Genomic DNA, 57,671 nt, shown 5'->3' on the forward strand with positions numbered 1-57,671 from the left:
AAGCTGTGCATGCACGAGGAGACGGGCGCCATCGTCGCGGCCCTGACCACCTCGATCCCCGAACACGCCGACAGCGGCCGCAATTGGGACTACCGCTACTGCTGGCTGCGCGACGCCTATTACGTGGTCCAGGCCCTCAACCGGCTGGGCGCGGTCGACATCCTGGAGAACTATCTCGGCTATCTGCGCAACATCGTCGACCGGGCGGCGGGCGGCCATATCCAGCCGCTGTTCGGGGTCGGCTTCGAGGAGATGCTGACCGAGCGCTTCGCCCCCGACCTGCCCGGCTATCGCGGCATGGGGCCGGTGCGGGTGGGCAACCAGGCGTTCGAGCACCTGCAGCACGACGTCTACGGCCAGATCATCCTGTCGACCGTCCAGGCCTTCTTCGACGAGCGCCTGCTGCGCCCGGCCACGGTCGAGGACTTCGAAGCGCTGGAACCGGTCGGTGAGCGGGCCTTCAAGCTGCACGACCAGCCGGACGCCAGCCTGTGGGAGTTTCGCGGCCGGGCCAACGTCCACACCTATTCCTCGGCCATGTGCTGGGCGGCCTGCGACCGTCTGGGCAACGCCGCCGAGAAGCTGGGCCTTACGGACAAGGCCGCCTTCTGGAACGGACGCGCCGCCCAGATGCGCAAGACGATCGAGAGCCGCGCCTGGAACGAGGAGCTGGGCCGCTTCTCGGCGACCTTCGAGGGCGACACCCTGGACGCCAGCCTGCTGCAGCTGGTCGACCTGCGCTTCCATGCCGCCGACGACCCGCGCAACGTCGCGACCCTGCAGGCGATCGAGGACGGTTTGCGGCGCGGCGCCTATCTGCTGCGCTACGCCATTCCCGACGACTTCGGCTCGCCCCAGACGGCGTTCAACATCTGCACCTTCTGGCTGATCGAGGCCCTGCACCTCTCGGGCCGCTCCGACGAGGCCCGCGAGCTGTTCGAGGACATGCTCTCGCGGCGCACCGGCGCTGGCCTGTTGTCCGAGGACATCGGCTTCGCGGACGGCGAGCTTTGGGGCAACTACCCACAGACCTATTCGCTGGTGGGCCTGATCAACTGCGCGGTTCTTCTGAGCCGGCCGTGGACATCGGTACGGTAGACCTGGGATTTATATTACGATTTCGGAAAACTCTGAAATCTGGAGGTCACACACGACGGGCACGTGCAAAACTCTGACATTTGGATTCGACAATCGAAGGAGCGCGCCGTGAGCCGCAAACTGGCCTTGGTGGGTTTTCTCGGATGCGTCGCGTCCGGCGCGGCCCAGGCGCAGGACGCCAAGCCCGCCGCCTCCCCGACCGTTCCGGCCGCCCAGGCTCCGGCGGCGCCCGTGCGCGCGCCGCAACGCGCCAACGCGCCTCAAGCGACACCGAGGCCCGTGACGCCCGAAGACCTCGACACCGAGGTCGAGGCCGTCACCATCACCGCCAGCGGCAAGCCGTTCGGCGCGGTGCTGGGCGACATCCCGCCCGAGGAGACCTTCAGCGCCGCCGACGTCCGCTCGTTCGGCGTCAGCTCGATCACCGACCTGCTGACCGAACTCACGCCCCAGACCACCAGCGGCGGGGGCGGCGATCCGGTGATCCTGCTGAACGGCCGGCGCATCTCCGGCCAGGGCGAGATCCGCGACATCCCGACCGAGGCCATCCAGCGGGTCGAAGTCCTGCCCGAGGAAGTCGCCCTGAAGTACGGCTACTCCGCCGACCAGAAGGTCGTGAACATCGTGCTGCGCCAGCGCTTCCGCGCCGGGACCGCCGAGGGCACGATCGGCGGCTCGATGGCCGGCGGCCAGATGACCGAACAGGCCAACTACAGCCAGCTGCGCCTGAACCGCCAGGGCCGCACCAACACCTCGATCCGGCTGCAGAACACCGACGCCCTGCTGGAGAGCGACCGCGAGGGCCTGATCAGCCGAGGCCAGAGCGGCTTCTACGACCTGGTCGGCAACGTCGCCTCGGCGACCAGCGGCGAGATCGACCCGGCGTTCAGCGCCCTGGCCGGCGCGCCCGTGACGGTGGCCGGCGTCCCCGGCTCGGCGGCGACCACCGCCCCTACCCTCGCGGCCTTCCTGCCGACCGCCAACAAGGCCAACCTCAGCGACCTCTCCGACACCCGGACCCTGCAGCCCAGGAACCGGCAGATCCAGATCAACAGCGTCACCAACCGCTACATCTGGGACAATGTCTCGGCGACGCTGAACCTGAGCGGCCAGGCGTCCGAGAGCAATTCCCTGCAGGGCCCCGCCCGGGCGCGCCTGGTGATCCCGACCGGCGACGCCTTCTCGCCGTTCAGCCGTGACGTGGCGCTGTATCGCTATCTCGGCGAGCTGGCCCCGCTGGGCCAGACCTCGCGCAACCTGTCGGGCCACGCCGGTTTCACCCTGAACCGCGACACCGAAGACCTGCGCCTGTCCCTGACCGGCAACTACGACCACGCCATCAACAAGACCGAGACGGATCGCGGCGTCGACATCACCGGCGTCCAGGCGCGCCTGACCGCGCGCGATCCCAGCCTCAACCCGTTCGCGCCCCTGAGCGGCTCCCTGCCCCTGAACACCGACCGGGCCCGCTCGACCAGCGACACGGCCGACCTGCAGTTCGTCGCCAACGGGGCCCTGGCCAAGTTCAAGGCCGGCGACCTGTCCAGCACCCTGAAGCTGGGCGCCAGCGGCACAAAGCTGGAGGCCAAGTCCCTGCGCGCCGGCGTCCAGAGCAACAGCGACCTGTCGCGCAGCGACGCCAGCGCCCAGGTCAGCTTCGACCTGCCGCTGACCAGCCGGCGCAGGAACGTGCGGGCCGGGGTCGGCGACCTGTCGGCCAATCTGAACCTCGCCGCCCGTCAGGTGTCGGACTTCGGGACCCTGACCACGATCGGCGGCGGCCTGAACTGGTCGCCGGTCAAGCCGGTCAGCTTCATCGTCTCGATGACCCGCCAGGAGAACGCCCCCAGCATCGCGCAGCTGGGCAACCCGCTGGTGACGACCCCGAATGCCCAGGTCTTCGACTATGTGCGCGGTGTCAGCGTCGACGTCACCCGGATCAGCGGCGGCAATCCGAACCTGAAGGCCGAGGAGCGTAACGTCCTGCGGCTGGGCGGAACCTTCAGGCCGGAGAAGATCCAGGGCCTGTCGCTGACCGCCAACTATACGCGCAGCCGCGTCGACAACCCGGTCGCCGGCTTCCCGGCCGCCACGGCGGCGGTCGAGGCCGCCTTCCCCGACCGGTTCACCCGCGACGCCGACGGCAATCTCACCCGCATCGACAGCCGGCCGGTCAATTTCGCCAAGCGCGAAAGCGAACAGGTCCGCTGGGGCCTGAACTTCTCGCGCCAGATCGGCACGCCGCCGCCGCCGCCGGGAGGCTTCCAGCGGCGCGGCCAAGGTGCCGGACCAGGCGGGGGACCAGGCGGCGGCGCTCCGGGCGGCGGCCGGACGGCCCAAGGCGGCGGTCAATCGGCGGCGAGCGGTCAAACCGCTCCCCCCGGCATGGAGCTGCTGCGCCGCGCGCCGGGCGAAGGCGAGACCGAGCGCCCGACGCCACGCAGCGACGGCGACACCGCCACGCCTCAGACCCAGACCGCGCCGACCGGCGAGGATCCGCGTCCCGCGATCGGCGTGGAAGGCGGTAACCGAGGCGATGGCCAACGCTTCGCCGGTGGGGGCGGCGGCGGCAATCGCGGTCCCGGAGGCGGCGGCTTCGGCGGTCGGGGCGGCGGCGGCGGCAATCCGCGCGCCACGCGCCTGCAGCTGTCGCTCTACCACACGATCCACCTGACCGAGCGCGTGACCATCGCCGGCAACATCCCGGCCCTGGACCTGCTGGACGGCGATGTCCTGGGCTCGGGCGGCGGCCAGTCCCGGCACGAGGTCGAGGCCCAGGCGGGCCTCACCCGCTATGGCCTGGGCGCGCGCCTGACGGCCAACTGGAAGAGCGGGACTCACGTCAACGCCGGGATCGGCGGCGCGTCCACGGATCTCGACTTCTCGAGCCTGGCGACCGTCAATCTGCGCCTGTTCGCCGACCTCGGCGTGCGGCGCGAGCTGGTCCAGAAGCACCCGATCCTGCGCGGCACGCGTCTGACCCTGTCGGTCAACAATCTGTTCGACCAGCAGCAGACGATCCGCGACGCGACCGGCGTGACGCCCGTCACCTACCAGCCCGACTACCTGGATCCGCGCGGACGGGTGCTGCAATTCAACGTCCGGAAGCTGCTGTTCTAGCGATTTTCCGGCCTCCCTCATCGGGGCACATTCCCGTGAGCTTCAGTGCTTGACGGGATCGAACACGGCCGCTCGGCGTTCTTGGCGCATGTTGCTTACCGATGAGGGGGTTCTAGCCATGACCGCGGCTCAGCCGGTCTCGCGGGCGGAGTCTGTCGACCTGCCGCCCCCGCCGTTCGATCTGACGCGCGGCTACGCGCTGTTTCTGGATCTCGACGGCACCCTGGCGCCGATCATGCCGCGTCCCGACGACGTGGGGCCGGATCCCCGCCGCGCACACCTGCTCACCCGCCTGCGGACGGCGTTCGAGGACCGCGTCGCCGTGGTCAGCGGTCGCGCCCTGTCCGACCTCGACAACATCCTGGGCGGCGAACAGCCGGCCATCGCCGCCGTCCACGGCCTGGTGCGTCGCGGCGCCGACGGCGTCATGGTCGCGCGCGAACCTCACCCGGGCCTGGATGACGCCCGCCGGATCCTGGGCGAGCTGGCCCATTGCGAACGCGGCCTGCTGTTCGAGGACAAGGGCCTCAGCGTCGCCCTTCACTATCGCGCCGCCCCCGGCTGCGCCGACGCGGTGATCGAGGCCGCCGAGCGCCTCTCCCAGGCCACCGGCCTGGTGCTGCAGCTGGGCGACATGGTGGCCGAACTGCGCACGCCCGGCGCCGACAAGGGCGCGGCGGTGACCGCCTTCCTGCGCGAGGTCCCCTTCGTGGGCGCGACGCCGGTGTTCGTCGGCGACGACCTGACCGACGAGGATGGTTTCGCCGCCGCCGAGCGCCTGGGCGGCTTCGGCGTTCTGGTCGGCGAGGTCCGCCCGACCCAGGCCCGCTACCGCCTGGCCGACACCCGCGCCGTCTATCGCTGGCTGGAGAGCCTCAGCGCGCCCGTTCGGGCCTTTGGAGTGACCGCATGAGCCGGCTGATCGTCGTCTCCAACCGCGTCAATCCGCCGAACCCGGCGGAGGGCGGTGAAGGCAGCGTCGGGGGCCTGGCCATGGCCTTGGCCGCGGCATTGCGCGAATATTCCGGCATCTGGTTCGGCTGGAGCGGCAAGACCATTCCCGAATTCACCGGTCAGCTGAACATGCAGCGGATCGAGGGCGTGACGACCGCCACCGTCGATCTCGAGGAGACCGACTACCAGGAGTACTACAACGGCTACGCCAACAAGACGCTGTGGCCGCTGTTCCACTATCGCGTCGACCTGACCGCCTATGACCGCTCGTTCGGTGAGGGCTACGACCGGGTCAACAAGCGCTTCGCCGAGACCCTGCGCCCGCTGATCGAGCCCGACGACATCATCTGGGTCCACGACTATCACCTGATCCCGCTGGCCCGCGAGCTGCGGCGGATGGGCGTGACCAACCGGATCGGCTTCTTCCTGCACATCCCCTGGCCGGCCCACCAGCTAGTGACCACCCTGCCCCGTCACCGCGAGCTGGTGGAGGCCTTGTTCCACTACGACCTGATCGGCTTCCAGACCGAGGAGTCGCTGCACGCCTTCGAGGGCTATGTGTTCTCCGAGGTGCACGGCTCGAAGAACGCGCGCGGCGAGTTGCAGGCGTTCGGCCGCAAGCTGCACGCCTCGGCCTTCCCGATCGGGGTCGACGCCAAGGACTTCGCCGAGATCCTCAAGGGCGAGACGGCCATGAAGGTCTATGATCGGATGATGGCCCACAGCGTCTTCCGCAAGATGATCGTGGGCGTCGACCGGCTGGACTATTCCAAGGGCCTGGAAGAGCGCCTGATCGGCTTCGAGCGCTTCCTGCACGACCACCCGGACCAGGTTCGCGAGGTGATGCTGTTGCAGATCGCGCCGCTGTCGCGCGACGAGGTCGAGGCCTATCAGGACCTGCGCGCGCGGCTGGACGGACTGATCGGCCGAATCAACGGCGCCTATGCCGAGATGGACTTCACCCCGATCCGCTACGTGAACCGCTCCTATCGGCGCGATGAGCTGGCGGGCGTCTACCGGGCCAGCAAGGCGGCGCTGGTGACGCCGCTGCGCGACGGCATGAACCTGGTGGCCAAGGAATATGTCGCCGCTCAGGATCCCGACGATCCCGGCGTGCTGATCCTGTCCCGCTTCGCCGGCGCGGCCCGCCAGATGAAGGACGCCCTGATCATCAATCCCAACAGCCCCGAGGAAATCTCCGACGCCCTCGAACGCGCCCTGTCGATGGATGTCGACGAGCGCAAGCGGCGCTGGGAGGCCTTGTTCGACAACGTCAATCGCGAGGATGTCACCGCCTGGCGCGACGACTTCGTGGCGGCGCTGCGAGCGCGGCCCAAGGCGGATGAGGACGTGGAGAAGAAGAAGCCGCCCGTGCGGTCGCTGGACGTGACGGCCAAGGCGCTACGGACCCAGGGAGCCGAGGCGAAGGCGATGCGGGCCTAGGGCGCTAGCCCCTCAGCGCTGCTCGCCCATCTCGTCGATCAGCTTCTTCAGCCGCTCCACCTCGTCGGCCTTCAGCGGGCGGTGCTGGGCGAAGTGGCTGATCAGCGGGGCCAGTTGCCCTTCGAACAGGCGGTCGAGAAGACCCTGGCTTTCGGAATGGACATAGACGCTGCGGTCGATCAGCGGCCGATAGCCGTGCTTGCCCTCGGCGCGCTCGGACTTGATCGCCTTCTTCTTCAGCAGGCGATTGATCAGCGTCTTGACGGTGGCCTCGCCCCAGTTCTGCGCGCCGCCGACCTCCGCGACCAGATCATCGGCCGACAGCGGTTGGCGGCGCCAGAGCGCTTCCATGACGTGGGCTTCGGCGGCGGTGATGTGCATGACGCTTACATCCGTAATTCAACGGGGGACGCTATACCCGCTATTACGTGTGTCAAGCGGAAGCAACGAACGGCTTCGCCTTACCGTTCATAGCCTCCGCCATCGCCGCCAACAGCGTCTCCGGCTCGATCGGTTTGGGCGCCGCGCCCCGGAACAGGGTCTCGTCCAGCTCGGTGTGGTGATCGGCCGAGAAGGCCAGGATCGGTGTCAGGCGCTCGCCTGCCGCGGCGTGGATGCGACGGGCGGCGCTGGCGCCGTCCAGCCCCGGCATGCGCAGGTCCATCAGGATCAGGTCGAACTCGCTCCGCCCGGCCAGATCCACCGCCTCGCCACCGTCACGCGCCTCGGCCACCTCGGCGCCCAAGGCCTGAAGAATGGTGCGCAGCAGGAGGCGATTGGCGGCGTTGTCGTCGGCCACCAGCACTCTGCGCCCGCTGATGCTGGGCGGCGGATTGTCGGCCTCGACCGTCTCGGTCGCCTCCACGGGCAGCAGCGGCAGCGAGAACCAGAAGCGCGAGCCCTGGCCCGGCGTACTCTCGACCCCGATCCTGCCGCCCATGGCGTCGACCAGGCCCTTGCAGATCGCCAGACCCAGGCCGGTGCCGCCGCTGCCGTCCTGGCCGCCGCCCTTCACCTGCGAGAAGCGGACGAACAATCGCTCGACGCCCTCGCCCGAGATACCCGACCCAGTGTCGGTCACCGCGCAGATCATGGACGCGCCATCGTCCGACGGTCCGAGATCGACCCGGATCGCGCCGGCCTTGGTGAACTTCACCGCATTGCCGGTCAGGTTCAGGACCAGCTGCCGAACCCGCCCGGGGTCGGCCAGCACCAGGGGCGGCGTCGCGGGATCGACGATCAGCTCAAGCGTCAGGCGCTTGGCCTCGGCTTGGGGCGCCAGAAGCTCCACGGCCTCGCGGACGCAGGTCGTGATCGAGATCGGGCGCGGCCGGATCTCGACGCTGCCGTCCTCCAGCTTGGAGAAGTCCAGCAGGTCATTGATCGTGTGCAGCAGCGCCTCGCCGGCGTTCATGATCCGGCGGACCATCACCCGGCTGTCCTCGGGAAGGTCGGCGCGCCGGTCCATCAGGCGCGAGAAGCCCAGCACGGCGGTCAGGGGCGTGCGCAGCTCGTGGGTCATATTGGCCAGGAAGGCCGACTTCGTGCGCGCCGCCGCCTCGGCCTCGCGGCGGGCCTGGGCCAGTTCCAGCTCGCGCTCGTGGCGGTCGGTGACGTCGCGCACCACGCCCATGATCGCCACCAGCGCCCCGGCCGCGTCCAGTTCAGTGGCGGTCAGGGCCTCCATGTGACGCTCGACGCCATCGGGACGCCTCAGGCGGAAGCTCACGAAGGGCCGCCCGTCCTCGTAGGGCCGCGTCTCGCGCAGCAGCTCGTCGACCCGCGCGCGGTCGTCGGGATGGACCAGGCCCATGACCGTTTCGGCGTCGATCGCCCCACCGCGCGGAATGGCGTGCAGGTCGTACATCTCGTCGGACCAGTCGACGCGGCCCGTCCCGAACTCGTAGCGCCAGTGGCCCAGACCGCCCATGGCTTCGGCCATGCGCGCGCGCCGCGCCTCGGCCTCGGCCTCGTCGCGGGCCATGGCCAGCTCGATCAGCAGCCCCTCGCGCTCGCGGTGCGCCAGCTGTTTGGCCAGGGCCGCGCCGACGGTCTCGGCGACCAGGGCCACCGCCTCGATGTCGTCGCGGTCGAAGGCGTTGGGCGCGGCGTCGAAGGCCTTGAGCACTCCGACCGTCTCGCCATCCTGGAACAGGGGCGCGCAGACCATCGAGCGGATGCCCACCGCCGCGCAGGCCGCGCGGTCGACGCGCGGATCGATCTCGGCGTCGGCGCAGTACAGCAACTGGCCCTCGCGCGCCGTCTGTCCGGACAGCGAGGTGTGCTTGGAAAGCCGAAGGCCGTGATAGCGCGCGTTGTCAGCGTCGACGGCCACGTAGACCATCTCATCGCCGTCCACCAACTCCACGACCACCCCGCCGGCCCCGAAAATCCCGCGCAGCAGGTCGACGGACATCTGCATGAATTCGTCGAGATCGAAATCGGCCGCCACAAGCCTCGATTGCGCACGGCAAATCTCAAGCAGATGGCGATTCCGCCGTTCAAGGTATTCAAGAAGTCGGTCTTTTGGATACACCACTGAGTTGAACCTTGTGGAGCGCGACTTCCGGCATAGCACCGGTCAGTGAAAACGGTTCTGTACTGTTATCCCTAGAGGCAGGCTTGAGTAAGGTCTTGCCCCCGGCAATTGAACAGTAAAGCCAGGCGCAACCCTGGCAAGAACTTTCGTGCTCCCCGAGGGCGTCGCGGGCCTTTACGGATCATTGTCAATGACACCGGTTTCCACTAGAGACGTGGCAACACCCGCCAAGCGGGACCTGTGCCGAATTCGAGGGAGGATCTACGGCGTGACCGTTTCTGAGGCCGACAGCGAGGTTTTCACCCCCGCGGCCATCGCCCCCCAATTCGTCAAGGCTCGTCAAGAAGGCGTTTCCGTCCCCGGCTATCCGGGCGGCGTGATTCCCTCGAGCATGGCCGAGGGCTATTCCGTCCAAGACATCGCCATCGACCTGTGGCCCGACGAGCTGGTCGGCTGGAAGGTCGGCCTGGTGCCGCCGCAACATCGCGAACGCCTGGGCGCCGAGCGCCTGGCCGGCTGCATCTTCAAGTCCAAGGTCCAGGACGCCTCGACCGGCGAGCCGAACACCTTCCGCGCCATCGCGGGCGGCTTCTGCGCCGTCGAGGCCGAGTTCATTGTCCGCCTGGGCAAGGACGCTCCGGCCGACAAGACCGAGTGGACCGCCGAGGAAGCCGCTGAATATGTCGGCGAACTGCTGGTCGGCGTCGAGATCGCCGGCAGCCCGCTGGCCACCATCAACGCCCTGGGCCCCACCGTGGTGTGCTCGGACTTCGGCAACAACGATGGTCAGATCATTGGTCAGGCCATTTCCAACTGGCGCGACATCGCCTGGGAGGATATGCCGGTCGAGACCATCATTAACGGCAAGTCGGTCGGCACGGCCACCGCCGCGACGATCCCGGGCTCTCCGCTGGCCGCCCTGGCCTTCCTGCTCGGAACCGTCGCCGCGCGCGGCCGGCCGCTGAAGAAGGGCATGATCGTCACCACCGGCGCGACCACGGGCATTCACGACGTGGCCGCCGGCGACGTGGCTCACATCGATTTCGGCCTGTACGGAACGGTGGACTGCGTCGCCGTACCGGCGAAATAACGAACCGCGAGCGCGACGCCCGAAATTGCATACCGGCAGCGCCGGGCGTCATGCTCTAAACATTGGTTGATGGTGGCTCGCGGCCTCATTCGGATAGAAATCCGAAGCGGCGCGAGCCCGTGGGGAAGGAAGGCGTGTCCATGGACGTTTCGCAGGCGCCCGCCCCGTCCGAGAAGATCGGGCGGTATCGGTGGGTGATCGTCTCGCTGCTGTTCGCGGCGATGGTCATCAACTACGTCGACCGGCAGACCATTGGTCTGCTGAAGGCCGATCTCTCGCAAGAGTTCGGCTGGAACGAGAAGCACTACGCTGATCTCGTCTTCTATTTCCAACTCGCCTACGCCGTGGCCTACCTCGTCTGGGGCAAGATCATGGACAAGATCGGGGCCCGCTGGGGCTTCGGCATCGCGTTCGCCATCTGGCAAATCGCCCACATCGCCCACGCCGCGGCGCGCGGCTTCACCGGTTTCGCCGTGGCCCGCATGGGCCTTGGCGTCGGCGAGGCCGGCGGTTTCCCCGGCGGCATCAAGGCCGTGGCCGAGTGGTTCCCCAAGAAGGAACGCGCCTTCGCCACCGGCATCTTCAACGCCGGGACCAATATCGGCGCGATCGTGACGCCTCTGGTCGTTCCGGGCATCGTGCTGGCCTGGGGCTGGCAGATGGCCTTCATCGTCACCGGCGTCGCCGGCCTGGTCTGGCTGCCGATCTGGCTGCTGGTCTATCGCCGCCCGCGTGAACAGAAGCGCGTCAGCGCCGCCGAACTGGCCCACATCGAGCAGGATCCCGCCGACCCCGTCGAGAAGATCGGCTGGACCAAGCTGCTGACCAAGAAGGAAACCTGGGCCTTCGCCCTGGGCAAGTTCCTGATCGATCCGATCTGGTGGATGTTCCTGTTCTGGCTGCCCGACTTCCTGGGCAAGCGCTACGGCCTGGACCTGAAGTCCTTCGGCCCGCCGCTGATCGCCATCTACCTGCTGTCGGACGTCGGCAGCGTCGGCGGCGGCTGGCTGTCGTCCAACTTCATGAAGATGGGCTGGACGATCAACAAGGCCCGCAAGGTCACCATGCTGATCTGCGCCCTACTGGCCGTCCCGGTCATGTTCGCGGCCAATGTCGACAGCCTGTGGCTGGCCGTCCTGATCATCGGCATCGCCACCGCCGCTCACCAGGGCTTCTCGGCCAACCTTTACACCCTGCCGTCGGACGTGTTCCCGCGCGGCGCGGTCGGCTCGGTCGTCGGCATCGGCGGCATGCTGGGCGCCTTCGGGGGCATGGTGTTCTCCAAGTACATCGGCAACGTCCTGGAGCAGATCGGCACCTACACGCCGATCTTCATCGTCGCGGGCAGCGCCTATCTGGTCGCTCTGCTGGTCGTCCACCTGCTGACGCCCAAGATGGAGCCGGTGACGATCTAAGCCGATCGACGCAGCTGAAAACGGCAAGGGCCGGGGAGCAATCCCCGGCCCTTTTCGCTAGAACGCGACCATGACCTCCGCCCAAGACCTGAATGTCGCGCCCCTTCAAGTCGCGTTGAGCGGCTACGGCTATGTCGGCAAGACCTTCCACGCCCCGCTGATCGCCGCGACACCCGGCCTGGCCCTGCGCACGGTGGTCTCCAGCGATCCGGCCAAGGTGAAGACCGACTTCCCCGACGTCCAAGTCGTGGCCGACCTCGCCGAGACCCTGGCTGATCCGGCGATCGACCTGGTGGTCATCGCCACGCCCAACGCCCTGCACGCGCCCCAGGCGATCGCCGCCCTGGCGGCCGGCAAGCACGTCGTAGTCGACAAGCCCTTCGCCGTCGACGCCGCCGAGGCCCGCACCATGGCCGACGCCGCCCAGGCCGCCGGCAAGCTGCTGGCCGTCTTCCACAACCGCCGCTGGGACAGCGACTTCCTGACCCTCAAGCGCCTGATCGCCAGCGGATCGCTGGGCGAAGTCGTTCAGTACGAGAGCCACTTCGATCGCTTTCGCCCGGTGGTCCGCGACCGCTGGCGCGAGCGGGCCGGACCCGGCGCCGGCGCCTGGATGGACCTTGGCCCCCATCTGCTGGACCAGGCCCTGGTCCTGTTCGGCGAGCCCCTGGCCATCGCCGCCGATATCGGCGTCCAGCGCCCCGGCCCGGCGGGACAGGCTGGAGCCGACGACTATTTCCACGTCACCCTGCGCTATCCCATCTTGCGGGTCATTCTGCACGGCAGCCTGCTGACCGCCGCTTCCGACCTGCGCCTGGCCGTGCACGGGACCGGCGGCAGCTTCCTCAAGCACGGCCTGGATCCGCAGGAAGCCCAGCTGAAGGCCGGCATGGTCCCCGGCGCGCCCGGCTACGGCCGCGACAGCCGCCATGGCGTGCTGACCACGGTCGTCGACGACGCCCAGGTCCACGCCGACGTCTCGCCCGAACCGGCCGACTATCGCGCCTTCTACGCCGGGGTGCGCGAAGCGATCCGAACCGGCGCCCCCTCGCCCGTGCCGGTCGAACAGGCGCTGCGGGTGATGGAACTTCTAGAGCTGGCGCAAAAAGCTTCTGATGAGCGGCGGGAGGTGCAGGTCTAGCCGCGCCAAGGTTTCCGGCTTGCCCGTTGATCAAGACTCCGCGTCATCCCGGAAGCCTCGCAGAGGCTATCCGGGACCCAGGGGCCAAGCGCGGTTCGGCGGCCCCTGGGTCCCGGCTCTCCGCTTCGCTGCGGCCGGATGACGCGGTAATTTTGGCTGTCCGACTTCGCAAAACATTGAACCGGACCGGTAGCCCTCCCCCCGAAAACCAGCCTAAGGTCGCGCCCATGCGCGCTTCCCTGCTTACCGCCTCCGCCGCCCTCGCCGCCGCCCTCGCCGCCTGTGGTCCCGCTCCCGCCCAGCCTGGCCAGACCGGCGCCCCGGTCGAGAGCCGTGTCGCCAACGCGCCGGACCAGAAGCCGGCCTTCGCGGGCCAGACGCGCGCGCCGGGCCTCAGCTCCAACACCGCCGGTCAGTATACGACCCTGACCAGCGGCCTCGATCACCCGTGGGCCATGGCCTTTCTGCCCTCGGGCGAGATCCTGCTGAGCGAGCGCGCCGGCCGCCTGCGCCTCTTCGGCAGGGACGGCAAGCTGTCGCCCGCCGTCGCCGGCCTGCCCCCCGTCTACGCCGAGGGCCAGGGCGGTCTGCTGGGCGTGGCGCTGGATCCGAACTACGCCACGAACGGCCTGGTCTACTGGGCCTATTCCGAAGCCGATGGCGGCGTGAACGGCACGTCCGTGGCGCGCGGCAAGCTCACCACCGGGGCCGCTCCGAAGCTGGAAAACGTCCAGGTCATCTGGCGCCAGGCGCCCAAGATGGACAGCGCCCTGCACTTCGGCGGCCGCCTGGTCTTCGCCAAGGACGGCAAGCTCTTCATCACCACCGGCGAACGCTCGATCCTGCCGGGCCGCGCCCTGGCCCAGAATCTGGACGCCACCCAGGGCAAGGTGATCCGCATCAACGCCGACGGCTCGATCCCGTCCGACAACCCGTTCGTGAAGACCGCCGGCGCCAAGCCCGAGATCTGGTCGCTGGGCCACCGCAACATCCAGGCCGCCACGCTCGATCCCAGCGGCAAGCTGTGGACCATCGAGCATGGCCCCAAGGGCGGCGACGAGCTGAACCATCCGGAGGCCGGCAAGAACTACGGCTGGGCCACCATCACCTATGGCGAGGAATATTCCGGCAAGCCGGTCGGCGACGGGATCACCCAGAAGGACGGCCTGGAACAGCCGGTCTATTACTGGGACCCCGTCATCGCGCCCTCGGGCATGGCCTTCTATGAGGCCAACCTGTTCCCGTCCCTGAAGGGCAGCCTGCTGATCGGCTCGATGAAGGAACAGCACGTCGACCGCCTGGTCCTGAAAGACGGCAAGGTCACCGGCGAGGAGCGCCTGTTCACCGACATCGGCGGCCGCGTGCGCGACGTCGTCGTGGGCCCAGACGGGGCGATCTACGTCCTGACCGACGAAGACGACGGCAAGCTGATCAAGGTCACGCCGAAGGGGTGAGGCCGACAGGGCTCGTCCCAGGGGTCTCCGGGCGCCAGCTAGGCGTCGGCTTCCTCAATGGCGCTATCGACGCCAACACCCGCTTCGCCGACGGCGACGCCCGCAAGAACGAGACCCGGTTCTCGCCGCCGGCGGAGCTGGACGAGCTGAACACCGCCGCCTCGGCTATCCAGGTCCAGGGTCTCCGCCTGCCGGAGAGCGTCCTGGCCTTTTCGGAGGTTGAGGCGCCGACTAGGCCCTGAAGCCGTCGCCAAACCTCCCTCCCCGCCCGCGAACTCTGCTATCAATTCGCCATGCAACGTAGGCGAAGCATTCTCATCGTGGGCGGCGGCACGGCCGGGTGGCTGACGGCCGCCTATCTGGCCAAGGCCCTGCGCGTGGCCGAGCAGGCGCACCTGGAGATCACCCTCCTGGAATCGCCCGAGATCGGCATCATCGGCGTCGGCGAGGCCACCTTCCCCACCATCCGGAACACCCTGCGCTTCCTGGGCATCGACGAGGCGCGGTTCATTCGCGAGACCTCGGCGACCTTCAAGCAGGGCATCCGCTTCGTGGACTGGGCCCGCGCGCCGGAAGGCGGCAAGCATCACAGCTTCTTCCACCCGTTCGAGGCGCCGTTCTCGACCGACGGGACCAGCCTGGCGCCCTACTGGCTGCTGCAGAGCGAGGCCACGCGCGCGCCGTTCGCCGAGGCCGTGACCATCCAGGCCCGGGTCGCCGACGCCCACCGCGCGCCCAAGCGCCCGCACGAGAGCGACTTCGCCGGCCCGCTGAACTACGCCTATCACTTCGACGCCGCCAAGCTGGCCCAGGTCCTGGCCGAGCGGGCCGTCGAGCTGGGCGTGCGCCACCTGCAGGGCCGCCTAACCGAGGTCGCGCTGGACGAGACCGGCGCCATCGATTACATCGTCTGCCCCGAGCACGGCGACCTGTCGGCCGACCTCTATATCGACTGCACCGGCTTCCGGGCCGAGATGATCGGCAAGGCGCTGGAGTCGCCGTTCAAGTCGGTGCGCGACGTACTGTTCGCCGACCGCGCCATCGCCTGCCACGCGCCCTATGAGCGCCCCGACGCGCCGATCCAGAGCTATACCATCGCCACCGCCCACGAGGCCGGCTGGACCTGGGACATCGGCCTGGCCGGGGCGCGCGGTGTCGGCTGCGTCTATTCCAGCGACCATATGGACGACGACCGCGCCGAGACGATCCTGCGCGACTATCTGGGCGGCTCGGACCTGCCGATGCGGAAGATCAGCTTCGACGCCGGCTATCGCGAGAAGCAGTGGATCAAGAACTGCGTCTCGGTCGGCCTCTCGGCCGGTTTCCTGGAGCCCTTGGAATCGACGAGCGTCGTGCTGATCGAGGCGGCCGTGGCGATGATCGCCGAGCTGTTCCCGCACTCGGGCCCGGTCAGCGCCCCGGCCCGCCGCTTCAACGAGCTGATGACGGCGCGCTACGACAACATCATCGTCTTCCTGAAGCTGCACTACTGCCTCAGCCGCCGGACCGAGCCGTTCTGGCGGGAGAACACGCAACCCGCCTCGATCCCGGAGCGACTGGTCGACCTGCTGGAGCAATGGCGCCATCGCCCGCCCGCGCGGTTCGACTTCATCCTCGACCTCGAGACCTTCGCCTTCTTCAACTACCAGTACATCCTGTACGGCATGGGCTTCAAAACCGACCTGACCGACGGCGCGGGAGAGTTCCCGGACGTGGCGGCGGCCGCCAAGCTATTCGCCAAGATCCGCGGCTTCGCCGATCGCGCCACCCAGGACCTGCCCAGCCACCGCGACCTGATCGCCCAGATCAACCGCTTCGGCTTCGATCGCGCGCTGGAACACGCCTGACATAGAAAAAGGCCCGCCGAAGCGGGCGCCCCCATTTTGAAAAGAAAGGGCCCGCCGAAGCGGGCGCCCCCTTTTTGAAAAGAAAGGGCCCGCCGAAGCGGGCGCCCCCTTTTTGAAAAGAAAGGGCCCGCCGAAGCGGGCCCAGGGGAAGCGGCTTGGGTCCCGGGCCGGAGAACCTCCAGCCCAGGGAATTTCAAACTCTAGGCCCGAGCGGGATCCGGCACGGCGCCCAGCTCGCCGCTTTCGCGGGCCTTCTTGCCGTAGACCACCTCGAACAGCGGGCTGGCCATCACCGTGGTGACGATCGCCATCAGCACCAGCATCGAGAACAGGGTCGGGCCGATGATGCCCTTCTGCAGGCCGATATTGATGATGATCAGCTCCATCAGGCCGCGCGAGTTCATCAGGGCGCCGATACCCATGGCGGTGCTGTGGTTCTCGCCGGTGGCGCGGGCGGCGAGGTAGCAGGCGCCCCACTTGGCCAGGATCGAGGCGACCAGAATGCCCAGGGCGATCAACAGCAGGCTCGGCGAGTTGACCATGTCCATGCGGGTGTTGAGGCCCGAATAGGTGAAGAACATCGGCAGCAGCAGCACGACCGCCAGCGGCTCGACCTTCTTCTTCAGCTCCTCGACCAGCAGGCCGCGCGGCATGACCACGCCCAGGATGAAGCCGCCGAAGATGGCGTGGATGCCGACGGCGTCCATCAGGAAGGCCGAGGTGCAGAAGGCCAGGATGACCAGGGCCAGCACCGAGGTGCTCATCTGCCCCTCGCGCTCCACCATGCGGCCCAGAGGCGCCAGGATCTTCGGGCCGAAGACGGTGACGAACAGGACCCAGGCCAGGCCGCCGCCGATCGCCAGGGCGGCCACGCCCGGACCACCGCCGAAGGTCGCCAGCACCAGGGCCAGAACGCACCAGGAGACGGCGTCGTCAAAGGCGCCGGCCGTCAGGGTCAGGGTGCCCAGCGTGGTCTTGGCCAGGCCGCGCTCGTTGATGATCCGGGCCAGCATCGGGAAGGCGGTCAGGGCGATGCAGGCGCCCATGAACAGGGTCGCGTTGCCCTGGCTGATGGTCGGCGCGAACAGGCCCGGCACCTTCAGCAGGAACGGGGTGATGATGGCCGCGATGATGAACGGCGCGGCGATGCCGGCGAACGACACGCTCATCGCGCTCTTGGCCTTGGCCTTGAAGTGACCGGCCTGGAAGCTGGTGCCGACCATGAACATGTAGAGGCCCACGCCCAGCTGGGCGCCGACATAGAGGATGTTCTTGGTCTCCTTGGGGAAGATCGCCGCCTGGAGGTCGGGGAACAGCAGGCCCAGCAGGGACGGGCCGAGCACCACGCCGGCGATCATCTCGCCCACGACTTGCGGCTGCTTCAGCAGCTTCTGGCCCAGCCAGCCGACGACGCGGCAGGTCAGGACGATGACGGCCAGCTGCAGGAAGAAGTGCACGCTGAAGTCGGTCGGAGAGAAGCTTTGCGCGGCCGCCTTCGTGGCCGGTCCGTGCTTGTTGAGCAGATCCGCCGCCGTGGCGATCGTCTGCGCGAGTAGGTCTGACACTGTCTTAGCCCCCTAATGAATGTCGCTTGGCTTTGCGCCTTGACCCCATGCCGCGCAGAGATCTGACCAATGCGCAATCCGAGCCGACGATTTTTAACAGCCTTGTCAGCAGATTGTTTTCGTTGGCGAATTTTCTGTTGCCGGGGCGCAACATTGTAGTAACGTACCTACAAGACAACCTTGTCATTGTAGGTACCTAGGCACAAAAATGAAGGTCCTCACGAGCCGCGACTTCAACCAGGATGTCAGCCAGGCCAAGCGCGCGGCCAGAATCGAGCCGGTGTTCATCACCGATCGCGGCCGCCCCACCCACGTGCTGATGAGCGTCGAGACCTATCGCCGCCTGACCGGCCAGACCGAGACCATCGTCGACCTGCTGGCCATGCCGGGGCCCGTAGCGATCGAGTCGGCGCGCTCGACCGAGGCCTGGGACCGCCCGGGGCGCCAGAGAGGCGAGCTCTGATGCACCTGCTCGACACCGACATCGTCCTGGAGCTGCGCAACGCCAAGTCCGGCGCCACCGACCCCGGCCTCGCCGCCTGGGCGGCCGGCGCGGCGCGATCCAGCCTGTTCATCTCGGCCCTGACCCTGCTGGAGCTGGAGAACGCGGTCGCCCGCACCGAGCGCAAGGACAAGACCCCCAAGGACAAGACTGAAACCGCCCTGCTCCGCGACTGGCTGGACAACCGCGTCGCGCCGGCGTTCGAGGGCCGCATCCTGGCGATCGACGCCGCCGTGGTCCGCCGCCGGGCGCATGTGCCGCTGGCGGACTCCCGCGACGCCCTGCTGGCCGCCACGGCCCTGGAGCACGGCCTGGCCCTGGCCACCCGCGACACCGCCGCCTTCGCCAAGGTTCCCCGGCTGAAGGTGTTCAACCCCTGGGGCTACAAGCCCGAGGCCGTCGATGACGAGGAAGACTGGGGCGAAGCCGCCAAGGTCGGCGCGCAGTGGCTGCGCAACATCTTCGTGCGGGGTTAGGGCTCTAAGGCACGCCCGTCGGGCCCCGCGCGTCGGCGACGCTGAGCGTCGTGAACGGCGCGAGTGGGGCCTTGATCGGGATGGGCTGAGCCTCGGCCGCCACCAGGACGGGCTGGGCCGGCTCGGCGGCCACGAACACCGGCTGCGGAGCCGGCTTGGCCGCGACGAACACCAGGCGGTCGCCCTTGCAGGTGCCGGCGTTGTAGAGACCCTTCAGATAGCCGCGCCGCACGAAACCGGCCTTGATGGCGTCGCGCACGGCCTGGTCGTGGCGCTCGGCTCCGGACAGCCTGCGGACCCAGCCGCGCATCGGGATCACGTCGGTGACCGCGCTGGCCACGGCGCCCAGCACGGGCTTGGAGACGTTCGCCCCGCCCTTCTTGGCGTCCTTGGGATCGTCGTAGTCGTCGCCCAGCACCGCATCCAGATTGTCGATCTCGGCCTTCAGCGGCTCGCAGCCGGTCGACGGCGGCGCATAGGGGTCGACCACCGCCTTCTTGAGCAGGTCCGGGATCTCCGAACGCACCACATTGATGTCGCGCAACGGCGCGGTCACGGCCGAGCCGAGATTGTCGCTATTGGCCTCCGAGGAGGTCTGAGGGGGCTTCTGGGACGTCTTCTTGTCCTGCGCCCCGGCCAGCGCCGCATCGGCCGCCCCCATCCCGAGGCTGAGCGCCAGCACGGCCGCCACGTATCGGCGCGCCGCGCCGACGGGCTTGCTGTGAGCTGGCGACATCATTGTGCTGAACTCGCGTGGTTGATCCTAGCCAATCAACCCGGGAGCAGCCCGCGCCGTTCCGCCGGGCGCGGGATCGTGATGAGCACGTCCGGCGGGCCAATCGCCGCCCCTTCCGTCGGGGCGGCGTGGAAAGACCCCCCTAGACCGGCAGGCGGGTCTCGTACTCGCCCAGCAGCCGCGTCCAGCCGTCCCAGAACGGCGACGGTGTCGTACCGGCGATCCGGGCGGCCATGACGTCCAGGTGCATGTGCCAGCCGGCGGCGTGCTTGAGCAGCTGGTCGCGGTTGGCGAAGCGGCGGTGAATGATGGTGAGCAGCACCTCGCCGCGCACCTCTTCCAGCTCGAACGAGACGTCGCCGGTGTTCTGCCAGGTGATGACCAGCTTGTGGGGCGGATCCAGCTCGACGATGCGGCTTTCCATGCTGTGCTCGACGCCGAAGCCGTCCGGCTTCCTGCCCGGCGGGTCGGTCAGCTCGTCGTTGCGCCAGGTGAGCGTGAACGCGGAGTCCTGCTTCATCTCCATCGCCCCCGCCGCCAGCCACTGTTTGCGCAGCTCGCTCTGGGCCAGATAGGACCAGACACGGTCGATCGGACCGGGCAGCCGGCGCAGGATCTTCAGGGTGGTGGGCTCGATCAGCGTCCCGTAGGCGTCGGTCGTCCCGCTTTCGAGGACTTGGGCGTCGGTCATTGGTCATCTCCTTCTGAGGTCTTGGATTTTCGGGCATCGTCCGCGCGGAGCAGGCCTTCGAGCACGTCGAGGCGGCCGGTCCAGAAGCGCTCATAGAAGCCGAGCCATTCCTGGGCGCCGGCCAGGGGGCCAGGATCGAGGCGGCACATGTGGGTCCTCCCCTGCACTTCGCGACGGATCAGGCCGGCGTTCTCCAGCGCCTTGATGTGCTTGGAGGCCGCCGCCAGCGAGATCGAGAACGGCTGGGCCAGCTGGCTCACGGTGCGCTCGCCATCGGCCAGCTCGCGCAGCATCCGCCGACGCGTGGCGTCGCCGAGGGCGTGGAAGACGGTGTCGAGCTGGGCGGCGTGAAGTTCAACCATGAGGTTGAATATAGAAGGCCGCGATGGATATTCAACCGTTTTGTTGAATGATGGTGGATATGCAGCGATGGGGGCGGGCGGATCTCCTTCTCCCCTTGCGGGAGAAGGTGGCCGCCGCAGGCGGTCGGATGAGGGGTCGCACAAACCTAACCGCTTGAGCGAGCAAGCTAATTCGACAGGCCGATCAACCCCTCATCCGGCGCTTCGCGCCACCTTCTCCCGCAAGGGGAGAAGGGATCTGGACGAGCGTTCACGCCCTTTCATCCTCCCCTCCAAAACCCGCCGTATGCTCAACCCACCTCGAAGCACTGGGGAGGGCGCGCGGCCAGCGACCTTCGCGGCTTCGGGGGGCGGTCGAGCGGGCGCGCTCGTCGGCGCGGAGGCGACTCCGCAACTTCGTCCATCCTGAGGTAGTCGACCCTGGAACACAGAAACGACGTTGGACGCGGGCTGACGAGAGCGACAGGGGAGCCGAAAGGCTCCTGACCGGGACTGGGTTTCGCGACCTGGCCCGCCCGTCGGAGGCTTCAAGGTCGGCGGGGTGTTAACAGCATCACGACGGCGCGCTTCCGGAAAATGATCGCGCGGGGCGCTGCGCTTCGTCGAAACGGTATTTCTCCATCTACTCCGGGCGAGGTCCCGGCGCCCCGCTCTCTCCCCATCCCCTCCGGCGCGCCGCGTCGGAGCGCCTAGACACGTCTCTGGAGGAGCCATTGTCCCGACGCCCTAAACCAAGATCCAAGACACCCGCCCTCGAATGGCCGCCGGCGCGCATCGCCGCGCTGCGACGGAAGGTGTTCAAGAAGATGAGGAAGTTCCGCGAGTCGAAGGAACTCCAGCATTTGATCCGACGAGACGAGGAACGGGCTCGGAACCCCCCGCCCCAAGCGGCGCTTTCGGCGCAGCCCGGCGGGGTGGAAGGGACAAGCTCAGCAGGACTTCCCCCCGCGGCGGGGAGGCGTTCCCGAAACGAAAAAGCCCCCGGCCTTGCGGCCGAGGGCTTCTGCTCGTTCTTCGTAGAGAAAGAGACGCTTAGCGGATGACCCGCGCGCCCTTGCCCTTCATCACGGCCTCGACTTCCGCCTGGCGCACCATCGAGGTGTCGCCCGGGGTGGTCATGGCCAGGGCGCCATGGGCCGCGCCGTACTCGACGGCGGCCTGGGGACCCTTGCCTTCCATGAAGCCGAAGGCCAGGCCCGAGGCGAAGCCGTCGCCGCCGCCGACGCGGTCATAGATCTCGAGGTTCTCGCGCATCATCGACGAGTAGAACTCGCCGCCGGCGTACAGGATCGCCGACCAGTCGTTGACCGAGGCGGTCTTGGCGTTGCGCAGGGTGGTCGCGGCGACCTTGAAGTTCGGGAACTGCTTTACGGCGGTCTCGATCATCTTCTTGAAGTTGGCCGGATCGATCGCGCTGATGTGCTCGTCCAGGCCTTCGACTTCAAAGCCCAGGCAGGCGGTGAAGTCTTCTTCGTTGCCGATCATCACGTCGACGTACTGGGCGATGTGACGGTTGACCTTCTGAGCGCCTTCCTTGCCGCCCTGCGACTTCCACAGCGAGGCGCGGTAGTTCAGGTCGTAGGAGATGACGGTGCCGTACTTGCGGGCCACTTCGACGGCTTCGATGACCGCTTCAGCGGTGTTCGAAGCCAGGGCCGCGAAGATGCCGCCGGTGTGGAACCAGCGCACGCCTTCTTCGCCGAACAGCTTTTCCCAGTTCACTTCACCGGGGCGGATCTGCGAGGCGGCCGAGTGACCACGGTCCGAGCAGCCCAGGGCCGGACGAACGCCGAAGCCCTTTTCCGTGAAGTTCAGGCCGACGCGGGTGTTGCGGCCCAGGCCGTCGAAGTCGCGCCAGATGATGTGGGAGGTGTCGACCCCGCCCTGCATCATCAGGTCCTCGACCAGCCAGCCCAGGTCGTTCACCGGCAGAGCGGTGACGGCCGTCGAGCGCTTGCCCCAGCACTTCTTGAAGGCGCGGGCCACGTTGTACTCGCCGCCGCCTTCCCAGACGTTGAACTGGCGGGCGTTGCGCACCCGGCCGAAGCCCGGGTCGAAACGCAGCATCACTTCACCGAAGGAAGCGCAGTCCCACTTGGTTTCCGAAGCCGGGCGAATATTGAGGATATTGTCGGTCATTTAGGCCTTCCCACGAACCTTCTTGATCAGGTCAACAGTCTCGCGGACCTTCTTGGAGATGCCCGCGTAGTCCTTGGCGTCCAGCATCTCTTGGGTGATCAGCTTGGAGCCCATGCCGGCGGCGACGATGCCCGCGCCGAACCACTTCTTCACCGAGGCTTCGTCCGGATCGACGCCGCCGGTCGGCATGATGCGGGTCCAGGGCATCGGGCCCAGCACCGCCTTGACGAAATCGGGACCGCCGACCGACGAACCCGGGAACACCTTGACGATCTCGCAGCCCAGCTCTTCGGCGTACGAGATTTCCGAGGCCGAACCGCAACCCGGCGAATACGGGATCTTGCGGCGGTTGCAGACCTTGGCGACGTCGGCGTTCAGGATCGGGCCGACGACGAACTTGGCGCCGTTGGCGATGTAAATGCCGGCGGTCGGGGCGTCGACGATCGAGCCCACGCCCATGATCACGCGCGGATCCGCCTCGGCGAAGTAACGGGTCACTTCGTAGAAGACGTGGCTGGCGAAATCGCCGCGGTTGGTGAACTCGATGCAGGGCGCGCCGCCGTCGGCGCAGGCCTGGATCACGCTCTTACAGACCTCGACATCCGGGTGATAGAAAACCGGGATCACGCCTTGGTCCATCAGGGCGGTCAGCACCGCCATACGGTCTTTCACCATCGTAAACTCCTTCCCGAAGGATCGATCTTGCGCGGATGGCCGCATGGGCCGCCGCACGGGCAATATTTCGCCGGAATTGGCTCAGGGCGATCCCTTAGACCGCGTTGCGCGCCGGCGCCATACCGGGCTTGTCGCGACGTCAAACTAAGGGGAGCTGAAGCGCGGATTCACGACCGCTTGGCGGCGTGTCCGCGGTTTCGGTCTCTGGTCTCGTTTCCTTCCCCGAACCTTTTTTCCTTCAGCCCCCTCGCCGCCCCGGAGCGCAAAAGTGAGGGCGTCGGTATGACCCGACGCCCCAGAAGTTTGCGCAGGAGCGAGCTCAAAGAGCCGCAAAACGAGACGGCCAACCACGACGCTGAACCGAAACGTTATGACACCGGTGTCACCGAAACCGGGAAAGTGGCCAGGCCACTTCGCCACCGGTGTCATGCGCAGATAAACAGAAACCGCCGGGGAGCGCAAGCGCCGTGCAGAGCGGAAATGAGGCGCTCTAAATGTTTGAAAACTAGCGCGTTTGAAGAGCTGGGAGAGCGCGGGTCTCCCAGCTCAACTTCACGATGAGGATCAGCCCGTGTTCCGCAGCCCCGCGGCGATGCCGGCGACGGTCAGCTGGATGGCCAAGCGCAGCGACTCGTCCTGGTCCCCTGCCCGGCGGCGCGACAGCAGTTCGAGCTGCAGGTGGTTCAGAGGATCGACGGATCGGCCCGCCAGGACCACCGACTCCGACAGGTCCGGCTGATTGTCGAGCAGGGCCGAGCCGCCTCGGATCTCGAGCGCCAGGCGGGTGGCCGCCTCGTGCTCGCGCTGGATGGTCGCGAAGATCCGCTCGGCATTGGCCTTGTCGGGCGACAGGGCCACGTAGCGGGCGGCGATGCCCATGTGGCTCTGGGCCAGGGCCAGTTCCATGTTCGACAGGAGGGACGCGAAGAAATCGAAGTTTCCGGCCAGGTCGCGCAGCTGCTCGACCGACAGGTCGGCCCGCTCGACGCCCGAGGCGAAGCCATACCAGCCCGGCAGCATGAAGCGGGCCTGCGACCAGCTGAACACCCACGGGATGGCCCGCAGGTCCTCGATCTTGCGGCTGGCGGTGCGGCTGGCGGGACGGCTGCCGATGTTGAGGCCGACGATCTCGCTGATCGGGGTCGCCGACCAGAAGAAGTCCTCGAAGGCCGGGTCGTCATAGACCAGGGCCCGGAAGCCGTGGAACGAGGCCTCGGCCAGGGCGGTCATGGCGGCCTCGACCTTGGGGTCGGGCTGATGGATCGGCCGGTCGCTGGCGATCAGCACGGCGGCGGCCAGGCCGTCGAGGTTGCGGCGCGCGGTGGGCTGGTCGCCGAAGCGGCGGGCGATCATCTCGCCCTGCTCGGTCATGCGGATGCGACCCTGGACGGTGCCGGCGGGCTGGGCCAGCACGGCCTCGGCGGCCGGTCCCCCGCCCCGCCCGACGCTGCCGCCACGGCCGTGGAACAGCTGCAGGCCCACGCCCATCCGGTCGGCCTCGTAGGCCAGGGCCGAGGCGCCGCGAGCCACGCCGCGACGAGACGCGACATAGCCGCCGTCCTTATTCGAGTCGGAGTAGCCGAGCATGATCTCCTGCACCGGCCGATCGCCCAGGATGGTCCGCGACAGCGGCATCTCCAGCCACTGGCGCAGCACGGCCGGGCCGTTCTCGAGGTCGCCGATGGTCTCGAACAGCGGCGCGACCTTGACCGAGGCGCGCGGCGCGGCGCCGCCCCAGACCAGGCCGACCTGCTTGAGCAGGACCAGCGGCTCGAGGATGTCGGACAGGGTCGCCGCCTTCGAGATGATGTACGCGCCGAGGCAGCCGTGGCCGTAGTCGCGCACCGCCTGAGCGGCGGCCTCCATGGTGGCCAGCTCCTTGCTCGTCTCCTCGCTATAGGCGGTGAAGGGCGAGACCAGGGGCCGCTGGTGCGACAGCTCCTCGCTCAGCAGCTTGCAGCGGGCGTCCTCATCGAGGTCCAGATAGCGGACGCCCGAACCGGCGCGCTGGAACAGCTCGTGGACCGTGCGCTCGTGGACGTCGGCATTCTGGCGCAGGTCCAGGCTCATCAGGTGGAAGCCGCAGGCCTTGGCCACCTCGACCAGGGTGCGCAGGGCCGAGCCGACCAGGCGCTCGCCGCCGTTACGCTCCAGGCTGTCGATGATGACGTTCAGGTCCGAGACGAAGGCGTCGGGCTGCCCATAGGGCTCGACGTCGGTCGCGCCGTTGGCGTAGGCGACCGGCTGGCCGGTCAGCTTCTGCGAGACGGCGGTCAGGCGGTCGAAGATCAGCTCCAGGGCCAGACGATAGGGCTCGTCCAGGCGATGGACCGACGGATCGCGGGACTGGCTGGCCAGGGCCAGCAGCTCCTCGGACACCGGCGTATAGGCCGTCGAGACCGCGAGGTTGGACCACAGCTTGCGAACCTCGCCGGCGTACCAGTCGAGGATGACGCGAGACTGCGAGGCGAAGGCCAGCTTGAGGGTCTCGCCGTTGACGCCGGGGTGACCGTCGCGGTCGCCGCCCAGCCACGAGCCCATCTTCAGCAGCGGCGCCAGGTGACCGTGCTGGCCGATCTTGCTGGTCCAATCGCCATAGAGGTCGATGATCGCCGGCAGGATCGAGGTGCGGACGATCGACAGCGCGTTGCGGATCTCGTCCTTCACCGTGATCCGCTCGGGGCGATACAGACGGGTCCGCCACATCAGGGCGATCTCGCGGAACAGGCCTTCGCGGATCTCGGCGTCCAGGTCCGGCGGCAGGTGGTGGCGGCGCAGGGCCATCAGGCGCGAGATCTCGGTCTCGCGATCGACCATGCTGCGGCGGCGGACTTCGGTCGGGTGGGCGGTCAGCACCGGCACGACGTTCATGGCCGCGAAGATCCTGGCCAGTTCGGCGTCGGTCTTGCCCCGGCTCTTCAGGAGCTCGACGGCGTCGACCAGGGTGCGCGGGCGCTCGTCGCCCGGCTGGGCGTCGACCTCGGCGTGGCGGCGGCGGCCGGCGACGTCCTCGCCGATATTGGCCAGCAGCGAGTGGCTGGCGAAGGCGCGGGCCAGGAACACGGCCTGGTCGGTCGTCAGGTCGGCGAACAGGTGATCGAGCACCTGCGCCTCGCCGGTGGTCTCATCCTCACGGGAAGCGGCCTTGCGCGCCTTGATCACCAAGGCGGCGGCCTCGTCGCCCTCCAGATAGGCGATCGCCTCCGCCAGCAGCTCGCTCAGCAGATTGGCGTTCTGGCGGACGTGACGGCTAGTCGGATGGTCGACATCGATCGACAGGGCCGGGTTGCGCATGCGCGAGCTCCCGAGGCGACAAAACCTGTCACCTCGTACTGGAATGGATCACGAGAAAGCGTCCGCGTCCCAGTATCATTCCGGGCCGCTAACGCTGCGGCGCCCTCTAGCGCGCTTCACCGGGCGGGGAAAGCCGCCCGGCACGATGGTTGCGCTACCATCGTATTTTTGCGCGGATTTGTTTCGTTAGCGGGCCAGCCAACCGCCATCCACGGGCAGAGTAATGCCCTGGACGTAGTCGGCGGCCGACGAGGCCAGGAACACGGCGGCGCCGCCGATGTCCTCGGGACGGCCCCAACGACCGGCCGGAATGCGCGCCAGGATCGCGGCGTTGCGGTCCTGGTCGGCGCGGAGGGCCTCGGTGTTATTGGTGTCGAAATAGCCCGGCGCGATGGCGTTGACGTTGATGCCCTTGGTCGCCCACTCGTTGGCCAGGATCTTGGTCAGGCCGGCCAGGCCCGACTTGGCGGCCGTGTACGACGGTACGCGGATGCCGCCCTGGAAGGACAGCAGGCTGGCGATGTTGACCACCTTGCCGCCGCCCTGCTTCAGGGCCTGCTTGGCGAACGCCTGGGTCAGGAAGAAGACGACCTTCAGGTTGGTGTCCATCACCGCGTCCCAGTCGGCTTCCGAGAACTCGATCGAGTCGGCGCGACGGATGATGCCGGCGTTGTTGACCAGGATATCGACCTGGCCGAAGGCGGCGACGGTCTCGTCGACCACGCGTTGCACGGGCTCGATCGAGCCGAAGTCGGCCTTGATCGACAGGAACTTGCGGCCCAGCGCTTCGACGGCCTTCTGGGTTTCGGTGGGTTCGCTGCGGCCCGCGGCGGCGATGTCGGCGCCGGCTTGGGCGAGCGCGATGGCGATCCCCTGCCCGATGCCGGTGTTGGCGCCGGTGACGAGCGCGACCTTGCCTTCGAGGCTGAACGGATTGGCCATGACGAGTTCCTGTTCAAAAATCGTGTCATCCCGGACGACCTGGAAGGCCGATCCGGGACCCAGGGGCCAGCGACAATGCGGCCGCCCCTGGGTCCCGGCTCTACGCTACGCTCCGGCCGGGATGACACCGGAGCGCGTGGACTTTCGTCCCTACTTCAGCTGGCAGATGTCCAGCACGTTCATGTCGGTATAGTCGAGGTTCTCGCCGCCCATCGCCCAGATGAACGTGTAGTTCGAGGTGCCCGAACCCATGTGGACCGACCACGGCGGGCTCATCACGGCTTCCTCGTTGGCGATCACGATGTGACGCATCTCGTCCGGCTCGCCCATGTAGTGGAAGACCCGGTCGTTATCGCCCAGACCGAAGTAGAAATAGGCTTCCGAACGGCGGTCGTGCAGGTGGGGCGGCATGGTGTTCCAGACGCTGCCAGGCTTCAGCACCGTCATGCCCAGCAGCAGCTGGGCCGACTTGCAGGTGGTCGGCACGATGTACTGGTAGATGGTGCGCTCGTTCGAGGTCTCCAGCGCGCCGCGCTCGAGGGCGACGGCGTCGGCGAAGGCCAGCTTCTTGGTTTCGAACGAAGCGTGGGCCGGCAGGCTGACCAGGTAGAAGCGAGCAGCGCCGCCGCCCATGCCTTCGAAGGTCACGTCCTTGGCGCCCATGGTGACGTACAGGCCGTCGCGCGGAACGATTTCGTAGACGACGCCGTCGACGGTGATCTTGCCGGTCGTGTCGCCGACATTGATCACGCCCAGCTCGCGGCGCTCCAGGAACGGGTGGCCGGCGGCCGAGGCGGGCTCGGTCTGGTCGGGCAGCTTGACGGCCGCGGTGGCGACCACGCCGCCGACGACGAAGCGTTCGGCGTGGTTGTAGTGCAGGACAATTTGGCCGTCCTGGAACAGGCCGTCCATCAGGTAACGCTCGCGCAGGTCGTCATTGCTGACCGCGAACATCATGTCCGGATGGGTGGCGTGGTAGGTCTTGGCGAACATCGAGGTATCTCCGGAAGGGTGTTCTTATTCGGCGGCGGCGGACAGCGAGGTCGGGCGAGCCCAATCGGGACGCTGGTCCAGCTTGTAGGCCTTCTTAGGCAGGTTGTACGTCAGATCGACGATCAGTTCCTCGGCCTCGACCAGGTCCATGCGGTGCTCGGCGACCATGCGGGCCAGGAACGAGGAATCGACGCGACGCGCCACGTCGTGGCGGGCCGGGATCGACAGGAAGGCGCGGGTGTCATCGTTGAAGCCGACGGTGTTGTAGAAGCCGGCGGTCTCGGTGACCTGCTCGCGGAAGCGCATCATGCCTTCGGGGCTGTCGTGGAACCACCAGGACGGACCCAGCTTCAGGACCGGATAATGCCCAGCCAGCGGGGCCAGTTCGCGGCTGTAGACGGTCTCGTCCAGGGTGAACAGGATCACCGACAGGCGCGGATCGTTGCCCAGACGGCCCAGCAGCGGCTTCAGCGCCGAGACATACTCGGTGCGCATCGGGATGTCGGCGCCCTTGTCGCGACCATGCGAGGCCAAGAGGCCAGCGTTGTGGTTGCGGTGCGAGCCCGGGTGGATCTGCATGACCAGCCCGTCGTCCAGGCTCATCTTGGCCATTTCGGTCAGCATCTGGGCGCGGAACAGCTCGGCCTTCTCGGGCGTGACGTCGCCCTTCACCAGGCTGTCGAACAGCGCCTCGGCCTCGACGTCCGAGAGGTCGGCGGTGGCCGCCGTCGGGTGGCCGTGGTCGGACGAGGTGGCGCCGGCGTCGATGAAGGCCGCGCGGCGCTGCCGGTGGGCTTCGAGATAGCCCTGCCAGCTATAGACGTCCTGACCCGAGACGTCGGCGAAGCGTTCGAAGGCGCGCGGCGAGCGCTCGTCCTCGAAGTCGATGACGGCGTCCGGGCGATAGGCGGTGATGACGTGGCCGCCCCACCCGCTCTCGCGGATGGCGTGGTGGTGCTTCAGCGTCTCGTGCGGTCCCTCGGTGGTGGCCAGGGTCTCGATGTTGAAACGGTCGAACAGAGCGCGCGGACGGAAGGCGTCGGTGGCCAGCGCCTCGTTGATCCGGTCGAAATAGTCGTCGGCGTTCGCGGTTTCGAGGAACTCGGTGAAGCCGAACACCTTGGAGAATACGTGGTTCAGCCAGATCCACGACGGCGTGCCGCGGAAGAGGTGGAAGTTCGAGGCGAACAGCTTCCAGGCCGCGCGCGCATCGGTGGCCGGGACGCCGGCCTTGGACCGCACCTTCAGAGCGTCCAGGCTGATGCCCTGACTGTAGAGCATCCGGTACAGGTAGTGGTCCGGCGCCAGCAGCAGGTCGGTGGCGTCCTGGAACGGCTCGTTGGTCGCGAACCAGCTGGGGTCCGTGTGGCCGTGCGGGCTGATGATCGGCAGGTCCTTGACCAGCGCGTACAGGCCGCGCGCGTAGGACCGCGTCGTCGCATCCGCCGGGAACAGGCGATCGTCGTGGAAATTCAGAGGCCTAACCATGGCGCGTCTGCTCCCTGTCTCACTCAGCGTTTCTTGACCGGCGACTTCGCGGGTGGCCGCACGGCCCGCTTGGTAACCGGTGTCATGATCCTATGCAAGCCGCAGGCGGCCGCAACGTGTCAGGCCGGAACCGGGCCCGAGGATTCACGCACCACCAGGCTCGGCTCGGTCTTGGTCGCGTCGCGCGGCTCACGCCGTTCGACGCCGATCAGCTTCTCGGCGGCCATCTTGCCGATCTCGCGGGTCGGCGTGTGGACCGTAGTCAGCGGCGGCCAGACGGCTTGGGCGATCTGGAAATCGTCGAAGCCGACGACGGTCAGATCGCCGGGCACCGACAGGCCGGCCTTGCGCGCCGATTGCAGAACGCCGGCGGCCATTTCGTCGTTGCCGCAGAAAATCGCGGTCGGTCGTGGCGTGCGGGCCAGCAGCTTGTCGCCGCAAGCCACGCCGGACTCGAAGGTATAGGCGCCCTGGACGATGGCGTCGGGCGTCAGCTTCAGCCCGGCCTCGGCCAGACCGTCCTCGAAGCCCCCTCGCCGCTCGTGCGACGAACGGAAGCTGTCGGGACCGGAGATGAAGGCGATGTTCTTGTGGCCCAGCTCGATGATGTGCCGCGCCGCCTGCGAGCCGCCCATGCGGTCGTGGCCGACGATCATGTGCTCGGGCTTGTCCAGCTCGACCGAGGCGATGCGGATGTACGCGCAGCCGATCTCATTCAGCAGCTTGGCGACCCGTTCGTCTTCCGACACCGACGGAGGCAGAACGACGCCATACAGCTTCTGGCGCTCCACGAAGGACCGGACATCCGTGAGGAAGGTCGGGCTGGAGCGATCGCACGGATGGACGACCAGCTCGAAGCCCGAGCCGCGCATGCCGTCCAGCAGACCCAGCTGCATGTTCACGACGTACTGCGGATTGGGGTTGTCGTAGATCATGCCGATCAAGAACGACCGGCGGAACGCCAGGCCCCGAGCCTGAGGGTCGGGGGCGTAGCCCCATTCGGCGATCACCGCCTCGATCCGCTCGCGGGTTTCGTCGCGCACGAAGGGCGATTGGTTGATCACGCGGGAAACGGTCTTCTTCGAGACCCCCGCCAGGCGCGCGATATCGTTGATTGTCGCCCTGCGGCGGCCGCCCTCAATGCCGATCTCCCCCTCTTCCTGACTCGAGGCTTCCGGGGTCGAGGAAGGCGTCTTTGAAGAGTTCACGGCGTTTCCAGCAGCTTTAGGCGTTTTCTTTTGTCATACTCTAGCCGCGTCAGTATCGCCAACCTAGGACGAAACGTCCGCTTGCGAGGACGCTGACACCGGTTACCATGTCATCAAGCCCTCAGATTGGCGACACGAAACACGGCGGCGACGATACTCCATGACTGAAACCACCCAGGCGCCCCGCGAATCGATCCACCCCGTCGACCCTCGCGACCATGTCGCGACGGCCTTGCGCGATCTCGCCGCCGGCGAGGTTCTGGACCTTCACGGGCAAGCGATCACCGCCCTGGCCGACATACCCAAGGGCCACAAGATCGCCATCCAGGCCGCGAAGACCGGCGACGACGTCCTGAAGTACGGCTGGCCGATCGGCCGGGCCACGGCCGACATCGCCGTGGGCGATCACGTCCACGTCCACAACGTCGCCACCCGCTTGGAAGGCGTCGAGGGCTACGCCTTCGCCCCGACCACGCCAGAAGCGCACGCGGAGCCCCCTGCCCGCACCTTCGACGGCTATCGCCGCAAGAACGGCCGAGCCGGCACGCGTAATGAGATCTGGGTGCTGTGCACCGTCGGCTGCGTGGCCAACACCGCCCGCCGCATCGCCGAGAAGGCCAACCAGCGCTTCGCCGGCCGGGTCGACGGCATCTACGCCTTCCCCCATCCGTTCGGCTGCTCGCAGCTCGGCGACGACCTCACCCATACCCGCAAGCTGATCGCTGGCCTGGCGGGTCACCCCAACGCGGGCGGCGTGCTGATCCTGGGCCTGGGCTGCGAGAACAACCAGCTCAAGGCCCTGCTGGAGAGCGCGCCGGACATCGACGCCGAACGCCTGCGCAGCTTCACGACCCAGATGGTCGAGGACGAGTTCGAGGACGGCCTCGCCGCCGTGGAGGCCCTGGTCGAGATCGCCGAGCAGGACCGCCGTGAACCGATCTCCGTCTCCGAACTGGTGGTCGGCCTCAAGTGCGGCGGCTCCGACGGCTTCTCGGGCGTCACGGCCAATCCGCTGGTCGGCCGCATCGCCGACAAGGTCGCCGACGCCGGCGGCACGCCCGTCCTGACCGAGATCCCCGAGGTGTTCGGCGCCGAGAACGTCCTGCTGCAGCGCGCCGTCAGCCGCGAGGTGTTCGACCAGGCCGTCGCGGTGATCGACGACTTCAAGCGCTACTTCATCGACAACAACCAGCCGATCTACGAGAACCCCTCGCCCGGCAACATCGCCGGCGGCATCACGACCCTGGAGGAGAAATCCCTGGGCGCGGTGCAAAAGGGGGGCCGCGCGCAACTGGTCGAGGTGCTGCGCTACGGCGAGCGGGTCGGCCCGCACGGCCTGACCTTCCTGGAAGCGCCGGGCAACGACGCGGTGTCGTCCACCGCTCTGACGGCCGCCGGCGCCACGGTGATCCTGTTCACCACCGGCCGCGGCACGCCGCTGGGCTTCCCCGCCCCGACCCTGAAGATCGCCTCGAACTCGGGCCTGGCCCAGCGCAAGCCTGGCTGGATCGACTTCGACGCCGGCCAGGTGCTGGAGGGCGTCTCGATGGACGACGCCGCCAACCGCCTGATGGACCTCGTCGTCGATACCGCCTCGGGCAAGGCCACCAAGGCCGAGCTGAACGGCGAACGCGAGATCGCCATCTGGAAGTCGGGCGTTACGCTCTAGGCCGCGCTCCGTGACGGGCGCCTGGGGTTCCGCATTGCCACCGGTGTCGGCGCAAGTCATGTAGGGTTCCGCGAGGGGAATCTCCGGCGGAGCCTCCCCTTCGGACCCGACACCGAACCCAGGCGTGCTCCCTTGACGGCTTCCTCCGCGACCTCCCCCGCCCTGCGTCTGAGCGCGACCAGCTATCCCGGCGCCGTCCCAGGCACGGCCCTGCCGGCCTATGACCGCGACAAGGTCCAGGTCGGCGTCGTTCATTTCGGTCCTGGCGCCTTCCACCGCGCCCACCAGGCCTTCTATTTCGACCAACTTCTGGAGAGCGACCCACGCTGGGGCATCTGCGCCGTATCGCTGAAAAGCCCGGGCGTCCGCGACGCCCTGGAGCCGCAGGACGGCCTCTACACCCTGGCCCAGCTGGACGCCGAGACCACGTTCCGCATCGTCGGTTCGATCGTCGAGGTGCTGGTCGCACCCGAGGATCCGCCGTCGGTCTTCGCCCGCCTGGCCGCTCCGACGACCCGCATGGTGACCCTCACCGTGACCGAGAAGGGCTACACCCTCTCGGCCGATGGCGGCCTGGACGAGAGCCACCCCGACATCGTCCACGACCTGGCCCATCCGCGCGAGCCGAAGAGCGCCGTCGGCTATATCGTCGAGGGCCTGCGCCGCCGCTTCATGGCCGGCCACGCGCCCTACGCCGTCGTCGCTTGCGACAACCTCGCCGACAACGGCTGGCGCCTGAAGGCGGCGGTCGTCGCCTTCGCGACCAAGGTCGACGCGGACCTGGCCGCCTGGATCGAGCGCGAGGGCAGCTTCCCGCGCACCATGGTCGACAGCATCACGCCCGCCACCGACGACGCCCTGCGGACCCGTGTCCAGACCGCGACCGGTCTCGAAGACGCCTGGCCGATCCAGCGCGAAGCCTTCACCCAGTGGGTGGTCGAGGACGTGCTGCCGGCGGATGCGCCGGACCTGGCCAGCGTCGGCGTCATCCTGACCGACGACGTGCGCGGCTTCGAGCGGGCCAAGCTGCGCCTACTGAACGGCGTCCACTCCACCCTGGCCTATGCCGGCATCCTGCGCGGCCACGAGACGGTGTTCGAGGCAGTCAGCGATCCGGTGCTGGAAGCGCTGGCCCGCGACCTGATGGCCAAGGACATCATCCCGACGCTCACCGCCCCGCGAGGTCTCGATCTGGCCGAATACGCCGAGGCCATCCTAGCCCGGTTCCGCAACCCCGAGATCCGCCACTTCCTGGCGCAGATCGCCTGGGACGGTTCGCAGAAGCTGCCGTTCCGCATACTGGGAACCCTGACCGAAACGCTGGAAGCCGGCCGTTCGATCGAGCGCCTGGCCATCCCGCTGGCGGCCTGGATGCGTTTCGTGGCCCTGCGCGCCAAGACCGGTGAGGCGATCACCGATCCGCTGCATGACAAGCTCACCGAGATCGGCGTTGGGGTCACGGGCGACGCCAAGACCGACGTCGCGGCCTTCCTGGGCCTGAACAGCATGTTCCCGGCGGCGCTGACCTCGAACCCGACGTTCGTGGGCGCGGTCGAGAAAGCCTACGCCGATTTGGCCTAGAGACGTCGCCGCTCCGCGCGCCGCGCGGTGAGGCTCGGGCCTAGCGGGTGACGCCGCGTGCGCTCAGCACCACCGCGACCGTGCCGACCATGATCCTCAGGTCGAACGGCAGCGACTGACGGCACAGATATTCGGCGTCCAGCGCCACCTTGTCGGCGACGGCCAACTCGTCACGACCGTTGATCTGCGCCCAGCCGGTCAGGCCGGGACGCAAGGCGTCCACGCCCGCCTCCCGGCGCGCCGCGATCAAGTCATCCTGGTTGAACAGCGCCGGGCGCGGGCCGACCAGGCTCATATGGCCGACCAGCACGCTCCACAGCTGCGGCAGCTCATCAAGGCTGAACTTGCGCATCAGCGGCCCCGCCGGCGTCAGCCACTGGTCGGGGTCTTCCAGCAGATGCGTGGCGACCTCGGGGGTATCGATCCGCATGGTGCGGAACTTGGGCATGGGAAAGAGCACGGAGCCCCTCCCCACCCGCTGCGACCAATAGAGGCCGGGCCCGGGAGACGTCAGGCGCACCACCAGCCACAGCACGGCCAGCGGAATGGCCAGCACGATCAGGCCGACCGCCGCCGCCAGGAAGTCGAAGGCGCGTTTCACCTAGGTCCCCGGAACTCTCAGCCCAGATCGCCGCTGGCCGCGTCGAGCAGCAGATAGGCTCGGCCGGCGTCCGACGACAGCAGGGCCGCCAGCAGGAAGCCTTCGCGATCCTGGCCCGCGGCCTCGTCGATCATGCCCGCATAGCGCTTCAGGAAGCGCTCGGTGTTGGCCTTCAGCGTGCCGTCGGAGAACAGGCGGCGCACCAGGCGCCGGATGGCGGCGGGCGCCAGGCGCTTGACCACCTCGCGAGCCCCACCACCGTCGCCAGTCTGCAGGGCGGCGGCGATTTCGTCGATGCGGCCGCGTGGCAGCAGGGCATGCGGATCGATACCCATGGCCGTGATCTCGGCGGCGAGCTTGTCGCCGAGGGCGGCGTCGCCGGGCGAACTGTTCTCGATGCCGGACAGCAGGTTACGCCAGCTCCAACCGCCCTCGCCTTCCGGATCGGCGGCGGGCGGCGGCGTTGGCTTGCGCGAAGAGGCCTGCTCGAACACCGAACGGAACTCCTCGTCGGTCGCGGTCGGCGTCAGGCGCAGACGGCGGCGATCGGCGGGCGGTTCGTCCTCGTCGTCGAACTCGGCCGTCGGCAAGGTCTGAGGCGGCTGAGCGGGCGGCGGCGCGGCGGCGCGCGTGCGCGGCTGGACCGGCGAAGCAGCCCGGGCGGCCATGGTCGAGACGCCGGACGCGGAGACAGCGCCGGCCGCCTCGCTCAGCATCTCGTAGTTGCGACGCACGCGGTCCTGGAAGGCCTGGTCGATCGCGGCCGTTTCCTCGGCCGTGCGGCGCACGGCGTTCATCAGGTGCTCGACGCCCTGCTCGATCGCGATCCGGACCTCGCCGGCCTTCTGCAAGGCCTCGGCCGGCAGGTCGGCCGTCCGCTTGCCGATCTCGGTCAGCATGGTCTCGAGCTCGTCCAGGGTGGCGCGCGCGGCCTGGACCGAGTCCGCCAGCTTCTGCGAGGTGCGGGCGCCGGCCTGTTCGACCATCTGCGCCGAGTGCTCGATGATGTCGCGGGCCTCTTCCATCCGCGACTCGAACACCGCATCGGCCTTCTGGCCGGCCGCGAAGGCGATCTCGTTGAGCTGGTCGACCCGGCTGCGGGCCGCTTCGACGCGGGCCTCGACGCTCTCGCCGGCCTTCAGCGCCGCGGCGGCCATGGCCTCCATGGCGGCCTTCAGCTCTTCTTCCAGGAGGGTGCGCTGGTTCTCGGCCACGTCGCCGATCGTTTCGAGCGTCTTCTTGGCGTCCTCGGCCAGCGCCTCGCGCTGCCCCTTGGCCCCGTCGGCCATCTCGCGGAACTGGTCGGCGGCCGAGCTGATCAGGCCGCGCAGGATCTCAGCCCCCATCGAGGCGGTGTCCGACAGTTCCGTGGCGCCGACGCGGGTATAGGCGACGAATTCGGTGAGCTGGGCCGTGCGGGTTTCGGCCTCGGAGGCGAAGTCCTCTTGCTCAGAGCGCAGGGCCTGGCTGATCTCGACCAGGGCGGCGCGCTGGGCGGCCAGGGTTTTCTCGACGGAGGCGACCTGGTCGCCAACACCGGTGCCGGCGGTCTCCAGGCGGGCGATCTGGCGGGACAGGTCCTCGGCCCCGACGCGGGCGGCGTCCGAGGCCTCGGCGGCGGCGGCGGCCAGGTCGGCGGCGCGGGCCGCGAGCGCGGCTTCGGCTTCGCGCAGCTGGGTTTCGGCCAGGTCGGATGCCTCGGCCACCATGCGGGCCTGGCTGCCGATGGCGTCGACCACCGCCGTGGAGCGGGCGTCCAGCGACTGCGACAGGGTTTCCATCGCCGTGCGTTCGTGGCCCAGGCCCTGGGCGAGCTGGTGGGCCATCTTGGCCGACTCGGCGGCGGCCTCGGCCAAGCGCGCGGTCTCTTCCGCCAGGGCCTGACGCAGCGAGATGATGTGCTCGCGAGCCCGTTCGGCGGCGGCGGCGGCGTCTTCGACGCCCTGGCGCATGGAGTCGACGGCGCTGGAGGCGCCGGCGGCGGCCAGGACGGCCGGGGTGACCAGGCGGTCGGTCAGGGTGCGGTTGCGACGCAACTCGTCGGCGACGCCGGTGGCCTGGCGCAGCAGATAGGCGCCCAGCAGGGTCATCAGCGCCGGGCCCAGGGCCAGGCCCGCGAAGACCATCAGGGCGAAGCCTTCGACCTTGAAGGCCGGCACGCCGCGCGCATAGCCCAGAGCGAAGGCGATCGGGGCCAGGGCCCACAGGGCCGCGATGGCGGTGGCCAGGGTCCAGAACAGCACGCCGGACATGCGGCGCGGGACGTCCTGGGTGGTCAAGGGCGTTGGCGCCTCGGACGCCGGTCCCCGCAGGTCGAGCGCGGACTCGCGCCCGCTGGTCTTGGCCGGCTTGGCGCTCTCGATGATCGGCGCGGGCGGCTGGGCGCCCATGGCCAGCGAAGTCGCCGGCTTCAACTCGGGTTCGGCGAAGCTGGTGACCGGATCGAGCTCGGGCTCGGGCTCGCGACGACGGCGCGACCGCGTCGTCATCGGCGGCGGCACGACAAGGTCCTCGCTCGGCGTCTCGCCGAGGGGCTCATTCAGTGTCAGGGGCTCGGCTGTGGGAATGTCCGCCTCGGGATCGGAAAAAGACCTCGTCTCCGGGAGTTCGGGCGCGGTCTTGGTTTCCTCGGGAGGGGGATCCGTCGGCGTCGCGGAGAAATCGAGCGGTTGGCGCTTCTTAGGCTTCATACACAGCCAGGGTCCCAGGACGTCGGCAAAATAAGCGTCTGAGAGGGGGCGCAGAAACAGCCTTCGCGCGCCGGACCCCTCCTTCGCGTGTCACATGAACCTAACGGCGAAAAGCCTTGGCGCAAAGCAACTTCGGTTGTGTTCGCAGGGGTTGCGGCGTCTGAACGCGGTTCAGGCGTCGCGCGACGCCGGCGCGGAGGCCTGCGGCGGCGCATTGGCGGCGATGGGAGACATCTTGAGCCCGTCACGCGGCGAGCGCGCCACGGTCTTGGCGGCGACCGCTTTCTTGGCGTGAGGGCAGGCGCGGTTTTCCATCGCGACGCCGAATTGGCAGAGCGCGAAGGACGACAGCCAGACGACCGCCACAGCCAGCATTTCGGTCAGGAAGCCCATTGCCCACCTCGGGAACCGATAGCGCCGTTATGCGAGAGTCATCGATCGAGAGCGAGTGAACTTTTGGTCATGAACGCCGAAGCTTCCGGGCCGTGGCGCCACGCCAACTGACAGCGCCCCCAGAATTCCGGCGGTTGTCCCGGACGACGGCCGGGCCTAGGTCCCAGCCTGCGCCGGAGCGACCCGTTTTCGACGGGACGGGCCCGGACATTTTTTCTTTGCGGACCCACGCCTTGGCCCTTACCCAATTCGCACCCGCCGCGTACCAGCCGGACCCGATGACGTCAGATTCCACGAAGACCGCGATCTCGCCGGCTCGCCTGACGCACCTCCAACGGCTGGAGGCCGAGAGCATCCACATCCTGCGTGAGGTGGCGGCCGAGTGCGAGCGGCCGGTCATGCTGTATTCGATCGGCAAGGACAGCGCGGTGATGCTGCACCTCGCAGCCAAGGCCTTCTATCCCAGCAAGCCGCCCTTCCCGCTGCTGCACGTCGATACGACCTGGAAGTTCCGGGACATGTACGCCCTGCGGGACAAGGTGGCCTCGGAGCTGGGCTTCGACCTGATCGTCTACAAGAACCCCGACGCCGAAGCGCGCGGCGTCAATCCGTTCGACCACGGCAGCGCCCTGCACACCGACCTCTGGAAGACCGAGGGCCTCAAGCAGGCGCTGACCAAGTACGGCTTCGACGCGGCCTTCGGCGGCGCCCGCCGCGACGAGGAGAAGAGCCGGGCCAAGGAGCGCGTCTTCTCATTCCGCTCGTCCGAGCATCGCTGGGACCCGAAGAACCAACGCCCCGAGCTGTGGAACCTGTACAACACCCGCAAGCACCCGGGCGAAAGCCTGCGCGTGTTCCCGATCTCCAATTGGACCGAGCTGGACGTCTGGCAGTACATCCACCTGGAGAACATCCCGATCGTGCCGCTGTACTTCGCGGCCGAGCGGCCGGTGGTCGAGCGCGACGGCGCGCTGATCATGGTCGACGACGACCGCTTCCGCCTGCGTGACGGCGAAGTCCCGCAGCTGAAGAGCGTCCGCTTCCGCACCCTCGGCTGCTACCCGCTGACGGGCGCGGTCGAGAGCCAGGCCGCCACCCTCCCCCAGGTCATCCAGGAAATGCTGCTGACCACGACGTCGGAGCGCCAGGGTCGGGTCATCGACCATGACCAGTCCGCCTCGATGGAGAAGAAGAAGCAGGAGGGCTATTTCTGATGGCGCACCAGTCCGCCCTGATCGCCCAGGACATCGAGGCCTATCTCGAGCAGCACCAGCACAAATCGCTGCTGCGCTTCATCACCTGCGGCAGCGTCGACGACGGCAAGTCCACCCTGATCGGCCGCCTGCTGTACGACAGCAAGATGATCTTCGAGGACCAGATGGCGGCCCTCGAGGCCGACTCCAAGAAGGTCGGCACCCAGGGCGGCGCGATCGATTTCGCCCTCCTGGTCGACGGCCTCGCCGCCGAGCGCGAGCAAGGCATCACCATCGACGTCGCCTACCGTTTCTTCTCGACCGAGAAACGCAAGTTCATCGTCGCCGACACACCCGGCCACGAACAGTACACGCGCAACATGGTCACCGGCGCCTCGACCGCCGACGCAGCTGTGATCCTGATCGACGCGCGCAAGGGCGTGCTGACCCAGACGCGCCGCCACAGCTATCTCGTCAGCCTGCTCGGCATCCGCCACGTGGTGCTGGCGGTGAACAAGATGGACCTGGTCGGCTGGGATCCAGCCGTCTTTGATCGCATCGTCGCCGACTATCGCGCCTTCGCCGAGCAGATCGGCCTGTCGGTCTTCACGCCCATCCCGATCTCGGGCCTGGGCGGCGACAACATGGCCAGCCGCAGCGACCAGACGCCGTGGTTCAAGGGTCCGATCCTGATGGACTGGCTGGAAGGCGTGGAGGTCGAGGACGATCTGCAGGCCAAGCCCTTCCGCATGCCGGTGCAGTGGGTCAATCGCCCCAATCTCGACTTCCGGGGCTTTTCGGGCCTGATCGCGTCGGGTTCGATCAAGCCGGGCGACCGCATCCGCGCCCTGCCCTCGGGTCGTGAAAGCCGCGTCGCCCGCATCGTCACCCTACCGGGCGACCTGCCCCAAGCCGTCGCCGGCCAGTCGGTGACCCTGACCTTGGAAGACGAGATCGACGTCTCGCGCGGCGACGTGATCGCCAGCGCCGACACTCCGGCGCCGGTCGCCAATCAATTCGAGGCCACCGTCGTCTGGATGGACGACGAGCCCCTGCCCCCGGGCCGCACCTATCTTTTGAAGCTGGGCGCGCGCACGGTCAGCGCCAGCGTCACCGACATCAAGCACCGGGTGAACGTCAATACGCTGGAGCACACGGCCGCCAAGCGGCTGGAACTGAACGAGATCGGGGTCTGCAACCTCTCGCTCGACCAGGCCATCCCGTTCGAGGCCTATGCCGACAACCGTCAGATGGGCGGCTTCATCCTGGTCGATCGCCTGTCCAACCGGACGGTCGGCGCGGGCATGCTGAACTTCGCCCTACGCCGGGCCGACAACATCCATTGGCAGCACACCGACGTCACCAAGGCCTCGCGCTCGGCCCTGAAGGCCCAGCGCGGCCAGGTCGTCTGGCTGACGGGCCTGTCGGGCGCGGGCAAGTCGACCATCGCCAACCTGGTCGAGAAGCGCCTGCACGCCCTGGGCCGCCACACCTATCTGCTAGACGGCGACAATGTCCGCCACGGCCTCAACAAGGACCTCGGCTTCACCGAGGAGGACCGCGTCGAGAACATCCGCCGCGTGGCCGAGGTCGCCAAGCTGATGGTCGACGCCGGGCTGATCGTCCTGACCGCCTTCATCTCGCCGTTCCAGGCCGAGCGTCAGCTGGCGCGCGATATCCTGGAGCCCGGCGAGTTCATCGAGGTCTTCGTCGACACGCCCCTGGCCGTGGCCGAGGCGCGGGACGTGAAGGGTCTCTACAAGAAGGCCCGCTCGGGCCAGCTGAAGAACTTCACCGGCGTCGACAGCCCGTACGAGGCGCCGGAAAAGCCCGAACTGCGTATCGACACGACCGCGATCGATCCGGTCGAGGCGGCCGAGAAGATCGTCGCCTGGCTGGAAGGCCGGGAGATCGACTACACGATCTAAGGTCCGGGTTAGGCGAGGCTTTTGGCGCGGCGCGACAGCATGATCGCGCCGACTAGGCCCAGCGCCGCCATGCCGGCCACGGCGAGGTAGCCTTTGGCGCCCAAGGCGTCGAACAGCGGACCCGACGCCAGGGTCGCGATGCCCAGGGTGAAACCCGACGACAGCGCCGAGTTGATCGCCTGGGCCGGCGAGGCGCTGGAGGCCGGGGCCAGCTTCTCGATCAGGCGCAGCGAAGCCAGGAAGCTGGCCGCGAAGGTCATGGCGTGCAGCGCCTGCAGCGGGAACAGCGCCCAAAGCGGTGGCTCGAACGCGTAGCAGGTCCAGCGCAGCACGGCGGCGCTGGCGCCCAGGATCAGGAACCGCTCGGGGCCCCAGCGGCGGCGCAGCGGCTCCAGGAACCACATGAAGCCGACCTCGGCCGCGACGCCGACGCCCCACAGGATCCCGATCATCGGCTCGGAGATCCCCTGCTTGCGCCAGAGAATGGCCGAGAAGCCGTAGTAGAAGGCGTGAGCGCCCTGGATCAGGCCGGCGGTGACCACCGCCAGGACGAAGGTGCGGTTGCGCAGCAGCTCGCCCAGGCCCCTCCAGCGTTCGGCGCGAGCCGGCTTGGCCCCTTCGGCGTGGACCCGCTCGGGCGGCACGGCCAGGGCCGCGGCCACAGCGCCCACCAGGCAGGCCACGGCGATCCAGACCGCGATGATGGTCGGGGCCGCGAAGGTCAGGATCGCGCCCATGGCCAGGTTGGCGGCGATGAAGGCGCTGGAGCCCGTGCCGCGCGGGATGCCGTAGTTGAAGCTCTCGGTCCGCGCCCGGCGCAGGGTGATCACGTCGATCAGCGGCGAGACGGTCGACAGCAGGGTCTGGCCGACGAACCAGGCCAGGATCAGCCACCAGAGGTTCGAGGTCGCCAGCAGACCCGCATAGCCCAGGCCCGCCCCGACCAGCAGCAGCACCATCGGCGTGCGCCGTAGGGTGAAGCCGTCGGCCCAGACCGCCAGCACCGGGCCGGTGAAGGGCTTCAGCAGCAGGGGTACGGCCAGGATCAGGCCGATCTCGCCGCCGGTCATGCCCCGGTCGCGCAGATAGGTCCCGATATACGGCAGGCTGACGCCCGAGCTCAGATAGATGGCGGCGTAGAACAGGCAGAGGCGGACGAGGGTCGGGAGCCCCTTGTGGTCCGCGCTGTCCGCCCCGCCTGTCACGCTACTCCGCGCCGCCGAAACGGGCCGCCCATTCGGCGATCTGGTCCTCGTCGATCTTCTTGAACAGGACTTCAGGCGCCGCCACGGCCTGGCCGACCGGCAGTTTGGAGAGCTCGGCCTTGGCGTCGTTCGAGGGCCACGGGGCCGGGAACTCCAGACCGAACGCCTCGCCGATCTTCTCGGCCGCGAACGGGATGAACGGAGCCGAGATCTTAGCGTACAGCGCCGCCAGGTTCAGGGCGGTGCGGACGATGACGGCGGCGCGGTCACGATCGGTCTTGATCGCGGTCCAGGGCGCGGCCTCCTGCAGATACTCGTTGCCGACCACCCAGAGCGCCCGCAGCGCCTGGGCGCTCTTGCGCATCTCGATGGCGTCCATCTGCTCGGCCAGATCGGCCAGGCGCGCCGAGACGTCGGCGAACAGCTTCTCTTCCAGCGGTCCCGGCTCGCCGCCCTCGGGCACCAGGCCCTCGAACTTGCTCTCGTTGAACTTCAGGATGCGGTTGACGAAGTTGCCCAGCACGTCGGCCAGGTCGCGGTTCACGGCGCTGGCGAACTGCTCCCAGGTGAAGGCCGTGTCGCTGCCTTCGGGCGAATTGGCCGTCAGGTACCAGCGCCACAGATCGGGCGGCAGGATTTCCAGGGCAGCGTCCATGAACACGCCTCGCCTGTTCGAGGTCGAGAACTTGCCGCCGTACCAGTTCAGCCAGTTGAAGGCCTTGAGCATGTCGACGCTCTTCCACGGCTCTTCCGAGCCGAGGATGGTCGCCGGGAAGCTGACGGTGTGGAACGCCACATTGTCCTTGCCCATGAACTCGACATAGCGGACGTCTTCCGCGCCCGCGTCGGTGCGCCACCAGCGCTGCCAGTCCCGGCCCTCTTCCGCGTCGGCCCATTCCTGGGTGGCGGCGATATATTCGATGGGCGCATCGAACCAGACGTAGAAGACCTTGCCTTCCATGCCCGGGCGGGGACCGCCGTCCTTGACCACCGGCACGCCCCAAGCCAGATCGCGCGTGATGCCGCGATCGATCAGGCCCTCGTCCAGGTGCTTGTAGGCGATCGATCGGGCCAGTTGCGGCCAGTCCGCGTGGCTGTCGACCCAGGCGCGGATCTTGTCGGCCATCTTGGTCTGAAGAAGGTAGAGGTGGCGGGTGTCGCGCACCTCCAGGTTCCGCGAGCCGGAGATCACCGAATAGGCGTTCTTCAGGTCGGTCGGGTCCAGCAGATTGCCGCAGTTATCGCACTGGTCCCCGCGCGCCTTCTCGAAGCCGCAGTGCGGGCAGGTGCCCTCGATATAGCGGTCGGGCAGGAAGCGCTTGTCGTCGATGGAATAGACCATCTGGTCGACACGTTCCTCGATCAGGCCGTTGGCCTCCAGCACCTCGGCGAAGTGCTGGGTCAGCTTCTGGTTCTGAGGCGAGGACGATCGGCCAAACCAGTCCCACGACAGGCCGAACGCGGCGGCGACGTCACGCTGCAGGATATGCTGCTCGGCGCAGTAGGTCGCCACGTCCTGGCCGGCGGCGGCGGCGGCCAATTCGGCGGGCGTGCCGTGCTCGTCGGTGGCGCAGATATAGAGGGTCTCGTGGCCCCGGGCCCGCTGGAAGCGCGCATAGACGTCCGCCGGCAGCATGGATCCCGCGAGGTTGCCCAGGTGCTTGATGCCGTTGATGTACGGCAGGGCCGAGGTGATCAGGATGCGAGCCATGCGGGCGCGGCCTTTCGGGGAGTCGGGCGGGAAGCGAACGGCGGAAGCCAAGAAGCGTCCGCATATAGAAGGCTCGAGCCTGAAACGAAAGCTTCACTGGATTGACCGAACCGCGTTCGCGTGTGCAGCCTGACCAAAGCTGAGCCGGACTAACACGGTCCGGCCGTTTCGGGGGGAACGCCAATGAAGAATGTGAACTGGCTGGGCCTGGTGGCCGGCCTCATCGCCGGTCAGGTGATCGGCATCGTCTGGTACGGAAATCTGTTCAGCGCGGCCTGGATGAAGGCCACGCGCCTGACCGAAGCCGACTTCGTCGGCCAGGACTGGAAGATGGCCCTGGGCGTCGTCAACATGGTCGTCATCCTGCTGGGCCTGGACTGGCTGATCCGCCGCCTGGGCGCGACGGGCTTCGTGGCCGGCGCCAAGGTGGCCCTGACCGCCTGCGTCTGCTTCGCCCTGACGGTGGTGACGCTGAACTACATCTACGCAGCCGGTTCGCCGGCGCTGCAGTGGATCGACGGCGGCTATCAGCTGCTGACCTATGTCATCGGCGGCGCGCTGCTGGGCGGTCTGCGGTTGAAGCCGAAGGTGACCTAGAACGAGAAAGAGCGCCCGTCGCCGGGCGCTCTTTTGTTTTCTTGTCCGCGACCGCCTCTACAGCGGGATGTTGTCGTGCTTCTTCCAGGGGTTGGAGAGCTCCTTCCCCTTCAGGCTCTTCAAGCCGCGCACGATCCGGCGACGGGTCCCGTGCGGCATGATCACGTCGTCGATATAGCCGCGCGAGGCCGCCACGAACGGATTGGCGAAGCGCGTCTTGTACTCGGCCTCGCGGGCCGCCAGGGCCTCGGGGTCCTTGGCCTCCTGGCGGAAGATGATCTCCACAGCCCCCTTTGCGCCCATCACCGCGATCTCGGCGGTCGGCCAGGCGTAGTTCAGGTCGCCGCGCAGGTGCTTTGAGCTCATCACGTCATAGGCGCCGCCATAGGCCTTGCGGGTGATGACCGTGATCTTCGGCACCGTGGCCTCGGCATAGGCGAAGAGCAGCTTGGCGCCGTGCTTGATCAGGCCGCCGTACTCCTGCTTGGTCCCCGGCATGAAGCCCGGGACGTCGACCAGGGTGACGATCGGAATGTTGAAGGCGTCGCAGAAGCGCACGAACCGCGCGGCTTTCCGGCTGCTGTCGATGTCCAGAACACCGGCCAGCACCTGGGGCTGGTTGGCGACGATGCCGACGCTCTCGCCGTCCATCCGGGCGAAGCCGCAGATGATGTTCTTGGCCCACTCGCTGGAGATCTCGAAGAAGTCGGCCTCGTCGACGATCTTCAGGATCAGTTCCTTCATATCGTAGGGCTTGGTCGCGTCGGCCGGGACCAAGGTGTCCAGGCTCATCTCCTCGCGCAGCGCCTCGTCGAAGCTGACGCGCTCGGGCGCGGTCTCGCGGTTGGACGAGGGCAGGAAGTCGACCAGTCGGCGGACCTGGGTCATAGCTTCCAGGTCGTTCTCGAACGCGCCCTCGGCGACGCCCGACTTGGCCGCGTGGACTCGAGCCCCACCCAGTTCCTCGGCCGTGACGATCTCGTTGGTGACGGTCTTCACGACGTCCGGACCGGTCACGAACATGTAGCTCGTATCCTTCACCATGAAGATGAAGTCGGTCATGGCGGGCGAATAGACATCGCCACCGGCGCAAGGGCCCATGATCACGCTGATCTGCGGCACCACGCCCGAGGCCATGACGTTCTCGAGGAAGATGTCGGCATAGCCGGCCAGGCTGTCGACGCCTTCCTGGATGCGGGCGCCGCCCGCGTCGAACAGGCCGATGATCGGCGCGCCGACCTTCATCGCCTGGCGCTGGACCTTGACGATCTTGGCCGCGTGGGCGCCCGACAGCGAGCCGCCGAACACCGTGAAGTCCTTGGAGAAGACGTAGACGACCTTGCCGTTGATCGTGCCCCAGCCGGTGACGACGCCATCGCCGGGGATCTTCTGGTCCTGCATGCCGAAGTCGGCGCTGCGGTGCTCGACGAACATGTCGAACTCTTCGAACGAGCCCTCGTCCAGGAGCAGGTCAATACGTTCACGAGCGGTCAGCTTGCCCTTGGCGTGCTGGGCCGCGACCCGCTTTTCGCCGCCGCCGGCCTTGGCCTGTTCGCGACGACGGTCGAGTTCCTCGAGAATGTGCTGCACGCGCGTACTCCCCTGCCCGGATCGTTATTCTGGCGGTTCACCCACCTTATGAACCCAGCCGTAGCGAGGCCAGAGCAGCTAGGCAAGACGGACCTTGCGGCAGCGCAGCATGGTCTTTCCGCTGAGCGTTTAGCGCAGCGCGGCGAACCAGCGCTCGATCATCGCGGCCTCGACCGCCAGGAACTCGACACGCGCCGTCGCCTCGGCGTCCTGGCCCCACTGCTCGGCCTGGTACGCCTCTTCCAGGCGCGACAGGTCCAGCGCCTTGCGGCCCGTCAGGCGTCCCGCCCGCACGGCGAGCGCCAGCACGGTCGAGCCGTAGAGGCCCGAGGCGAAGGCCACGCCCGCCAGGGTGAAGTCGTCCAGGGTCAGGGCGAGTGCCTCGACCATCGCCAGGGTGGCCGGCGGCTGCGGCTGGTGGATGACGCCGGCGACGGGCGTGAAGACTAGGCCATGCTCGGCCTTGGCCCAGTCGAGGATCGCGCCCCATTCGCGGTCCTGGCGTTCGACCAGCGGCGTCGGATGCTCGGCGCGGTAGCAGAGGTGGTCGGAGGCGGCGTAGGCCGTGACCTCCCGGGCCACCTCGGCGCGAGTCTCGCAAATGCGGTCGATCGCCGTGAAGGCCAGGCGGGTAGCCGGCATCAGGCTGTTGTCGATGAACTCAACCTGCGCCTCCCACTCGGCCGCGATCGTTTCGCCCAGGCCCTTGGTCGGCACGACGAGCGGCTTCCTGGCCGGCGATTTCGGCGTCCGCCCGTCCAGCTGCACGGCGAAGCCCCCGTCCACCGGCGCGGCGGCGGCGGCCTTGTAGAAACGGCGGGGCTTCAACAGCAGTTCGGATTTCTCGGACACGGGGAGATCTCATTTTTCAGGCCGCTCGCGACGGAACGGGCAAACTCCCGCGTTGAATGGGCAATGTCGCGAGTTCGCGCAAGGGAGAGCGCCGCTTGAGCCTACCGTCCAAGGACATGATGGCCGCCATCGCCGTCACCCGCTTCGGCCTGGGAGCCCGCCCTGGCGAGATCGAGGCCGCCAAGGCCGATCCGCAAGGCTTCCTCGTCGCCCAGATCCGCCGCGAGGGCGCCGACATCCCGCAGGATGGCGGGGAAAGCGCCGCGGTCCGCTTCGAGCAGATGCGCGACTACCAGCAGCAGCGGCGCGCGGAACGCCAGAAGAAGGACGGCGAGGACACCACCAAGGCCAACGCCATGGCCTTCATGGACGCCCAGCGGCAGCTGCGCGAAAAGGTCGGCGCCGACTTCCTGGCCCGCGCCCGCCTGGCGGCCGCCACCCCGGCCAGCTTCCGCGAGCGCTGGGCCCTGTTCTGGGCCAACCACTTCACGGTCTCGGCCACCAAGCAGGTCACCTCGGTCCTGGTCGGTCCGTTCGAGCGCGAGGCGATCCGGCCCTATGTGTTCGGCGGCTTCGAGAACCTGCTGGTCGCCTCGTCGACCCATCCGGCGATGCTGACCTATCTGGACCAGGCCCAGTCGATCGGCCCCAACAGCCGCGCCGCCGCCTTCGTCGGACGGCGGCAGGGGAACAAGGCCGGGCTGAACGAGAACCTGGCGCGCGAGATCCTGGAACTGCACACCGTCGGCGTCGACGCCGGCTACAGCCAGGCCGATGTCACCGAGTTCGCCCGCGCCCTGACCGGCTTCTCGCTGGGTCGCGATCAAGAGGATCGCGCCGGTCAATTCGTGTTCCGCGAGAACGCCCACGAGCCCGGCGCGCGCACGATCTTGGGTCGAAGCTACGGCCAGACGGACATCAAGCAGGGCCTGGCGGTTCTGAAGGACCTGTCCGCCGATCCGCGCACAGCCCGTCACGTTTGCGGCAAGATCGCCCGGCACTTCGTGGCCGACACTCCGCCACCGGCCCTCGTCGCCCGCCTGGAAAAGCGCTGGATCGCCACCGGGGGCGACCTGGCCGCCGTGGCCAAGGCCTTGATCGAAAGCCCCGAGGCCTGGGATCCGACCCCGGCCAAGTTCAAGACGCCCTACGAATACACCCTGTCGACCTGGCGTTTGATCGGGGCCGAGCCGTCGGCGATCGAGCGCCTGGCGCCGATCCTCACGGGCCTGGGCCAGAAGCCCTTCTCCGCCCCCTCCCCCAAGGGCTGGGCCGAGGACGCCCAGACCTGGGCCTCGCCCGACGGCCTGGTCAAGCGCATGCAGTGGGCCCAGGGCTTCGCCGCCGTGGTCGCCGACCGCACCGACCCCAACGCCCTGGCCCTCTCGGCCCTGGGCGTGCGCCTGACGCCCCCTGTCGCCAAGGCCGTCTCGCGGGCCGAAACCCGCCGGGAAGCCTTCGCCCTTCTCGTGATGAGCCCGGAGTTCCAACGCCGATGAACGCTCAACCTTCCCGCCGTTCGTTCCTGGGCTTGGCCGCCGGCCTGGGGATCTCCGTCAACTTCCTGGGGACCCAGGCCTTCGCCGCGTCCGAGGGCGACCTGTCCAAGAAGAAGATGGTCGTCGTCATCTGTCGCGGCGGCATGGACGGCTTGTCGGTCTCACCGCCGGTGGGCGACGCCAGCTACGCGGCCCTGCGCGGCTCGATTGCGATGCGGCCCGACCAGGTGCTGAAGCTGGACGACACGTTCGGCCTCCACCCGCAGCTGGACACCGTCCAAAAGCTGGCCCTGAAGGGCGAGGCCCGCATCGCCCCGGCCATCGCCAGCCCTGATCGCGCCCGCTCGCACTTCGAGGCCCAGGACGTGCTGGAGACCGGCTCGGCCAAGGTCTATGGCGAAGACACCGGCTGGCTGAACCGCACGCTGGAAGCGCTCGCGCCGATCCGCAAGGTCGAGGGTCTCTCGGTGGGCGCCACCGCCCCGCTGATCCTGCGCGGCAAGGTGCAGGCCGCCAGCTGGTCGCCGGGCAAGGGCGTGGACGAGACCGCGCGCCTGCCGACCCTGCTGCAGGATCTCTACCGGAACGATCCGATGCTGGGCCCGGCCTTCGCGCGCGGCCTGGAGACCGAGACCATGGCCCAGACGGCCATGACCGCCATGGCCGCGACCCCGGCCATGAACGAGATGGCCGCCGCCACGCCGTCGATGGCTGGCGCGTCCGCTTCGATGTCTCAGACCCCAGCCTCTTCCAGCAAGGCTAACGACCGCCAGAACCGGGCCGGCTCCGAGGCGGCGCGCAAGCTGGGCTCGACCCTGGGCGGCTTCATGATCCAGGCCGACGGGCCGCAGATCGCGGCCATCTCGCTGGACGGCTTCGACACCCACGCCAACCAGGCCGGCCAGATCGCAACGCGCCTGTCCTATCTGGACGCGGTGCTGGACGGCCTGCACACGGGCCTGGGCGCGGAGTGGAAGAATACGGTGGTGGTGGCCGTCACCGAGTTCGGTCGCACCGCCCGGGTCAACGGCACAGGCGGCACCGATCACGGCACGGCCTCGACCGGCCTGATCCTCGGCGGCGCGCTCAAGCGCGGCGGCGGCATCGTCGGCGACTGGCCCGGCCTGGCTACGAGCGCCCTCTACGAGAACCGCGACACGGCCCCTACCCTGGACGCGCGCGCGCTGTTCAAGGGCGTCCTGGCCGAGCACATGGGCGTCGACCGCGCGCTGCTGGAGAGCAAGGTGTTCCCGGACAGCGCGGGCGCGAAACCGGTGACGGGGCTGGTCTAGGTCGCAAAATACCTCGTCATCCCAGGCGGCGAAGCCGACCCGGGATGACGAGATTTGTTCGCGAATAGACTACCGCCGCTTGGTCTGACGCCGTGCGAACGGCTCGGTTTCGGCCTCGTCTTCCGAGAAGCCGAACTTGGCGAAGCCGTCCTTCATCTCGGGGCTCAGCGGCGCCTCGATGTGCAGCATGCCGGCCGACGGGTGCGGCAGCAGGATCGAGCGGGCGTGCAGTTGCAGCTTCAGCCCTTCCGACAGCGGCGCGGACTTCTCGTCACCGTATTTGGGATCGCCAAGGATCGGGTGCCCCATCGCCTTCATGTGGGCGCGCAGCTGGTGCGTGCGGCCGGTATGCGGGCGCAGGGCCATCCAGGTCACGCGCGGACCGGCGCGGCTGATGGTGACGAATTCGGTCTCGGCCGGCTGGGCGTCCGGATCCTTGGGCTGGGCGGGCACCACGAGCTCGCGATCGCCGACGCCACGCTTGGCCAGGTGCAGCTCCATCACGCCCTCGGTGGGGTGCGGGTTGCCGGCCACGATGGCCCAGTAGGTCTTCTGCGCCTTGCGCTTGGCGAAGGCGCCAGACAGGCGCGCGGCGGCCGACGGCGTCTTGCCCAGCAGCAGCACGCCCGAGGTGTCGCGGTCGAGGCGGTGGACAAGCTTCGGCCGGTTGACGCCCTCGCCCCAGGCGCTGAGCAGCTTGTCGACGTGGTGAGTGGTCTTGGTCCCGCCCTGCACGGCCAGGCCGGCGGGCTTGTTCAGAGCCAGGACTTCCTCGTCCTCGTACAGCACCAGCGACTTGGCGTAGGCGATATCGCGCGGCGTCAACTTGTTCTTGTCGGCCGGATCGGGCGCGTCGGGCAGTGGCGGCACGCGGATCTGGCTGCCGGCGGCCAGCTTGGTGTCGGCCTTGGCGCGCGAGCCGTCCACGCGGACCTGGCCCGAGCGGAAGAGCTTGTTCAGCTGGATATGGTTCAGGTGCGGCCAACGGCGTTTGAACCAGCGATCGAGGCGGACCCCGTCCTCGCCGGCGTCGACGTACAGCGTGCGGACTTCCTTGGTGCTCATGCGAAAACCTTGCGGGCGACCAGCAGGCCCGCGAACAGGGCCGCCACGGACAAAAGCACGCTGGCGGCGGAATAGGAGAACGCTGGGACGTAGTCGCGCTTCTGGATCATCAGCGCGGTCTCCAGCGAGAACGACGAAAAGGTGGTGAAGCCGCCCAGCGCGCCGACGCCCAGCAGCACGCGCCACTGTTCGCTCGACGCGCTGCCGCGATGGGCCAGCCACGAGGCCAGGCATCCCATCAGGAAGCCGCCGACCACATTGACCGTGAAGGTGCCGTACGGCCAGCCAGGTCCCATGACCCGCATGGCGCCGACTCCGACCAGGTAGCGCGCGACCGAGCCGACGGCCCCGCCAGCGGCCACCAGAAGCAGCTTGTTCATGAACGCCTTATGCGCCGAGCGGGCGCGAACGCCAAGCGTCCACCGGAGTTCCCTTGATTTTCCCCGGTTTTTCTCAAGGTAAACGGTCTCGGAAACCCTGTTTCCAAACGCGCGGTTAAAGCCCGAAGCCGCATTTTTGCGCATGGCCTTCGACACCCCCCACAAAGACGCGACCGAACGCGTGGCCCTGCCGGCCCCGGTAGCTCAGCGCCTGGTGGGCTCGGAGTTGGTGGCCCGAGGCTCCGTCAATGTCATCAGCATCAAGGCCATCCGAGCCTGGGCCGGCGAATGGTGGAGCCAGAAGCGCGGCGACGTCTGGACGTATGTCGAGCTCAAGCTGAACGAGCACCTGGACCGCCAGGACATGCGCGCGCGCATCTCGGACAGCGAATTCCTGATCGCCATGAACAACGACCAGGGCCTGGCCGCCCAGGCGACCAGCGTGAAGATCCTCGAGGACGTGCTGACCCATCTCCTGGGCGCGGCCTCCCCGATGGACCTGGGCATCCGCTCGGTGATCGGCGTCGAGGACGGCGAAGCGGTCTGCAAGCGGATCGACCCGCTGGTAGTGCTGGCCGCCCGCGCCCGTCGCGACTCCGCCCGCTCGCCAGTGCGGGTCTCCGTGGACCCCGCCGACGAAGGCCGTCGCACGCCCGTGGCCTTCACCACGGCCGGGGGCGCGGCCCTGCGCGTGGACTTCACGCTTGAACACCTTGTCAGTCTGCGCCGCAACGTCACCACCGCCGTGCGCATCGAGCCGATGGTCACCCACCTGGCCAGCGGCCGTCAGGCCTCGTCCCGCGCCCTGACCAAGCTGTCGGACCGCGACGTCGCCTTCATCGACGAGTCGACGCTGAAGTACGCGGCCGTTTTCGCCCGCTCGGTCCAGGGCCCGAACACGCCCGAACTGATCCTGCCGGCCTCGTTCCGCACCCTGGGCACCCAGCGCGGCCGCGACCTGCTCACGGGGACCTCGGGCCTGTCGCTAAGCCTGCTGCGCGGCGGCGTCATGATCGAACTCGTCGACATCACCCGCGGCACCCCCGCCGGCCGCCTGCTGGAAGTGGTGGGCCTGCTGCGCGCCCTCACGCGCGGGGTCATCGCCCGCGTGCCGCCGGACAAGGAAGCCCTGCGCGTGCTGCGTGACGCGCGCCTCGCGGGCCTGACCCTGGACGCCTCCGACCTCGGCGGCGCGGCCGGCAACATCGCCATGGACATCATGACCTTCGGCCGCGACGCCCAGGGCCTGGCGCCCATGACGGCGCTGCAGGGTTTGCCGCAGGAAGGCTACTTCGCGGCCGCTGAAACCGCCGGCCTGACGCACGCCGGGGTGCGGGCGAACTATCCCCTGGCCAAGCGCGCGGCGGCCTAGGACCTCCTAGGTCCGTTGCCGTCCACGCCCCACGACGTTGACGATCTCGCGCGCGTCATAGGCGTCGCGTTCCCGTGGCGACGGACCCTTGCCGAACACGACCTCGATCGAGCGCGAAAAGGCCGGACCCGGGCCGAGGTTGAAGCTCGTGCCGACGCCCAGGCCGAAACCGGAGTGGCGACCGAAGCTGGCCGAACCACCGCCGACGCTCATGCGCGGGCCGCGATCATAGCCGCTGGACGTGGTTGAACGGTCGGCGATCCGGAACCAGTCGTAGCCGTCGCGTAGCGCCAGCTCGGCGGCGCGCAACAAGGCGTAGTCGGCGACCTGGGCCTCGGGCGCGCCCGGTCCGCCCTGGAAGGTGACACGATAGCGGCCGGTCTCCAGGCGATACTCGGAATAGCCGACGTCGTTGGGCGCGCCCTGCTGGGCGCGATAGACGGTCGGCGCCGTGGCGCAAGCGACCATCAGCAGGCCCGCGAGGGCGGCGGCGATGAGGGGTTTGGCGGTCTTCATGGCTTGCCTCTTCAGACCTGATCAACGGCCTCGGAACCAGGCTGTTCCGGCGCCGGCAGGTCCAAGGCCTTGAGCATCATCACAAAATCGGTCGGAAGCGGGGCCAGGACCTTGCGCTCGCCGCCCAGCGGGTGCGGGAACGTCAGGCGCGCCGCATGCAGCATCAGCCGGGGCACGGCCGCGCCGCCCAGCATCAGCGCCCCGCCATAGCGGCTGTCGCCCGCCAGCGGCCGGCCAATGGAAGCCATATGAACCCGCAGCTGGTGCATCCGGCCGGTGTCCGGCGACAGCTCGACCAGGGCGGCCACGCCGTTGTGGGCCAGGGTGCGATAGCGGCTGCGAGCGGTCTCGGCGTCGGGATGGTCCGGCGCGCAGACCCGCATATAGGCCTCGCGGCCGATCGATTCCCGGCGCAGCGGACTGTCGATCATGCCGCCCTTGGGCTCGGGCGCGCCCGGCGCGACGATGGCCAAGTATGACTTGCGGAAGCGCTTGGCCATCAGGGCTTCGCCCAGGAACGCCGCCCCCGGCTTGGTCTTGGCCGTGAGGATCACGCCCGAGGTGTCGCGGTCCAGGCGATGGATCAGTCGCGGACGAGCCTTTCCCGGCTTGGCGAACGCCCATAGCAGGTCGTCCAGCGTATGGGCCTTGATCCGCCCGCCCTGGCTGGACAGGCCGGCGGGCTTGTCCAGCACGATGATGGTCTCGTCCTCGTACAGCACCCACGACCGCGCGGTTTCGATCTCTTCCGGCGTCAGGGTGATGGGGCACTCGACGGCCTTGGGCTTGGCGACGCCGGGCGGACGGCGGAATTTCGGACTGCTCATCTGCCGTCCTTACGCACCTTGCCCCAGGCTTCCAAGCGCTCGCGCACTTTCGCCTCGGCGCCGATGGGCTTGGGTTCGTAGAACCGCCGGCGCTCCATGCCGTCCGGGAAGTAGTTCTGGCCCGAGACACCGCCCTCGACATCGTGGTCGTAGGCATAGCCGTCGCCATAGCCCAGCGACTTCATCAGCTTGGTGGGGGCGTTGAGGATATGGGCCGGCGGCATCAGGCTGCCGGTCTCCTTGGCGGCGCGGCGGGCGGCCTTGTAGGCGTTGTAGACGGCGTTGGACTTGGGCGCGCTGGCCATGTGGACCACGGCCTGGGCCAGGGCCAGCTCGCCTTCCGGGCTGCCGAGGAAGTCGTAGGCGTCCTTGGCCGCCGTGGTCAGCAGCAGGGAAAGCGGATCGGCCGCGCCGATGTCCTCGGACGCCATGCGCACCAGGCGGCGAGCGATGAACAGCGGGTCCTCGCCGCCCTCCAGCATCCGCGCCAGCCAGTAAAGCGCCGCGTCCGGATCGCTGCCGCGCACCGACTTATGCAGGGCCGAGATGAGGTTGTAGTGCTCCTCGCGGTCCTTGTCGTACGCCGGGCGGCGCTTCTGCAGGAACTGGCCCAGCTGCGTCGGATTCAGCGGACTGTCCGTGCCAATCGAGAACAGGGTCTCGGCCAGGGTCAGCAGGTAACGGCCATCGCCATCGGCCATGGAAACCAGGGTCGAGCGCGCCTCGGCGTCGATCGGCAAGGGCCGGTTCTCTGCGACCTCGGCGCGTTGGAGGAGCTGTTCCAGCGACTCCTCGGTCAGCCGCTTGAGTACGAACACCTGGCAGCGCGACAGCAGAGCGCCGTTCAGCTCGAACGAGGGGTTCTCGGTCGTCGCCCCGACCAGGGTGACGATCCCCTCCTCCACGAACGGCAGGAAACCGTCCTGCTGGGCGCGGTTGAAGCGATGGATCTCGTCGACGAACAGGAGGGTGCTCTGGCCGGCCTGGCGACGCATGCGAGCCTGTTCGAAGGCCTTCTTCAGGTCCGCGACGCCGGAAAACACCGCCGAAATCTGATGAAACTCGTAGCCGCCGGCCTTGGCCAGCAGGCGGGCGATGGTGGTCTTGCCGGTGCCAGGCGGGCCCCACAGGATCATCGAGGCCAGGCGATGGGCCGCCGCCATCCGGCCGATAGGGCCTTCGGGACCCAGCAGATGCTGCTGGCCCACCACCTCGTCGAGGGTCTGGGGCCGCAACCGGTCGGCCAGCGGCGCCGGGGCGTGAGGCGTCAGGCCGGCGGCCTGGAAGAGATCGGACATGTCCTTTCCTAGCAGGCCGGCCGGCTCAAGTCGTCAGTCTCAAGTCCCTAGAACTGCGCCTGGATCAGCTGGCCGCCGCGTTCGATGGCGACAGTCCAACGGGCCGGCTTGGTGGCGGCCGCGGCCGCGAGATCGGCGACGGTGTTGATCTGCTTGCCATTGACCGCCCGGACGAAGTCGCCCGGACGCATCCAGTTCTGGGCGTAGCCGGCGGCGATCTTGGTCACCAGGGCGCCCTTGCCGGCGAACGGGTCGACGCCCAGGTCCTGGGCCACGGCGGGCGAGAGGTTGACGACGGTGGCGCCGTTGAACGGGTTGTTGCCGCTGATCGCGCGCTCGTCCCGCGCCGGGCTTTCCGGCGCCGCGTCGGCGCGAACGGTGACGGTCTGCTCCCGGTCGCCGCGCTGGATCACCACGGGCACCCGATCGCCAACCTTGTGGGTGCCGATGGCGAAGGCGCCGCCGCCCTCGTCGTTCACCGGCTTGCCGTCGATCGACAGGATGACGTCGCCTTCCTTCAGGCCCGCGCGCTCGGCCGAGGAACCGGGATAGACCTGAGCCACCAGCACGCCGCGCGGCGCGGTCATGCCCAGGCTTCTGGCGATGTCGCCGGTGACCGGCTGGCTCTTCACCCCCAGCCAGGGCCGCACGACGCTATGGCCGCCGCCCAGGGCGGCCGCCACGACCTGACGGACCACGGCGGCGGGGATGGCGAAACCCACCCCGCTCGAAGAGCCCGAGCGTGAGATGATGAAGGTGTTGATGCCGACCAGATCACCGTCCATGTCGACCAGGGGGCCGCCGGAATTGCCAGGATTGATGGCCGCGTCGGTCTGGATGTAGCTGCCGAAGTCGGCCGCGCCCACGTCGGTCCGCGCCAGGGCCGAGACGATGCCGTTGGTCACGGTCTGGCCGACCCCGAACGGGTTGCCCAGGGCCAGGACGAGGTCGCCGACCTCCATCTGGTCCTGATCGTCGATGGCCATGACGGGCAGCTTCTCGCCCTTGGTGTCGATCTTCAGTACGGCCAGGTCGGCGCGCGGGTCGTCCAGCAGCACCACGGCCGGGAACTCGCGGCGGTCGGCCAGCTGGACGGTGATGTCGCTCATCCCGTCGATATTGTGGTGATTGGTGATGATCACCCCGTCGGCGCGCACCACGGCGCCCGAGCCCAGGGAGCCCTGCACCTGGGCGCCGCCGCTGCCGCCGCCCATGAAGAAGTCCCAGAACGGATCGACGCGGCGCGGCACCACCCGGCGGCTGGCGACATTGACCACGGCCGGGGCGGCCTTCTTCACCACTGGCGCGAACGACAGCTTCATCGAGGCGGCGTCGGCCGGCACGCGGCGGGTCGGCTGCGGCATGTCGGGGATAGACTGGGCGTTGGACTGCCCGGTCGGGTTCGAGCACGCGGTCAGCAGGACGACGACGGGCAGCAGGGCGCGAAGGTGGCGCATGGTGTTCAAGGAGGCTCCTAACGGTTCGCAACGAACTCAGCCGAGCTTTCGGGCGAGTCTAAGGCGGCGAAAGGTCGAGGTTTCGGCGAGACTGTAAGGCTTCAGGCCGTTTGCGGTTCCGATGTCGGCAAAGGACGCGCCTTGGCGTAGCCCAGGATGGCTCCGGCCAGCATCAACGCGGCCGCGATCAGCACCGGCAGGCCGGGCATGTGCAGGGTCGCATCGTGACGGACGGCGAAGGCGAACGGCATCAGGAACAGGGCCGGACCGAGGATCGAGGCGATGCCCATCATGGCCGAGTTGGCGCCCTGCAACTGGCCCTGCTCGTTCGGCGCCACGCGACGGGTCATCAGCCCCTGCAAGCCGGGCTGGATCAGACCCGACAGCGCGAAGATCGGCAGACCGCACAGATAGAGGAAGCCGGTCGGGGCCAGGGCGTAGATCATGAAACCGGCGAAGCCCGAGACCAGGCCGATCAGCAGCGCGCCGCGCTCGCCCACCGCCTTGACCACCCGGCCCACGATCAGGGCCTGGACGATGATCCCGGAAATGCCGCTGGCCATCAGGGTCAGGCCGATGGTCTGGGGCGACCAGTTGTAGCGGAAGCCCATGTACAGCACGAAGACGCTGGGCAGGACGTTGTGGGCCAGCTGGAACAGGAAGCCGACGCCGGCCAGGCCCAGCAGGCCCGGATGGCGGCGCAGAAGCTGCAACGAGCCGATCGGATTGGCCTTCTTCCAGTCGAAGCGAGGCTGGCGGCGTTCGACCGGCAGGGATTCCGGC

Annotated in this window: 46 protein-coding genes and 1 pseudogene (2 of these 47 running past the window's edge); 20 read left to right on the forward strand and 27 right to left on the reverse strand. The window is 68.3% G+C overall.

Annotated features, from left to right (window positions below; all coding sequences use genetic code 11):
• The 4 genes from AC1RRV_RS10685 to otsA all read left to right on the forward strand — a co-directional run.
• Positions 1–1,098, forward strand: partial view of a glycoside hydrolase family 15 protein gene (locus tag AC1RRV_RS10685; RefSeq protein WP_492859601.1) — the 3' portion only. 711 nt of this gene lie to the left of the window's left edge; only the last 1,098 of its 1,809 coding nucleotides appear in the window; its start codon lies beyond the left edge, outside the window; its stop codon occupies positions 1,096–1,098.
• A 108-nt stretch (positions 1,099–1,206) separates the two neighbouring features.
• A complete protein-coding gene (locus AC1RRV_RS10690) occupies positions 1,207–4,218 on the forward strand; it encodes a TonB-dependent receptor (RefSeq protein ID WP_492859602.1) in 3,012 nt (1,003 codons plus the stop codon).
• Positions 4,219–4,336: 118 nt separating this feature from the next.
• Positions 4,337–5,131, forward strand: a complete 795-nt coding sequence (gene otsB, locus AC1RRV_RS10695; RefSeq protein WP_492859603.1) for a trehalose-phosphatase — start codon at positions 4,337–4,339, stop codon at positions 5,129–5,131.
• Positions 5,128–6,615 (forward strand): alpha,alpha-trehalose-phosphate synthase (UDP-forming), encoded by a 1,488-nt coding sequence (otsA, locus tag AC1RRV_RS10700; RefSeq protein WP_492859604.1) that lies wholly within the window; start codon positions 5,128–5,130, stop codon positions 6,613–6,615. The genes otsB and otsA overlap by 4 nt, the downstream gene beginning before the upstream one ends.
• 12 nt (positions 6,616–6,627) lie before the next feature.
• On the opposite strand, the gene AC1RRV_RS10705 is transcribed toward otsA, so the two are convergent.
• Positions 6,628–6,996: a BlaI/MecI/CopY family transcriptional regulator gene (locus AC1RRV_RS10705; RefSeq protein WP_492859605.1), complete on the reverse strand. Its 369-nt coding sequence runs from the start codon at positions 6,994–6,996 to the stop codon at positions 6,628–6,630.
• 52 nt (positions 6,997–7,048) lie between these two features.
• Entirely contained in the window at positions 7,049–9,067 is a 2,019-nt protein-coding gene (locus tag AC1RRV_RS10710) for a hybrid sensor histidine kinase/response regulator (RefSeq protein WP_492859606.1), read from the reverse strand.
• A 355-nt stretch (positions 9,068–9,422) separates the two neighbouring features.
• On the opposite strand from AC1RRV_RS10710, the gene AC1RRV_RS10715 reads away from it, so the two are divergent.
• From AC1RRV_RS10715 to AC1RRV_RS10740, 6 genes are all read left to right on the forward strand, one after another.
• Positions 9,423–10,244 (forward strand): 2-keto-4-pentenoate hydratase, encoded by an 822-nt coding sequence (locus AC1RRV_RS10715; protein WP_492859607.1) that lies wholly within the window; start codon positions 9,423–9,425, stop codon positions 10,242–10,244.
• A 119-nt stretch (positions 10,245–10,363) separates the two neighbouring features.
• Entirely contained in the window at positions 10,364–11,659 is a 1,296-nt protein-coding gene (locus AC1RRV_RS10720; protein ID WP_492859608.1) for an MFS transporter, read from the forward strand.
• Between the two features lie 70 nt (positions 11,660–11,729).
• Positions 11,730–12,800 carry an oxidoreductase gene (locus AC1RRV_RS10725; RefSeq protein ID WP_492859609.1) on the forward strand — a complete coding sequence of 357 codons (1,071 nt, stop codon included), beginning with the start codon at positions 11,730–11,732 and terminating at the stop codon, positions 12,798–12,800.
• A gap of 227 nt (positions 12,801–13,027) precedes the next feature.
• Complete coding sequence (locus AC1RRV_RS10730; RefSeq protein ID WP_492859610.1) at positions 13,028–14,254, forward strand: PQQ-dependent sugar dehydrogenase; 1,227 nt, start codon at positions 13,028–13,030, stop codon at positions 14,252–14,254.
• Positions 14,251–14,496 carry a hypothetical protein gene (locus tag AC1RRV_RS10735; protein WP_492859611.1) on the forward strand — a complete coding sequence of 82 codons (246 nt, stop codon included), beginning with the start codon at positions 14,251–14,253 and terminating at the stop codon, positions 14,494–14,496. The genes AC1RRV_RS10730 and AC1RRV_RS10735 overlap by 4 nt, the downstream gene beginning before the upstream one ends.
• 51 nt (positions 14,497–14,547) lie before the next feature.
• Complete coding sequence (locus AC1RRV_RS10740) at positions 14,548–16,101, forward strand: tryptophan halogenase family protein (RefSeq protein WP_492859612.1); 1,554 nt, start codon at positions 14,548–14,550, stop codon at positions 16,099–16,101.
• 200 nt (positions 16,102–16,301) lie between these two features.
• Here AC1RRV_RS10740 and AC1RRV_RS10745 read toward each other — a convergent pair whose 3' ends face one another.
• The gene (locus AC1RRV_RS10745) at positions 16,302–17,666 is read right to left on the reverse strand and encodes a cation:proton antiporter (protein WP_492859613.1); all 1,365 of its coding nucleotides are present in this window, start codon (positions 17,664–17,666) and stop codon (positions 16,302–16,304) included.
• 208 nt (positions 17,667–17,874) lie between these two features.
• Here AC1RRV_RS10745 and AC1RRV_RS10750 point away from each other — a divergent pair, with 208 nt between their 5' ends.
• Positions 17,875–18,129 carry a type II toxin-antitoxin system Phd/YefM family antitoxin gene (locus AC1RRV_RS10750; RefSeq protein WP_492859614.1) on the forward strand — a complete coding sequence of 85 codons (255 nt, stop codon included), beginning with the start codon at positions 17,875–17,877 and terminating at the stop codon, positions 18,127–18,129.
• A complete protein-coding gene (locus AC1RRV_RS10755) occupies positions 18,129–18,644 on the forward strand; it encodes a PIN domain-containing protein (RefSeq protein ID WP_492859615.1) in 516 nt (171 codons plus the stop codon). Before AC1RRV_RS10750 ends, AC1RRV_RS10755 begins: the two co-directional genes overlap by 1 nt.
• Positions 18,645–18,648: 4 nt before the next feature.
• On the opposite strand, the gene AC1RRV_RS10760 is transcribed toward AC1RRV_RS10755, so the two are convergent.
• The 10 genes from AC1RRV_RS10760 to AC1RRV_RS10805 form a co-directional block, all read right to left on the reverse strand.
• On the reverse strand, positions 18,649–19,383 hold the full coding sequence (locus AC1RRV_RS10760; RefSeq protein WP_492859616.1) for a hypothetical protein: 735 nt from the start codon (positions 19,381–19,383) through the stop codon (positions 18,649–18,651).
• Between the two features lie 139 nt (positions 19,384–19,522).
• Complete coding sequence (locus AC1RRV_RS10765; RefSeq protein ID WP_492859617.1) at positions 19,523–20,071, reverse strand: SRPBCC family protein; 549 nt, start codon at positions 20,069–20,071, stop codon at positions 19,523–19,525.
• Positions 20,068–20,433, reverse strand: coding sequence for an ArsR/SmtB family transcription factor (locus AC1RRV_RS10770; RefSeq protein WP_492859618.1), 366 nt, complete (start codon positions 20,431–20,433; stop codon positions 20,068–20,070). Before AC1RRV_RS10770 ends, AC1RRV_RS10765 begins: the two co-directional genes overlap by 4 nt.
• 1,032 nt (positions 20,434–21,465) lie before the next feature.
• Positions 21,466–22,572: a PfkB family carbohydrate kinase gene (locus AC1RRV_RS10775; RefSeq protein WP_419321212.1), complete on the reverse strand. Its 1,107-nt coding sequence runs from the start codon at positions 22,570–22,572 to the stop codon at positions 21,466–21,468.
• The gene (locus AC1RRV_RS10780; protein WP_047411483.1) at positions 22,573–23,247 is read right to left on the reverse strand and encodes a bifunctional 4-hydroxy-2-oxoglutarate aldolase/2-dehydro-3-deoxy-phosphogluconate aldolase; all 675 of its coding nucleotides are present in this window, start codon (positions 23,245–23,247) and stop codon (positions 22,573–22,575) included.
• Positions 23,248–23,811: 564 nt separating this feature from the next.
• Entirely contained in the window at positions 23,812–26,541 is a 2,730-nt protein-coding gene (gene ppc / locus AC1RRV_RS10785) for a phosphoenolpyruvate carboxylase (protein ID WP_492859619.1), read from the reverse strand.
• A 186-nt stretch (positions 26,542–26,727) separates the two neighbouring features.
• Positions 26,728–27,483: a 2-dehydro-3-deoxy-D-gluconate 5-dehydrogenase KduD gene (gene kduD / locus AC1RRV_RS10790; RefSeq protein ID WP_492859620.1), complete on the reverse strand. Its 756-nt coding sequence runs from the start codon at positions 27,481–27,483 to the stop codon at positions 26,728–26,730.
• Between the two features lie 150 nt (positions 27,484–27,633).
• Positions 27,634–28,476, reverse strand: coding sequence for a 5-dehydro-4-deoxy-D-glucuronate isomerase (gene kduI, locus AC1RRV_RS10795; protein ID WP_492859621.1), 843 nt, complete (start codon positions 28,474–28,476; stop codon positions 27,634–27,636).
• A 24-nt stretch (positions 28,477–28,500) separates the two neighbouring features.
• Entirely contained in the window at positions 28,501–29,964 is a 1,464-nt protein-coding gene (gene uxaC, locus AC1RRV_RS10800; RefSeq protein ID WP_492859622.1) for a glucuronate isomerase, read from the reverse strand.
• A 119-nt stretch (positions 29,965–30,083) separates the two neighbouring features.
• Complete coding sequence (locus AC1RRV_RS10805) at positions 30,084–31,172, reverse strand: LacI family DNA-binding transcriptional regulator (RefSeq protein WP_492859623.1); 1,089 nt, start codon at positions 31,170–31,172, stop codon at positions 30,084–30,086.
• A 160-nt stretch (positions 31,173–31,332) separates the two neighbouring features.
• Here AC1RRV_RS10805 and AC1RRV_RS10810 point away from each other — a divergent pair, with 160 nt between their 5' ends.
• Positions 31,333–32,841, forward strand: coding sequence for a UxaA family hydrolase (locus tag AC1RRV_RS10810; protein ID WP_492859624.1), 1,509 nt, complete (start codon positions 31,333–31,335; stop codon positions 32,839–32,841).
• A gap of 132 nt (positions 32,842–32,973) precedes the next feature.
• Positions 32,974–34,422: a mannitol dehydrogenase family protein gene (locus AC1RRV_RS10815; RefSeq protein ID WP_492859626.1), complete on the forward strand. Its 1,449-nt coding sequence runs from the start codon at positions 32,974–32,976 to the stop codon at positions 34,420–34,422.
• 40 nt (positions 34,423–34,462) lie between these two features.
• On the opposite strand, the gene AC1RRV_RS10820 is transcribed toward AC1RRV_RS10815, so the two are convergent.
• The 3 genes and pseudogenes from AC1RRV_RS10820 to AC1RRV_RS10830 form a co-directional block, all read right to left on the reverse strand.
• Positions 34,463–35,023, reverse strand: a complete 561-nt coding sequence (locus AC1RRV_RS10820; RefSeq protein ID WP_492859627.1) for a sugar transferase — start codon at positions 35,021–35,023, stop codon at positions 34,463–34,465.
• A 17-nt stretch (positions 35,024–35,040) separates the two neighbouring features.
• Positions 35,041–37,713: a coiled-coil domain-containing protein gene (locus AC1RRV_RS10825; RefSeq protein WP_492859628.1), complete on the reverse strand. Its 2,673-nt coding sequence runs from the start codon at positions 37,711–37,713 to the stop codon at positions 35,041–35,043.
• Between the two features lie 317 nt (positions 37,714–38,030).
• Positions 38,031–38,106 (reverse strand): annotated as a pseudogene (locus AC1RRV_RS10830) (hypothetical protein); the annotation flags it as partial.
• Between the two features lie 233 nt (positions 38,107–38,339).
• On the opposite strand from AC1RRV_RS10830, the gene cysD reads away from it, so the two are divergent.
• Entirely contained in the window at positions 38,340–39,320 is a 981-nt protein-coding gene (gene cysD / locus AC1RRV_RS10835; protein ID WP_492859629.1) for a sulfate adenylyltransferase subunit CysD, read from the forward strand.
• Positions 39,320–41,227 (forward strand): sulfate adenylyltransferase subunit CysN, encoded by a 1,908-nt coding sequence (gene cysN, locus AC1RRV_RS10840; protein WP_492859630.1) that lies wholly within the window; start codon positions 39,320–39,322, stop codon positions 41,225–41,227. Before cysD ends, cysN begins: the two co-directional genes overlap by 1 nt.
• An 8-nt stretch (positions 41,228–41,235) precedes the next feature.
• On the opposite strand, the gene AC1RRV_RS10845 is transcribed toward cysN, so the two are convergent.
• Both AC1RRV_RS10845 and metG read right to left on the reverse strand, forming a co-directional pair.
• On the reverse strand, positions 41,236–42,432 hold the full coding sequence (locus AC1RRV_RS10845) for an MFS transporter (protein ID WP_492859631.1): 1,197 nt from the start codon (positions 42,430–42,432) through the stop codon (positions 41,236–41,238).
• A 1-nt stretch (position 42,433) separates the two neighbouring features.
• Positions 42,434–44,143: a methionine--tRNA ligase gene (gene metG, locus AC1RRV_RS10850; protein ID WP_492859632.1), complete on the reverse strand. Its 1,710-nt coding sequence runs from the start codon at positions 44,141–44,143 to the stop codon at positions 42,434–42,436.
• 183 nt (positions 44,144–44,326) lie between these two features.
• Here metG and AC1RRV_RS10855 point away from each other — a divergent pair, with 183 nt between their 5' ends.
• Complete coding sequence (locus tag AC1RRV_RS10855; RefSeq protein ID WP_492859633.1) at positions 44,327–44,740, forward strand: DUF1761 domain-containing protein; 414 nt, start codon at positions 44,327–44,329, stop codon at positions 44,738–44,740.
• A 57-nt stretch (positions 44,741–44,797) separates the two neighbouring features.
• Here the strand turns inward: AC1RRV_RS10855 and AC1RRV_RS10860 are convergent, their stop codons facing one another.
• On the reverse strand, positions 44,798–46,330 hold the full coding sequence (locus AC1RRV_RS10860; RefSeq protein ID WP_492859634.1) for an acyl-CoA carboxylase subunit beta: 1,533 nt from the start codon (positions 46,328–46,330) through the stop codon (positions 44,798–44,800).
• 129 nt (positions 46,331–46,459) lie between these two features.
• Positions 46,460–47,182, reverse strand: a complete 723-nt coding sequence (locus AC1RRV_RS10865; protein ID WP_492859635.1) for an ATP12 family chaperone protein — start codon at positions 47,180–47,182, stop codon at positions 46,460–46,462.
• Between the two features lie 56 nt (positions 47,183–47,238).
• Here AC1RRV_RS10865 and AC1RRV_RS10870 point away from each other — a divergent pair, with 56 nt between their 5' ends.
• Both AC1RRV_RS10870 and AC1RRV_RS10875 read left to right on the forward strand, forming a co-directional pair.
• A complete protein-coding gene (locus tag AC1RRV_RS10870; RefSeq protein ID WP_492859636.1) occupies positions 47,239–48,681 on the forward strand; it encodes a DUF1800 domain-containing protein in 1,443 nt (480 codons plus the stop codon).
• Complete coding sequence (locus tag AC1RRV_RS10875) at positions 48,678–49,973, forward strand: DUF1501 domain-containing protein (RefSeq protein ID WP_492859637.1); 1,296 nt, start codon at positions 48,678–48,680, stop codon at positions 49,971–49,973. The genes AC1RRV_RS10870 and AC1RRV_RS10875 overlap by 4 nt, the downstream gene beginning before the upstream one ends.
• A gap of 69 nt (positions 49,974–50,042) precedes the next feature.
• Here AC1RRV_RS10875 and AC1RRV_RS10880 read toward each other — a convergent pair whose 3' ends face one another.
• Together AC1RRV_RS10880 and crcB are read right to left on the reverse strand one after the other, a co-directional pair.
• Entirely contained in the window at positions 50,043–51,038 is a 996-nt protein-coding gene (locus AC1RRV_RS10880) for an RluA family pseudouridine synthase (protein ID WP_492859638.1), read from the reverse strand.
• Positions 51,035–51,418 (reverse strand): fluoride efflux transporter CrcB, encoded by a 384-nt coding sequence (gene crcB / locus AC1RRV_RS10885; RefSeq protein WP_492859639.1) that lies wholly within the window; start codon positions 51,416–51,418, stop codon positions 51,035–51,037. The genes AC1RRV_RS10880 and crcB overlap by 4 nt, the downstream gene beginning before the upstream one ends.
• Before the next feature lie 142 nt (positions 51,419–51,560).
• Between crcB and AC1RRV_RS10890 the strand changes: the two genes are divergently transcribed.
• Positions 51,561–52,790: a hypothetical protein gene (locus AC1RRV_RS10890; protein ID WP_492859640.1), complete on the forward strand. Its 1,230-nt coding sequence runs from the start codon at positions 51,561–51,563 to the stop codon at positions 52,788–52,790.
• Between the two features lie 6 nt (positions 52,791–52,796).
• Here AC1RRV_RS10890 and AC1RRV_RS10895 read toward each other — a convergent pair whose 3' ends face one another.
• From AC1RRV_RS10895 to AC1RRV_RS10915, 5 genes are all read right to left on the reverse strand, one after another.
• Positions 52,797–53,306 carry a CC0125/CC1285 family lipoprotein gene (locus AC1RRV_RS10895; protein ID WP_492859641.1) on the reverse strand — a complete coding sequence of 170 codons (510 nt, stop codon included), beginning with the start codon at positions 53,304–53,306 and terminating at the stop codon, positions 52,797–52,799.
• Between the two features lie 11 nt (positions 53,307–53,317).
• Positions 53,318–54,133: an RluA family pseudouridine synthase gene (locus AC1RRV_RS10900; protein ID WP_492859642.1), complete on the reverse strand. Its 816-nt coding sequence runs from the start codon at positions 54,131–54,133 to the stop codon at positions 53,318–53,320.
• Positions 54,130–55,431: a replication-associated recombination protein A gene (locus AC1RRV_RS10905; RefSeq protein ID WP_492859643.1), complete on the reverse strand. Its 1,302-nt coding sequence runs from the start codon at positions 55,429–55,431 to the stop codon at positions 54,130–54,132. The genes AC1RRV_RS10900 and AC1RRV_RS10905 overlap by 4 nt, the downstream gene beginning before the upstream one ends.
• Positions 55,432–55,478: 47 nt before the next feature.
• Positions 55,479–56,897, reverse strand: coding sequence for a Do family serine endopeptidase (locus AC1RRV_RS10910; protein ID WP_492859644.1), 1,419 nt, complete (start codon positions 56,895–56,897; stop codon positions 55,479–55,481).
• Positions 56,898–56,989: 92 nt separating this feature from the next.
• Positions 56,990–57,671, reverse strand: partial view of a TCR/Tet family MFS transporter gene (locus AC1RRV_RS10915; protein ID WP_492859645.1) — the 3' portion only. 569 nt of this gene lie beyond the right edge of the window; only the last 682 of its 1,251 coding nucleotides appear in the window; the start codon falls outside the window, past its right edge; the stop codon is at positions 56,990–56,992.

The organism is Caulobacter sp. GW821-FHT11E10, from assembly GCF_058808375.1.

Coding starts and splice junctions, on each gene's coding strand:
- otsB (WP_492859603.1), top strand. CDS start 4,337: ATGACCGCGGCTCAGCCGGTCTCGCGGGCGGAGTCTGTCGACCTGCCG.
- otsA (WP_492859604.1), top strand. CDS start 5,128: ATGAGCCGGCTGATCGTCGTCTCCAACCGCGTCAATCCGCCGAACCCG.
- AC1RRV_RS10705 (WP_492859605.1), bottom strand. CDS start 6,996: ATGCACATCACCGCCGCCGAAGCCCACGTCATGGAAGCGCTCTGGCGC.
- AC1RRV_RS10725 (WP_492859609.1), top strand. CDS start 11,730: ATGACCTCCGCCCAAGACCTGAATGTCGCGCCCCTTCAAGTCGCGTTG.
- AC1RRV_RS10730 (WP_492859610.1), top strand. CDS start 13,028: ATGCGCGCTTCCCTGCTTACCGCCTCCGCCGCCCTCGCCGCCGCCCTC.
- AC1RRV_RS10740 (WP_492859612.1), top strand. CDS start 14,548: ATGCAACGTAGGCGAAGCATTCTCATCGTGGGCGGCGGCACGGCCGGG.
- AC1RRV_RS10750 (WP_492859614.1), top strand. CDS start 17,875: ATGAAGGTCCTCACGAGCCGCGACTTCAACCAGGATGTCAGCCAGGCC.
- AC1RRV_RS10755 (WP_492859615.1), top strand. CDS start 18,129: ATGCACCTGCTCGACACCGACATCGTCCTGGAGCTGCGCAACGCCAAG.
- AC1RRV_RS10760 (WP_492859616.1), bottom strand. CDS start 19,383: ATGATGTCGCCAGCTCACAGCAAGCCCGTCGGCGCGGCGCGCCGATAC.
- AC1RRV_RS10765 (WP_492859617.1), bottom strand. CDS start 20,071: ATGACCGACGCCCAAGTCCTCGAAAGCGGGACGACCGACGCCTACGGG.
- AC1RRV_RS10770 (WP_492859618.1), bottom strand. CDS start 20,433: ATGGTTGAACTTCACGCCGCCCAGCTCGACACCGTCTTCCACGCCCTC.
- AC1RRV_RS10775 (WP_419321212.1), bottom strand. CDS start 22,572: ATGACCGACAATATCCTCAATATTCGCCCGGCTTCGGAAACCAAGTGG.
- AC1RRV_RS10780 (WP_047411483.1), bottom strand. CDS start 23,247: ATGGTGAAAGACCGTATGGCGGTGCTGACCGCCCTGATGGACCAAGGC.
- ppc (WP_492859619.1), bottom strand. CDS start 26,541: ATGCGCAACCCGGCCCTGTCGATCGATGTCGACCATCCGACTAGCCGT.
- kduD (WP_492859620.1), bottom strand. CDS start 27,483: ATGGCCAATCCGTTCAGCCTCGAAGGCAAGGTCGCGCTCGTCACCGGC.
- kduI (WP_492859621.1), bottom strand. CDS start 28,476: ATGTTCGCCAAGACCTACCACGCCACCCATCCGGACATGATGTTCGCG.
- uxaC (WP_492859622.1), bottom strand. CDS start 29,964: ATGGTTAGGCCTCTGAATTTCCACGACGATCGCCTGTTCCCGGCGGAT.
- AC1RRV_RS10810 (WP_492859624.1), top strand. CDS start 31,333: ATGACTGAAACCACCCAGGCGCCCCGCGAATCGATCCACCCCGTCGAC.
- AC1RRV_RS10825 (WP_492859628.1), bottom strand. CDS start 37,713: ATGAAGCCTAAGAAGCGCCAACCGCTCGATTTCTCCGCGACGCCGACG.
- cysN (WP_492859630.1), top strand. CDS start 39,320: ATGGCGCACCAGTCCGCCCTGATCGCCCAGGACATCGAGGCCTATCTC.
- metG (WP_492859632.1), bottom strand. CDS start 44,143: ATGGCTCGCATCCTGATCACCTCGGCCCTGCCGTACATCAACGGCATC.
- AC1RRV_RS10855 (WP_492859633.1), top strand. CDS start 44,327: ATGAAGAATGTGAACTGGCTGGGCCTGGTGGCCGGCCTCATCGCCGGT.
- AC1RRV_RS10870 (WP_492859636.1), top strand. CDS start 47,239: ATGGGCAATGTCGCGAGTTCGCGCAAGGGAGAGCGCCGCTTGAGCCTA.
- AC1RRV_RS10875 (WP_492859637.1), top strand. CDS start 48,678: ATGAACGCTCAACCTTCCCGCCGTTCGTTCCTGGGCTTGGCCGCCGGC.
- AC1RRV_RS10880 (WP_492859638.1), bottom strand. CDS start 51,038: ATGAGCACCAAGGAAGTCCGCACGCTGTACGTCGACGCCGGCGAGGAC.
- crcB (WP_492859639.1), bottom strand. CDS start 51,418: ATGAACAAGCTGCTTCTGGTGGCCGCTGGCGGGGCCGTCGGCTCGGTC.
- AC1RRV_RS10890 (WP_492859640.1), top strand. CDS start 51,561: ATGGCCTTCGACACCCCCCACAAAGACGCGACCGAACGCGTGGCCCTG.
- AC1RRV_RS10895 (WP_492859641.1), bottom strand. CDS start 53,306: ATGAAGACCGCCAAACCCCTCATCGCCGCCGCCCTCGCGGGCCTGCTG.
- AC1RRV_RS10900 (WP_492859642.1), bottom strand. CDS start 54,133: ATGAGCAGTCCGAAATTCCGCCGTCCGCCCGGCGTCGCCAAGCCCAAG.
- AC1RRV_RS10905 (WP_492859643.1), bottom strand. CDS start 55,431: ATGTCCGATCTCTTCCAGGCCGCCGGCCTGACGCCTCACGCCCCGGCG.